Source organism: Methylobacterium sp. WL69, from assembly GCF_008039485.1.
Lineage (GTDB): Bacteria > Pseudomonadota > Alphaproteobacteria > Rhizobiales > Beijerinckiaceae > Methylobacterium.
In genome coordinates, this window is record NZ_VRUZ01000014.1 from 1 (window position 1) to 56897 (window position 56897).

Sequence of the window (56897 nt, forward strand, 5' to 3'; positions counted from 1 at the left end):
ATACGAGATTCGCCGGAGGTCACCTTCAAAATTCGCAAGCATAGACGTATCAAACATAATAAAGTCTCTTTAAAAAATGGATAGATTTGGTGGCTAGGCAATAGGCTTGCGGGAAATTGGTTCGGCAACCGGAACCCGGTCGAGAGCCCCTAACGGATCTCTTCCAGTAACCCGTTGAAATATAGCTTTTGAAGCAATTTTTCCACTAGGGGTAAGCCAGTACAATTTCCGCCGACGATCTGATTCGTCTGTTGTCGTCGCAATCCATCCCAAGTGAACTTCGAGATAGGTCAATACTTTAGATGTTTCTGACTTATCTTTAGCAATTTTGTCAGAGATTTCACCCCCTGATAAAAGACCAGAATGCATCGTGACCACTAACATGGCCTCCGTTTGCACGCCGCTCAATTCCGCGGTTATCTCTCGCGCGCGTTCGAATACCTGTTTCGCTTCTACAAATTCAGCTACGTAAGGGGGTCTGGCCACGGCGCATCATCAACTCCATGTCCGTCGGGATAGTCATACAGTTTCCATTCGTCAACCATTTTTTGGCGTGCTCGTTGTGTCTCGCACGACGGTCCTTTGCAAATCCGCAAAGCCCATGGTTCGACCAATCATACACTTAAGGTGAACAAGGACTTGGCCATCATAGTGTCATAGAACTGCTGCGATACCCAGCTCTCCGAGACGATTACCGAAACAGGCATGGCGCCCATCAAACCCGAACAACAAAGTTTTGTTATCCTGATTTTCGCTTTTTCGAGGATGTGATCAAAAACGGATTGGTGATCACTCGGCCGGTCGTGGGCGCTTCGGTAATCCGTAGAACGATCTCGTCGTGAGCAGGATCGAGAACTGTTTGGTGGTAATCGAGGCTATCTGTGAGAACATAGTCAACCGAATGTCTCTCTGGACCATCCCAAAAATACGCTTGACGTAAACGACATCGAGGGGCGAATAGAGGGTACCGGGATGGTCTGCGACACCCTTGAAGATCCGGATATCGCGCTCTTCGAGAACGTCATCGAGAACCGTATGAAGGTGACCGAGACGGCCCGCTCGAACATCCATGGCGAGCGTGTCACTCGGCGGTAAAGGTTGTCGAGGATCGTATCCTGACCGACGCAACCGAGTTCGAGAAGGTCGACGAGGTTGGTTGCCGAGGATAGTATCCTGACCGAGGACATCTCCGATCACCGCAGGACCGGCGTCCAACCGTACGACACTGAGCAAAAGGCCGTTTCCTTCAGCAGAGGGACGCCGAACAAGCCCCACCGCTCGCTCGCATGTGTTGGGTTAGCGTCAGCGTCACTGTTCGCCCAGCACCCACGTAGGAGCGTCGGGCGAACAGCGGTATACGAGGATAAGGCACGCCTCAAAAACGTGTTGACAACCTGAATCTCCCGTCTTAGAGCGATTTTGTCCGCGGCGGCAGCTCAATTTTCTGGGATGCCGCAACAAGCAGCGATCATACACTTTCGGTTCGACCTAACGGTGCGCCAGCATATTGGCGCGGCCGTGAAATTCTTTTGGAGATTTTATTAATGTCTATCAACCTTTCTCAAGCGGAAGCATTCCGCAGCAGGGCTCTTCATCCAAACACAGGCGAACACGAGGCGAGAACCGCTTCCATGATGTTCTGCAAGTGTCTGGCTTTATCGGATTTGAAGGAAAGTCCAATCCGCACGATTGCTATCGATCCTGCTGATCGCAGTGAGTTGGATTCGGTCAAGGAAATGCTCCGGCAAGCTCAGGACGATCTTAAGAAATCGAGGCAAGATTTTCTTGCTGAACAGGCGGCTCATTCCGCAGGTAGGCGCATGTGGGAGGCGCACTGCGTAGGGTTCAAAGAGATTGGAGAACGCGCGATTCGGCTTCTCGCCGAGAATGAGCAGTTGCGTGCAGAGGCGGCAAAACAAGACGAAGTAGGCGGCTCCTCCGATACCGGAACCAAGTTCGTCTCATTCGAAAGCGTCTCGGTTAGAGCCGAGCGCACGTTTAGTCGCAAACGGTGGATGTCGGCGTTCGCGTTCAACGTCGGACTATCGATCCACGAACTGCGCGCTTGGAAAACCGTGGGCATTTTCCCTGCGGCCCTGGCGATGAAGCTCGAACATCTGACGGAAGATCAGACTAAACCTGCATCGCGTCAGACTTGGACGACGGAGGAAAGTGCGCGTCTCAAAGCCGTTCTGGCTGAGGGAGCGACAAACCTCGTCGCCGCGGCGAAACTCTCGGCAGAATTCGGACGCCCTCTACACGAAACGAGCATTGTCGGGGCTAGGCGTCGAATTCGACAGATGGAACTCGACGATGCGAGTCAGAAAGATTCGATAGATCCCGAACCCAGCAACGGTAGGCGCAGCGCATCTCGAACTGGCACGCCTAATCTTGCCCGTAAAGATCTCAGGCAACGCGTCAACCCCAAATCCGCCCAGAAAACTTCGTCCGATGCCTGTTTGAGATCGGCTGAGGAAGAAAACTCGATTGTTCGTTCACGAGAGCAAATCTGCAACTTCATAAAGCTGCGAGGAGATGTATTGCATCGATGAGCGAAGCGAAGCGGTGAATTACATCTCCGTAGCCCGTGGATCTGGAGGCAGCGCCGAACAGGTCCGCGCACTGAGCATACATTCCGATGTATCTCAAAGTATGTGTGTGCTAAATCCCAGTCTTATTGATCTGGCTTGGTGGCGAGGGAGAAGTCATTTTGAATTCGACAACGACATCTTGATCGCTAAGACCGCAATCAGTGCGCGGACGCCTTCGGCTTTGCCTACGGGTCCACGAGACAACGCGTACTGACTGAGTGTTCCAGTTCGCTCTGCTCACTGACTCACTCAGTTCTGCATCGCGTTGTCGCTTCGTAAATTCGAATGAGTTCAGACCTCGCTCGACCTTGAAACAAATTTACAAAAAATATGTCCGATATCTTATTATAAGACAGGCAGCGGACATATTTTAGCTCCGAGTGAAACATCAATTCAAATGGAACCTATTCATATCAAGATTTTAACTGGTCCACCCGGTAGTGGGAAGTCTTACAGCCTTATGGAAGAAATCGCGGCGTCGCCTCGCAACGTGTTGTGGGCGTCAGCGCGCACCGATCTGTGTGACGAACAGGCAGAGGACTTGCATAAGCTTGTCATAGAGCACGGACGGCAGATGAATGTCATGGCGGTGCATTCTGCGCAACCAAAAGAAAAAGGGTCGGTTTCGAGAAGAATTTCGGCTGCGCTCGAAAATTACGTTGGATACGCTAATACCGCGCTGATGATAACCCACGAGTCTCTATTTCGCATCGAAACTCGTCTTCTTGAAAGATGGCATGTCGTGATTGACGAGGTTCCAACTGGATGCGTTTCGTCCGGAAGGTTCTCAGCTCCAGTAACCTGGAAATCACTTGAGTTTTACTACGATCTCCTCCCTACGAGCGTTGGCAACCGTTACCTAGTTCGGTGTCGAGATGGCATCGACCAGATCACCGCTAGTATGATTTCAGCAGAAGCCAGTGAAGTTTCCATGTTTCACAAGTTGGCGTCGAATCGAAACCGAAAAATCTTCGTCGATATTGCATCTTGGGAGGATGCAAAAAGCTTAACAGCGCCTGTAAAATGGTGGTCGGTCTGGACACCTGTAGAAATCCACAATGCCGCATCTATCGCAATTGCCGGATCAGGGTATTTCAAAAGTCTGATCTGCCGTGCCTCCGAGAAACTCGGCGTAGACATCGTCTATGAAACAATCAAAAAATGCGGTGGGTCCTTTCGGTCGAAACAAAAATGGTCGATTCATTACTACACTCGCCACACCGGCTCAACAATTTACTGGCAAGAGCCTGACGGACGGAAAGGTCTGGCGAAAATTTCGCAGCATTTGGAGAGCATTGGCTTCGAGGGATATTGGGCTAGCAATTCCGACATTGAAAACTTTTTCTTTGGTCGATTAGACGGTGTTCATTGCTTGCCAAAGCAAGCCTGCACCAATTCGCTTCGACATCATGAGTCGTGCGCATACATTTATTCCAACAAAGCGCAAGATTCTGATGCGCCAATAATGGAAATTCTAGATATTGATTCTGAAGATGTTTTGGCCTCGCGCGAACATGAGGATATTATCCAATTCGTTATGCGTGGGAAGGCTAGAGAATCAACGTATGATGGCCATTATAACGTCTACCTCTACAGCCTCGATCAGGCAGAAATGTTGAAGGATTATCTGGAGGATAATTGCTTAGCAGGCGAGGTCAATCTCATCGCTGAAGAAAATGCGGGGTTGATTGATGTTATAAGACCGAGGAAGAAAGCGGAAATCAGTCTTGTGTCTCGCAGAATAAGCCAGGAGGAACTGACAGTGGAGCGGAGAAAAAAAGACGCGGTACGCAAGCATGCCGCCCGGGAACGTTCGAGAGCAGCGGCGATTATGGAAGGTAATTACAAGCCTCCCGGAAGACCGCGGAAGTCGCTGTGAAGGTTCAAAGAGCTTGTTTCTTGATACAAACACAGCGGAATCGCCAGGGTAACGTATCGATAACCGCTGAAAGAGGCTCCATAAGCAGCCCCGCCGCCCGATCTGATCACGGGCCGGCGGGGAGGATCGTCCATCTCACGCTGAGCCGGTACGCAACTTGGCTTAACGCCAGGATGGAAGGTGCCGGTTAGCCTCGGCTCAACGCGCCGGCCGGGGCCGATCCCGAAACGGGATCACGCGGGCTGCGGCCGGGCGAGCAGGACAGCGGTGCGGGGCGGCCCGCTTTTCCATCCATACCCTCTAAACCGCCTTCGTCCGGTCCGCCTTCACCCAAAATCCCCACTGCCCAACGCCTGAAGCAACTCCCGCCCGGCCGGCGTGAGGAAGTGCCCCATCTCCCCAGGCCTTGCCGCGTGCCACCGGGCCTGTCGTTCTTCGACGTAGCCGAGTTCGATCAGGGCCGGCATGGAGGACGGGTGGGCTGAGAGCCGGAGCCCGCGCGGATGAAGGGCGACGGCGCGCAGGGCTAACAGCGCTCGGGCTTTAATGGGCTGGGCCGTCACACAGTCTCCGGTCGGGCGATGAGACGCCGCCATGTGTCCGAAGTCGCCCCGAACAGGCATTCGCCACCGGCAACGACCTTGCTGCGCTAGTCGATGACAGCTTCACCGCCGCTTTCCGTAGGGTCGCCGCCAGGGATTTGCTTCCTTCAGCATCCAGAACCCAATGCGGACATAGGCGAGCCACACCAGCAGGTGGCGGCGCACGCCAGTCGGGGCGTTGTCATCAGACATGTCGGCATTTCCGAACAGCGCCCCTCGCGCCGGTTTTCCTGGTACGTACGTACTGGTAAAAATCGGGGGCGATAGCCGTGCGGGCCTCACATCTCCGTGCGGGGTGACTCATGCCGCCCTCTCGTTCGTCATCCGTTGGGGCCACCGAACAGATCCCCATCCGCGCGCCTGCGGAACAACGTCCGCCACCGCCTGCGCTTGTGCTCGGGCCGGTCGTGGTTGATGTGACAGCGCTGGCAGAGGGCAACGAGGTTGGCGTCGGCGTTGTTAGCGGTGTCGTGGTCGCGATGCGCGGCGGCCAGAACTACCTTCGTGCGCCGTAGGCCCTCAAGCTCGTCCAGGCGGGGCAGGACGGCCACGGAGCGTCCCCGCCCGTCTCGCCATGCTCCACAGGCTGCGTCCCACCAGCGGCCATCCCTGAGGCAGTAGACGAAGCGCTTATGCGGGCGCCCGCATCCCTCACATGCCCCGCCGGCCCGGCGGAACCGGATCACGTCCGAGAGTTGGGGCCAGTCGATGGGATAATAGTAGCGGTGCTCGCGCCGGATCGGCATCGCGGGTCTCGGATACGGGCCTTGCACCGCTTACCACCCGAGAGCCATCTTGAACCAGAGTCATCGCACCGTCATGACTGCATCATGATCAAATCCGAATTGATCCTCCGCGTCGCCGAGGAGAACCCCCACCTCTCCGAAGCCAACATCGAGCGAATCGTGAACACGATCCTCGGTCGGATCTCGGATGCGCTGATAGCCGGCGACCGGGTGGAGCTACGCGGTCTCGGCGCGTTCACGGTGAAGGAGCGCAGTCCGCGCATTGCCAGGAACCCAAGGACCGGCGAGGCGGTGAAGATGGGCACGAGGCGCCTGCCGGTGTTCAAGACCGGAACGGTGATGCAACGCCGCCTGAACACCTCGGAGGTCGTCACGGGCGTGGAGTTGGACGCCGAGGTCGAACGGCTGTTGCGGACCTCGTGAGGCGATCCTAGTTCCCACGACGCTGCGCGAGCGCGCGACCAATCCCTGATAGTAGGGCCTCTGTGAGATATCGGAGGTCTGATCGGTCACTTCGCTTGATCGCAGCATGTGCCTCGATACAGTGATCAGCAGCAGTGATTAGAGGATCATCCTGGATCTGAGGAAGCGATGCAGCCGGGATGAAGGATTTGGCATGGGTATCGGTGGTATCGATATAGGCGCCTGATCCCTGCATCATTCCAGCATGGTCTGGAACAAGCGTTCCTCGGTTCAGAACCCAGCGAACATCACCCGTAGCAGTCAGAACCCGAAACTCAGCAGAGAACGGCCCACCAGTCTGCCGCACCCGCCTGATTCGCTCAAATACCCACGGCCGATCCTCAGGATGCGTACGTGCCAATGCCGCTTCGACAGGAAGCGGCTTGCCGGCGAGACTGACATTTCCAGCAAGCAAGGATGCTGCGCCTTCATCAAGGATCGATAGGCCAGCAGCGACGTTGGTATTCCACGTACCCACAAAACCAGCAGCCATCAGTGCTGGACCCGCCGTGTCACGCAGGATCATATGGCCCTCCCGGCGGCAATCCCATTATTTTTGATCACACAATTCGGGGGCAATCAGCTCGTCTCGTTTGATATGGAAAATTATCGTTCTGTGCGGTATAGCGCAAAAAGGTTCTTTATGGCGAGCGATGATGAATTCAGGGACTGCTCTGACCACTCGACTGATCGCGCACGCCAAATCGCTCAAATTCTCGGCTGCCCATTAGAGGCACTTTCAGGCCCGACTTTCTCGTGGTTCGACCAAACTGGTGAGCTACTGCGGATTTGGTCCACTATCGCGCATGAGCAGGACCGTAAGAAAGTGCTGAGTTTCGTTCGTATGATCGCAGATCAAGCCGCCGATCAGCAGGGGACCTGACACTTCAGTAAATCCCTGCAATGGGTGTTACCCCTGATGCTCGCCAGCGGCGGCTCGCGTCGTGCCCCATACGACGTGAGGCTCTTCGGAAGCCCGTATCACCACCGTCGCAACGCTCGCATCCATCTCATCCCGAATGACTGCGACCGCATGCGGATTGGCCTGAGCCTGATTGGATTGGGCCAGCATGACCTGAGCCTTCCCTTTGGCCAGCGCCACAGCAATGTCTGCCGTGTCCGTAACAGTACCTACGTCGTCCCATTCGGACAGGCTGTCGGCATGAACGTCGATGAAAAATCGTGGCAACGGGCTACCCTCGGCGAAAGGCGTGATCGCCCAGCGAAATAACCGGAGGGGCATAGTTTCAATGCGTACGGAGCCGTACGGTTTCATACGATCAGATTATTTGCTCAATTTCAGTCAATCGCTGGAAAATGCTCAATGAGCCGCAGCCCGTCCCAGAGTTCTACGGCGTGGTCATCGACCATCGCCTTTGCGGCTTCCATGGCGTGGGCATCGTCATCGACAACGATGCGAAGAACGCTCGCCACCGCACCATCCTTCTCCAAAAGGATCACCCGATAAACGGGGGCGGGGGGCTCACTTAGCGAGTCTGTGCGTGGGTGATTGGTGTCTAGCATGAGCAAGCCCTCAACGTCAGGCGGGAGCGCACGCTTCACTCAGTCACCGGGACCCGTTCTGGACCTGATGATGTCCGAACTTAGCACCTGCGTTCGGCGTCGTACATCGGTAGGCCGCCCCTCAAACCAAGGCGCTACCGGGCGGCAGATCGTTTTGGTTACGAGACTGAAACGCGTCCCAGTAGTAGAACCCCGCCGCGAGTTCCGGGGTGATCATGAATGGCGCCGATCCCTGAACCTTTGAGGCCGCGAAATCCGGCCCGAACTCCATCATGAGGCTATTCGGAGCGTCCTTCCCGGATACCGTGATGTAGGTGCGCGCCAGACCGTTCGAGCAGGTCAGCGTGAAAGGGTAGACGGCTCGCGCCTTGCCCTTGGACAGGATGATGGTGCCACCGGCCTCGGTCGTGAACCGTATCTCGTTCGTCGTCGTCGTGGTGCCGCGATAGATGCCGAGCCGGTCCGGGCATTCGACGGCTTGCACGGGGTTCACAACGAGGTCGCCCGTGTCGAAGACGAGATCACCCCTGCCACCGCGACCACCCTCGCGGGGCTTCGGTTGCAGGCAGAGATCGCTTTATCTTGCATTGATGAAACGGACGCGGTGGTCCTCGTCTGGAGTGTCGTTAGTGGTGTTCGGACCGTGGCGGCCAGAGCGATGAGCAACGTTCACACCTACACCCCTCGCCGGCCCGCCCCGGCGCCCAGACCCCGGTTGTCGTTCAACGACACGGAGACCCGCCAGCGGATCGAAGAGGCCGCGCAATCCGCCCTCGATACCGCTGAGCGCCTGATCGCGCTGCTCGATCATCTCGAAACCGACCCTGACCGAGAGGAGGGCGGCGACGCTGAGCCGTCCCTTGGTGCCCCGGAACACCACGCTTCGCAGATCGCGTGGCTTCGCGGCACGCCCTTCGACCATGAAGGGAATTCATCTGAACACTGGCAAACCCGATCCAATGAGCGCCAGCCCGGCAATGATTAATATTCCCCCTATCACCTCAAATACCTTTTGCCGTTTTGGATCATCTCCCGCGGGGTAGATCAGAATTAATCCCAAGAAGACACATAAAACACTTACGATAACCACTGTTAGCGCCCCCGCCGGCTTCTTCCTGAGAAGCAAAGCAAGGATTTCTCCAAATGAAGACTGCGATTACCATGCGCGCCACACTGGCGCTCGGCTTCCCCTCGTCCATCGCCCTCGGCCTCGGCCGGATGCGTCGTCTCCATCGAGTGCTACTGGCCCGCGCCGGCCACGAGGCGGGACGCGGCAACGTCATCACCGCCGCGATCCTTCTCGCTGTCTACATGGCCTCGTGATGCGCACCGCCCCCGCCATCCGCCAGCACCAGACGCTCCCCACGCTCAAGGATCTCGTGGCCCTCCTTGGCGTCAGCCTCGATGCGTGGCGGCTGCGCCAGATCAATGCCGGTCTGCAACGCGCCATTGCGCGCGACGATGCCCCTGCCGTGGCGCGTTGCATCACCACGGCAGCAGGACGAGGCGCAGATCTCGCGCGCATCATGGACCAGTCAGGGTACAGCGATCCGAGGACGGTGGTGTAATACATTCGCAGGGCGAACGGCTTCAAAGATTACAGCGGGAGCGGGTTTCTGCAGGCGAAAGTCTAAACGAGCCCGGCTGAGTTTCCTTGTCCGTTTCGTATCCGGAAATGGAATGACAAGGGAGAAACGCAGCAGCCAACTTCGTGACGCCTCCAAGAGGAAAGAACGTTAAACCTCATAGTGATACAGCCACATGCAGCGGCGAACGCGCGCGTCAATGGGGTTTTTCATATGATCGGCGCGCCGAGATTTCCAGATCTCTCAGCAATCGTCGTTGATGAAAGCCTCTACGTTCGCCGTATCGTTCGCGATATGCTGCAGCGTACCGGCATCAGACGGATACAGGAGGCAATCGATGGGGCTGAAGCACTTGGCTGTATGGCCGAGTCTCGACCCGATCTAGTAATATTGGATTGGGATCTAGATATTCTTTCAGGCGAAGAAGTCATCCGCCTCATCCGAAACGCAGATACCTCTCCAGCTCCAACTGTACCCCTAATCCTAATGATGGCTCAGCCACGTAAGGACAGAGTCGAGCGCGCTGTCCGCATGGGCGTCAACGAGGTCATCGCCAAACCGTTCTCCCCTAAGACGCTGTGGTCCCGCCTCGACGAGGTAATCAACCGGCCAAGGCCATACGAGAGTGCCAAAGGCTTGCTACGTCCCAAACCCAGGCAGTTCGCCGGTGCAATGGCTTTCTAGGGCGACCAGTGCAGGCCCGCTTCGGTCGCATCTACGGCAAAGCACGCCTAAGGTCGGTGGCCGATCTCCCCTTCGCAGCGTCGCGAACGATCTGAAGGCATCGGAGGCGTTCCTGCTGGTCCTTGATGCAGGTGAAGGCTTCGAGAAGATCGAGGCGCTCGCGAGCCAGTACGGGGTCGAAAGCGTCCTTCGGAGGGTGTTCCCTCACCGCAGACTCGGAGGGGCATGACGCCTTGGAAAATTCATCAGGCGAAATGCCAAGCTGTTGAGCGATCTGCTCTAGCAGGCTCCGGCTGCGGCTTAGGGTGATGCTATCGATCTCAGAGTTCGTTTCTGTGTCGGAGAGCAGGGATGCAGCCCCCTCCGTGGGGGTCAGTTTGCGGCCCATGGCCGATCCTTCACAATATGTGCCGCACGGCGGCATCTCGTAGCGCGCACCATTGGGTTGGATACGGAAGCGTGGCCATATAATGGCTATTTTGTTTCTGAGCTTAGCGCCAACTACCTAGCCGTAAAAAAACCTCACGCATCCGTGAGAAGGCGGTCTGGTAAAATCCGGAGGTGGTAGTGGGACGGGGCGAAACTGATGCTGCGAATGCATCGCAGATCATGTTGCAGGATACCATCGACAGACTCGACGTGATTGGCCGATGGGATTGGGACATCGGCAATGATCGCGTCTACGCGGATGCGACGGTCGCCCTTCTCTTCAGCGTCGATCCAGCTTTGGCTGAAGCCGGCACTCCCATCGTCCACTTTTTGAACGGCATGCATTCCGAGGATCGCGAGGAAACCGTTCGGTTGATCACTCGATGTGCCGAAGGGGGGCGTTCCTATCTAGCTGAGTACAGAGTCATTTCAGCCGATGGCAACACGCGATTGCTGCTCGCACGGGGCCACTTCACCCTGGATCAAGATGGTGTCCCCAAACGGGGTAATGGTATCCTAATTGACGTTACCCAGAAGCGAATCGAAGAAGTAGAGCACGCTTCGGGGGCAGTCCTGCATTCAGATCACCCACTCAACCGCGCGGCCGAGCACTGCTTGGCTGCCCACAAAGCCCTTAACGAGATGCCGAAATCGGTTTTACATCATATGAGCGCTACGCTCCTGATGGAAATCGGGCGTCAAATCGTGAGCTTCGACAGAGCCGAGTATCTCAGAAAACTGAACTAACCCGTAAAACACGAAATTACGGCTTTGGCGGCGGCCTCCGGAATGATCCGGAGGTGTCCGGACTTTGTTTGCTCGGAGAACGCCTACAGTTCACCGGCATGAGCGCGGTTTCCTCACCGAGAGGTCCACCGAGCACCATGAAGACCCCATTCATCCGCGCACGCTCGCCTTTCAGGGAGCGGACCTTTGGATTGATTTGATTGATGCGGTCTGGCGTCGCTTCCGCAGAGATCCCGGAATTCGCCGGCATGCCGAAGCGGCTGTACGTCTGCGCGATGACATACCTGCGCCCGCTGCCCTCAATGAGGATTTTGACGTAGCCGTCCGGCTTGAAATCGTTCACCTCAGGGCCGTGCAAACGCCAGAAGCGGCTCTCAACCTTCAGGACATGGAAACGACGCGCTCCAGGGCTCCCCGGCGCGTCGGTTGTCAGTTCTAGACCGTCCAGCCTGCATCCGAGGACCGGATCAGCGACTGCTGCACATACGGCCAAACCTGCTCCAACTAATCCGATCCAAACGGCGCGCACGTCGTTGCTCCGCTGTTGGGAGATTGAGGGAGGGTTAACGGCCTATAAACGAATTGGTAGGCATTTCGAAATTCAGAAGCTCTGGTGCGCCCGAGCCACACATCGAAAGGGCCTGAGACATGATCACAGTGACCTTCATCGGCATGTTAGCCGCTGCCCTGACTGCTGCGGCAGTCGGCGCGATCAGCGATCCAAGCGCCAGATAGGTCGCCCACACCGAGGCGGCGGAATTTCGGTGGGTAGATCAGGCACTCCACGCTATCGCTGTAGCCCTCGGCGTACTGCGGGGGCAGGGCCAAGTGATGACCCGCGACGTAAGCGAACACGTCGGCTTCCGACCATGAGACGAGGGGCATCACCACATCGACGGTGGTAGGAAGGTTCGACCTGAGGCCCGGAACGCCGCCGGAAAGACACACGCTCACGAGGAGGGTCGGGATGCCGGGCACGGGTCCGATCCTGAGGATCGGCTGCGCATAGCAGTCGGCAAAGAATCGTGAGGCAGCAGGAATGCCACGGCAGAGGACTCAGCGAGTGTTATCCCCTGACCTTCCAAATCGCTCTGCCTCTGGCTTGGCGGGACCCCTCGTGCACCGCCGCAACATGGTTAACGGTGTGTTGCCGTTCGCATCCTGTTCCGGTTGTGGAAAACTCCAGAAACAGTCAGTTTGCCCTTGAAGCGGGGCACATCATGCACATTCGAGCCGGGGAACGGCTGCGTCTCACACTGTGGGGCGCGGGGAGCCGTGCTATGGTCAGTCTCAACACCTACGGCGTGACCCAGCCCGCTTTTGAGGGCCTGGACCCGGCCGAGGATGGGTTCACATACGACGTGACCTCGTGGCTGCACGATGGGATCAACACCCTCACGGTGGTGCTCATCGGACAGCCGGAAGACGCGCCGTTCCGGATGGCCATCGCACACGCCGATCACCCGGAGCACGTTCTCGACGAGGCTGATTTCCTGCCCTTGGCGACGCCATGGCGCCTATGGACATTACGCGTCGAACGAGCGCCCGCGGTGGTGCGCGCAATCGCAGGCTTCGCCCTCACCCATCCGGAACGGGCGTTGGGCGTTCAGAGCGAGCCCGGTCCGTCAGGGCGCGGCATATCCTTGCGCACCGACCAGATCATGGCGCCCGTGTCGCTCGTTAGAATCGATACGCCGGACCACCCCTCCAGCGCGGCTTCAGCCAGAAATGTCCCCTGAGCGATAGCCTGCTCGGCAGAGGTGGCCTCGACCCAGGCATGCTGGGTTTCAATCGGACCTTGGCCTTTCAGCGGACGACGCAAGGTCCGTAGCTGGAAACGCCCCATGGCAGACAAGCCTACGGATTGTAGCATCTGCGATTGGTAAAACTCATTCAGGCTCAGTCACATACCCGAAACGAGCTCCGCTGAAGCCCTCCACAGCGGATATCCGAGTTATCCCCAGAATTAACAGGGCCGTCGCGATCTTATCGCTTGACGGCAGAACGGTGTGGACCTTTCCGCACGTTGCACGTTTGGTTTCTGTAACAGAAATCAAACGGATCAGTCGCCATGTCCACGACGACCCCAAGGGGCGGCGCGCGCCCAAATGCAGGCCGTCGAAAGAGCGAGCCGACCAAGGTCGTGCGCCTGCCGGTGGAGATCGCGGACTTGGCGCGCCGGATCGCGGCGCGTGGCGGCACCTCCGGTGGCATTGCCGCCTTCCTGAAGCTGGACGGCACCTCGACGGCCGAGGTGCCGTATGTGACGGCGTCCGTGGCTTGCGGCTTCCCATCCCCGGCCGAGGACAGCCTTGAGAGCCCGCTGGATTTCAACGAGCTGGTGGGCGCGCGGCTGCCATCGGTGTTCGCCGTGGGTGTGGCTGGCGAAAGCATGCTCGGGGCCGGCCTCTACCCCGGCGATGTGGCCGTGGTGGACAAGGCGAAAACGCCCACGCATGGCTGCATCGTCGTTGCCTGCCTCAACGGCGAGTTCACGATGAAGCGCTTCCTGAAGAAGCGCGGCCGGGTCGTCCTCCACCCCGAGAACCTTGCCTTCCCAGACATCGAGGTGCCCGACGAGGCCGAGTTCGAGGTGTGGGGCGTCGTCACGCATTCGTTCCGTCGCTTCTAGGCCATGGGCGCACCCATCGCCCTCGTGGACTGCAACAACTTCTACGCCTCGTGCGAACGGCTGTTTCAGCCGGCGCTGCGCGGTAAGCCGGTGGTGGTGCTGTCCAACAATGATGGATGCGTCATAGCGCGGTCGAACGAGGCCAAAGCCCTCGGGATCAAGATGGGCGACGCCTGGCACCTGCGCCGCGACGAGTTCGAGCGCTGGGGCGTTCAGGTCCGTAGCTCGAACTACACCCTCTACGGCGACCTCTCGGCGCGTGTGATGCGGGTGCTCAGCGATTTCACCCCCGATCTGGAGGTGTACAGCATTGACGAGGCGTTCCTCGGCCTCACCGGCTTTGCCGATCCGGAGACCCATGCCCGTCGGTTGCGGGAAACGGTCGGCCTCAACACCGGCATCCCGGTGTGCGTCGGCATCGGCCCGACTAAGACCCTCGCCAAGGTCGCCAACCGCACCGCGAAGAAAGAGCCCGGCTCCGGGGGCGTCTGCTACCTCGTCGACGAGGCCGCTCAGACGGCGGCCCTCGCCCGGCTGGATCTCGGCGATGTCTGGGGCATCGGGCACCGCCTCCAGCACCATCTTGCGGGCATGGGGATCACGACCCCGCTTCACCTCCGGGAGGCCTGCCCAACGATGATCCGCCGGCGGTTCAACGTGGTGGTGCAGCGGACCGTGATGGAGCTTCAGGGAATCCCCTGCATCGACCTCGAACACGGGAGCCCCGATGCCAAGACCATCTGCACGTCGCGCAGCTTCGGCCGGGCCGTGGAGGGCTTCGACGAGTTGGCCGAGGCGCTGACCGCCTACACCTCCTACGCGGCCCAGAAGCTGCGCCGGCAGGGCCTCGCCACGGCCTCGATCACCGTCATGCTGACCACCAACCGGCATAAGCCCGAGGATGCCCAGTACCACGCCACAAGGTCCGTTCGGCTCACCATTGGCACTAGCGACACCGCTCGGTTGATCCGAGCTGCTCTCTGGGGACTGAAGGGCATCTATCGACCGGGCTTTCGCTACAAGAAGTGCGGCATCCTCCTGCTCGACCTCCACCCGGCCGCCACCGTGCAGGGCTCACTGTTCCTCCAGCCGGATCAGCCCCGGCGCGTGCAACTCATGGCCACCGTGGACGCCCTGAATGCTCGATACGGCAAAGACCGGGTGCGCTACGCGGCATCCGGCATGGACCGCCCCTGGAAGCTCCGGGCCGAGCACCTTTCGCAGCGGTACACGACCCGGTGGGGCGAGCTGTTGAGCGTGTGAGAAGCGCACCCTGATCATCATAGGTAGGCGGTAGGACCCCGCCTACCGCCACCATCGGCGTCAAGCAGCGACAGCCTTACGCGGACGCCCTGCACGTTTCGGCTTCTCATCAGCCGGCGCCTCAGCAGCCGTTTCTTCGGGTTGGGGAGCCTCAACGGCTTTACCAGTCCCTTTTCGCTGCTGTCCGAGGCCAAGAGCGCGAGCGAGTTCGGAGCGCTGCGCCGAATAGCCGGCAGCGACCATCGGATAATCGGCAGGCAGGCCATGCTTTGCGCGGTAGGCCTCTGGGGTCAGACCACGGATCGTAAGGTGCCGGCGTAGGGTCTTGTAGGGCTTGCCATCCTCGAAGCTGATTAGCGCGTCCGGTGAGATCGACTTCTTGATCTGCGCAGGTGTAGCCTTCTCAGCCTCATCACCTTTTGAAGGGGCGGACCCGCCTGCCGCGAGGTCAATGATGGCCGCGTGCACACTGGCCAACAGCTTGCCAAGCTCGCTCCCGGGAATGGAGTTGTTGGACACAAAAGCTGAGACGATATCGGCGCTCAACTCAACATAATTAACTGCTTGGGTCTTTTCGTTATCGGACATTTCACTTCTTCCGTGCTGGGCAATGATACGAGTTTAACACCCGCACTTACGAAAATATCAATAGGAATTTCCATCAAAAATAACTTCCTAGCTGATTTAAGCCATTTACTGTCCGGAACTGACCGTCATCGGGGGTCGGCTTCGGCATCATCGTCCAAGGGCTCGGTACATCGCCTTAATCCGCGACTGCGCGTGTGCGTTAGCACGTCTAAAATGGAAGAGGCTCCCCATATTAGGTTCAGACAGAGAGAAAAGACCTGAACCCAGGTCAGTCCTGTTAAGGAGCTCATAGAACAGCCATTATGACCCGTATCTCCACCGCAATTGCAGCTCCTATCCTTGGCGTTGCTTCGATCTCGTCCACAATGGCCTCTGAGCGTCCGTCCCGCTACACCTCGTTTGGGTCTCAGGTTGAGACCACGGGTTCAATCTACGCTGCGCCGGAGGCTCGCTCACCGTTCAATTGCCCGATGAGTTCGGCCGCCGAGGGCAACGCCAACCAGCAGAACTTTCCCGTGATGCAGTACGGCCAGACTTCCGGCGGAAACCGCTGCTAAAGGGCGTGAGGAAGGGTTTCTCGATGGCGTTGACCGGGTTCTCGTATCTTATGGCCGGCGTCTTCGTAGCCGGCCTGATCTACACCATCGTTGGCGCGGGCCAGGCAATGATGGGCCTGTAGAGCCGCAGCCGTAGCGACATTAAGGATGACACGACGGCGGGGCGAAAGCCTCGCCGTTTTTCGTGTCGGCCGCAGCGCGCAGTGATCCTACAGCGTTCAGTTTAGCTCCAAAACCTCATTGATAGAATCGATACTGGCTATCGATCTGATCTGTTTGAATGATGGTGCAGTGCGAAGCATATTCCTCTCATGAAACGGGGTAGGCCCCGGCCCATCAGAGGAATCGACATCATGACCGTTCGTACCTTCGTCCTCGCCGCCCTGGCGTCCGTCACCCTGGTGGGCAGCGCGATGGCGGATGAGCGCATCAACATTACGCCGACACTCTATCGCGAGCAGGCGCGTTTCACCGCCGCGGTGCGCCCGGCCTCCGAGCTGACCACTACGCCCTCGCTCACCCCGCGGGCACCCGCGGCCCGTCGCGTCGTCGCTGACGCATCGGCCCGCTAGGCCGGCTTAACGCCCCTCGGTGTCGGGGTGATCGAGTCATAGCGCAGCGGCGGGGTGAAAGCTCCGCCGTTTGACGTTGGGCTATCAGACCTCATCCACGATCAAGAGGCCCAACCGGCGGCCGATGTCAGCCGCTACGATCCCACCCGCTGCAAGCGCCTGAGGGCAGTCGGCATACGCTGGGATGGATCGCAGAACCAGCGTTCGACTGGGGAGGCGGTGGATCGCCCATGCCTATTCGATCTCCAGCCCATCTGTCGCCTCGGCCCTGAGGAAGAGGGCATGGGTCCCTCTACGAACGTCCGCGATGGGTGGATTTCCGACGTTCCGCTATCGAGTAGCGCGGCATTAAAGCAGACATCGCTTTGTTGCCTGCTCTAGACCCTGCTTGAACGTTTGAGCTTGCATCGTCCATCGACCGAAACAGATGGGAAAGCAACCACTTGGCCGCGACGCTCGGTCGAGGCACCAACCCAACCCAAGCGCCGGACCAAACTGGAATCCTTTGCACCTTCGGTATCTCTAACATCCGGAATTTAGTTTAATAAAATCTTTATTAACTATAAATATTCTTGCAATAGTATCGCCGGCTCTTATATGGACGGCTCCTGTCGGTCGAATTGCTATAGAAAATCCCGTTTTGCTCATTCTACTCAATATTTTTGAACTAATTATTCCCTGAACTACGTCTAAACCTTCAAATTCGGCGCCTTGGATCCAAACGTATAAGCCGGTGTCGAGTATAATATCAAATCCAAGACGCCATTCGATTGTGCCTTCGCCATTTGGCAGGAACATGGGCTCCCAGTGATCGTCTACTTTGAAATCAAACAAACGAAGGCCGGATTTTGATTTAAGCCCTATAAACGATTCGCCTCGTCGCCAGACTTCTGCTAAACCTAAAGTCGACATAGTGTTTTCTAGTTCGGAGTCAATGCACTTGAACTGCACGTCATCGATTGGACTAAGTGACACATCAATTGGAGATATAACTGACCAACCTATGGAAGATACGAGCGCAACCGGGGCGCAGTTCGAAGATTTCCGGCCGTTTGCTAGCCACTTGAATTCTTCCTCTGGTATTTCGACCTCTGTTTTGGGCACCATACGCCTCGGGCAGATTGCCCAAGGAAACTTGATATGGAATTGTGTCATAACAAATCTCTATGGCACAACGAATATAGATACGCTGCATGGACCAGCGCCTACACTAATGTCAGAAATTTGAGGTTGCGGATTTGTAAATGCTGCAACAGGCATCGCGGCAAATTGGATCGCTGCAACCGAGTTTGGCTGCCGCCCTGTGGCCATGGTTCTTGCAAATGAGGATGAAAATATAGTTTGCAGTCCTGCATCGTAAATGAGCCCTCTGGGGCCGGGTCCTGCAGGAATTCTGTTTTCTAACGAATTTGATTGAAGATTGATGACGGCAATTTCACTTGTATCTTCTATAGAGACGAAAGCGACGTTACTGTCGGGTGTAAAAGCTGTTCCTCTTGCTCCCTTGTTCGCAACGTCAATATTCGATATTATCTTATCAGTGGATGTATCAATTATTGATATATAATTTGCTTGGTTGTTGGCAGAAATTACCCGCTCACCGTTTGGTGAAACAGCAGCACTATAAGGAGACGCGCCCTTTCCGAGATATATCCGTTCTAACTCTCTGACCTGAGTTGGTTGGCCTGACTTCAATGGCCGCAAATCAATCTTTGAGATGTAGTCAGCCCCTGAGACAGGAACGTAGGCGTAATCCCCAGATGGAGTTATATCGGGATGACGAGGCTCTCTCCCCACTGGAATTTGATAAACCTCCTGTCTCTTATCAAGATCTACAATAGATACCGTATTATCCCCCGCATTTGATACTATTGCGTACCTATCTCCCGGCGTAATTGCGACGCCAATAGGTGCAATTCCGACCTTAATTCGATTAATTTCCCTTAATGAAAGTGCATCTATCTCTGATATAGTATTGCCGGCATGGTTTGCAACAAATCCTCGACCGCTTTTCGTAAATCGTACGGCTCCACGAGGACCATTACCAATAGGTATAACTGCTATTGGTTTGTTATGATCGCCATCAATGTCAATGACTGTTACAGAGCCGCCATCCGTATCAGTCGAAAAAAGAAGCTTCATTCAGGCCTCCTACTAATCGAAGAATTTCAAATTCTGCGATAATGCTAAAGAAACATGATATATTGATCCTGACAAGTCTGAAGCCGCTAATGAAGAATATTTTGGCCGTCCATACGTCCCCTTCGGGCGGCTTTATGACGTCCATGGAGGGGGCGGCTCGTTCAACGACCCGAATGTTACTCTCTACCAAAATGTCGGGGCGTAAGCGGCGTGTGTCGACGTTTTGAATTGATAGTGGCTAGTCGAGCAGCCAGATCGTCCAGTTCATTTTTAGCGCGGACGCATGCACCAAAATCATCGAACTACCGCTGGCCACCCTGAGCCGAAGTTGCTAGACGGCCGACGAATGGCCGCTTCCGTAGAAGCGCAGATGGCTGTTGGCACGGCTAGCATGGGTCGGAAGCGGACCCGGGCCATGGGTTCCATCCGTCAGATTTCCTCCACTAGGAACATCCCATTTCAAACTGGAGGCTCTGGACGCAAGCGTTGTTATACAAAATCGGTGACACCGGGAGACTTCAAACGACCTCGATCAACGGAGCGCCGGCGGGGCCGGCCGCGGACGGGAGAGAACGTCTTTTATGACCTCGTGTTACTGACGACGCGTAGACCTTCTCGGATCACCACGGTACTGGTGCTGCCGGCCGCGGGTGGGGGAGCGCGACATCCGAGACCTCGTACAACCGGAGACGCGTCGACCTTCTCGGATCACCGCGGCACCGGCGCTGCCGGCCGCGGGCGGGGGAGCGCGACATCCGAGACCTCGTACAACCGGAGACGCGTCGACCTTCTCGGATCACCGGGGCACCGGCGCTGCTGGCCGCGGGCGGGGGAGCGCGACATCCGAGAAGTCTTACCACTGACGACGCGTCGACCTTCTCGGATCACCGGGGCACCGGCGCTGCTGGCCGCGGGCGGAGAACGACATCCGAGAAGTCTTACCACTGACGACGCGTCGACCTTCTTGGATCACCGGGGCGCCGGCGCTGCAGGCCGCGGGCGGAGAACGACTTCCGAGACCTCGTACCATTGACGACGCGTCGACCTTCTCGGATCACCGGGGCGCCGGCGGAGGCGGCCGCGGTCGGGAGAGCACGACTTCCGAGACCTCGTACCATTGACGACGCGTCGACCTTCTCGGATCACCGGGGCGCCGGCGGAGGCGGCCGCAGGCGGACGAGAACAACATCGGTGACCTCGTACGACTGATGACGCGTCGACGTTCCTCGATCAGCCGAGCGCCGGCAACGCTGGCGACGCCGGCCGCAGGTGGGAATGAACTATACCCGAAACCTCTTACCATCACCGACGACGCGTCGACCGTGCTCGATCACCGGGTCGCCGGCCGGGCCGGCCGCGCAGCCCCGACTCACCGGTCTTTAAACTGCAATCGGAAGGCAAAGGACGTAGTGAGGTCGGAGAACCAGTAGATCGGTACGTCATATCGCCGGCCGTTATCGTCCTGGTGCAGATCCGTGCGTACCGACCACTGATGTCCATCCTTGTGGCGGACGTTCTCGACCGCCCATTTACGAGCGTCGATCACCCGTAATCGGCGCTCAGCCGGCGTCCGGATCGGCAGTAGCCGGACCTCGTTTTCGCGTGGCCATGCTGGGAGCGGGCCGGTGCGGAGGCGTTCATTGATCAAACGCCACTGCGTCCGCTCCATGGTGTCTGCGATCACGTCGGGATCGTACGGTTTTCGGGTCATCCTGCCATCCCCCGCCGGGCGATCAGCCCTTGGTGGCCGCCCACGCCGTCCAGGGCGCCGTACCACGCCGCCAACGCGGTATCGTCGGCCGTCGCCAGTCCGCCGGTCCCGGCAAACGCCTTGGCCATCGGCTCGACAACGTCGGTCGCCACCAGGGCCATCGGCAGGGCATCGAGCGTGATACCGTGCCGGTGGCCGATCAACTCGGCGTATCGGCCCGGCCGTATCGATCCCAGTGATACGATAGCCATCAGCGTGGCCCGCCAAGCCCCGCCAGGGTCGATCTGAGGCTTCCATACGCCGTAGGACTGGACATCGCGCCAGCGGCTGTCCTGACGCTCCCGATGATGTAGGGCGCGGCCGAGCGCCCGGCGTCTGCGGGCGATCTCTCCGAGCAGCTCATCCGGTGATCTGCACGCCCGCGTGGTCGCCGACGCCAGCATGATCCGGTGAAGACCGGCGATGGCCATTGCAGTCCCGGCGGCCCGATCCTGATCAACGAGCGAACACGCCCATCGGCCAACCGCCTCGCCCAGCACCCGAGCGCGATAGGATCTGCATCGATCACAGGCAGGCGATCTGCACCAGTGCTGGTGGTTTCGCTGTGTGCGAGACCCGCACATTCGAAGCTTATCAAGAAGATGGGCTGATGTGTGTGTTGATCTGAGCAATCTATTTGTGGTTTTCATGGCTCGCTAAATACGTATGTAATTTACGTACTATTTATAAATTTTCGTATGATATTGTTGAAATTGAGGTAATGAAAATGACAATGCGAGAGCTGATCGACATGGTCGATTTTGAAAAGATGCAGCCAAATAGATTGCGAGAGCTGATAGACACTATCGATATTGACCGCGCAAAACCAGAGATGATGCGTGAGATAATTTTATCTCTGAGCGCGCCAATCCCAACAATGCGCAGTGCGATGGAATTAGCTGCGCAATACGGCGACGAGCACGCCGACGAAATCGAACGGCTCGAAGCTGGAAAGCTTGCCGCACAGGCTGACAAGCTCAGGGCTGATGCGCAGGCCGCGCGTCAGCGTGCTGGGATCAAACGCATTAGCTGATTGCCAGACCCAATGATCTTGAAGGCCGCCGTCATCGTTACATCGCGTGTCTTGCTGTACCAGCCTACAGTACGATGCTGGCTATCGTACAAGCGGACGCTGTCTCCTTCGTCGCGAAGATATGCGATCTTGCGTCCATCGCGATCCTTGATAATATCGTTCACGGCAATCTCCTGAACAAGCATTATGCTTTCGTAATTCAAAGCGTCCATATCAATCGACAACCTCAATAGGCTTTGCTCGCTTAGCAATTTTGGCGATGGTAGCCCGGCTACAGCCTGTCGCGTGCTGTACCTGAGACCAAGACATGCCTCTCACAAGCATGTCGGCAATCCCGGCGTTGCGCTTGGCATCCTCGGGTCGCCCTTTGTAGCGCCCGGCAGCCTGTGCCTTAGCCTGCCCCTGCGCCTGCCGGCGACGGCGATCCTCGTAGTCTTTGCGGGCGACGGCGGCGAGCACGTCGAGGAGCATTCCGTTTACCGCATCGAACATGCGGGGGGTGAACTCATCGGTGGTAGCCACGGCCATCATGTATGATGTCGGCAGATCGAGCGATACTACCCGGATATGGCGCGCGGAGATCTCAGCCTTCAACTCTGCCCAATCAGCCGTCGTAAGGCGCGTGAGGCGGTCAACAGCCTCTACAAGAATCACGTCGCGGGGGCGGGCATCCTTCAGGAGGCGGAAAAGCTCCGGCCGTTCTAGCTTCGAACCGGAATCGTTCTCCACGTAGAACGTCGAGATCGTGAGACCGCGCTCGGATGCGAAGGCTTCAAGCTGCGCCTTAGCTCGGGTCGCGTCCTGCTCGTTGGTGGATGCCCTGAGATAAGCCCGAACGAACATTCGATCCCCTTCGGTTCACTATGGATGGTTCATATCTCAGCGGTTCACTTAGAATGGTCAAGCGGCTTTAATTGAACCATCCATAAGGCAGTGTGCGAGAGGCATACCCAAACCAGACTATGCAGATTGGCTGCTCAGGCTTGTCAGGGTGCCAGTCGGATTACGATGAACACGAACCCCCATCGCTACTGCCGCCGTCGCACGAGGCACTGCTACTATCTGAACTCGTGAACTGACCCATCCACTGTCCGCCGCTTCCAGACCTATGGCATAGGCGACCGTCCGTTAGAGCGCAGATGATGAGCGAGGCACCAAGTAACGGCGCAACACACCCGGCCATAAAAAAATGACCGGCGATGCCGTCGAACGGCTTCTGAGGCGGTCCGTAAACTTCATAGTATCCGACAGCAGCCATTAGCCCGCCTGCTATCAAAATCACGATGCCAAGAACCAACCTCCCTGGCACTCGACCCTTGGTCGCCTGATTATCGACCATGCGATCACCCCTTTGGTTTGGACGCCGGACATACGTCGGCAGCATAGCTGCGGCGGCCCGTGCTACGAAACTGATCTAACTGATGGCGAATGGGCCGTGATCGCGCCGCTGCTGCCGGAGCAGCCCTCGTGCGGTCGTCAGCCTGTCTAGACGATGCAAGAGATTCTGAACGCGATATTTAGGTGCCGCGCGGCGGCATCGATGGCCATTCGGCTGGCTAACCTGATCATCGCCGTGAGGCCGGACCCGCGGCCGCTCAATCAGATCATGCAGGATTGGAGCCGCGACATGTTCCGCACCGCAGGCGTAAAGGCTACCGTGCTTGGGGCGCCGTCGACCTAGCCCTGGCATGCCACATGCAATTATGGATGAGCCCCATGGGTGGGGCATCCTTCTTCCAGAACCACTGCACCCGCCCGGCTCCGGCCGCGGCGGGCTTCATGTTTCTCCGGGGCCGATTCGGTGTTGATCCGTGGGCGAAATTCCGTTCACGAGTTGAAACTTTTGGCGGCAGTTTCAACTCGCGGCGAAAGAAGTGGTGCCGGTTGCGGGACTTGAACTCGTGACCTACCGCTTACAAGGCGGTTGGTCTGGTATTGCACGTTATCACAGACTGTCTTGACTTTTAGACCCATCAATCGATTAAATGTACTCAAGCGAGGATTTGCAGCGCAAGTGATATAAGGGGGACATTTATGTCGGGAACGGGTGCGGAGGCAATAATTCCAATTGGTAGCGAAATTCATAAGTATTTATTAAATACTGGATCTTACGAGAAAGTTTTTAAATTCTGGAAATTAAAGAACGCCTATCCAATTGTTGTTGTTGGCGCAAGTGGAACAGGCAAAACCGCATTACTTAGATCTCTGGCGGGTCTGCCAGCCTACGTAAGACGTGAGGATCGGACAGATGAAGTTATTAGCGCTAAAGCAAAACTTGGTGAGTTGTACCTCAATATTATAGATACGCCCGGGGAGAAAGAACACTCCTCGAAAAGGGAAATTGCATTCCGCGACCTTATGCGGAAAAAGTCCGTAGGCATTATTAATGTAGTATCTCACGGGTACCACGAAGGCAAAGCCCTTCTGTCCGATGTTGTATCTCCAGAAAATCAGATAAAAGAAAGCTTTCTGCAAAGTAGACGTGAGGTCGAGCTAGGACTCATTAACGAATGGCTCGGACCATTGTGCGGTCGAGGTGGGGCAGTTCAATGGGTGGTTACTGTTGTTACAAAGGCAGATCTTTGGTGGGAAAATTCAGCCGATCAATCAGTTGTTCGGTATTATGAATCAGAGCCCTACACACTAGGGTTTTCACAGAATTCAGAAGTTGCGCATAGCGTACGATCATTTTCTGCTATAAACCATCTATTCTATAACAGAATCCCCATGTCAGGGTTTTACTCAGATGCGAAAAAGCTCGAAGATCGAACGGCTTTAATTGCGCACATCCTCTCCAAAGCCGCTGAACACGCAGGTTAAGGGCATGTCTGAAGTGACAAACTACGAGATAGACTATGAAGATCAGCAAGAGGTCCAAAAAGTAATACTTCTATTGGAAAGAATAACCAATGGAATGAAGCAGAGCGCAAATGCAATATTCCTTGCTACTTTTGCTCATTTCGTCTTCCTGCTAGGTATTTTTGTAACAGTTTTTACGGTTATAGATGGGAAGGCAACGGGGCTGTTTTATCTGTTAGCCATCAGCGTTGAAGCATCCCTTCTATTCTTTTCGATAGGACATTTGTACGCCTTTGAGCAAACGATAAAACAAGGGAATGTGTATTACCAAGAAATAAGCGATTCATTCGAATGGAATTCGTCACCTCCTAGTGGAAAATTGGCTGCGCGAGTAATATTGAAGAACTTCGTTATCAGCGGAGACCTACCATTCATCTCTGGTAGTAAGGCCTCAGTTATTGCCTATGTATTTTCTAATTTTGGTTTTACATTTATGGTTGGATGGTTATTGTTTCGCACAAAGGCAATGTTTCCTTGAAGGGAAGCCCGCGCGGGTGAAGGGCGACGGCGCGGAAGGCTTCTAAGTCCCGGCCTCAAGCAAGCACCTCGGTGCTGGGCTTTGTTGCCACGGGCTTCGGTTCGGTGGGGCCGAACGGAATAATGGATCAGGAGGGTAGACGGCAAGCGTCTGATGGTGCTGCGTTGGATAGGGGCGCGTCCAACGCATCTCCATGAAATCAATGACTTGCCTGTGCCTCTTATTCAGCGGGTCCGATGGGGTAGCCCCCTTCTGCGTCCACCAGTTAGCTCAGCCTTCTTGCAACCAATGTCTCGAAGGCGTTGGGTTGTCGTTGGAGCAAGGCGGTGATGCCCCATTTTCGGATCGCCTGATCACATGTAGCTGCCACGCCGACAAGCAGCAGGGCGCGGGCGCGGCGGTCACCCAGGCTCTCGCCCAGAGGAGCGAGAACCTGCCGGAGCCGGCAGATCGTCAGGCCTCGGTGTAGCGCTGAGCGCTGCCGTGCCAATTGGGCAGGCCCTCATCACAACTCACGGCCAGGAACGGCTTTAGCGGAGCGCGATTCCCCCCTGGTGATCGAGTTGCGAGAGGAATTCGCCACTCCGATCTAGGCGGCGCCGAGTGCCTGATCTTCGACAAGGCCGCGCGCACGCGCCTGACCCGGCATCTTGGCGGACCGCGCAGCCTGCGCATGGTCGAGCCCTCGCCTGATGTCTACGCGGTGGTGGCGGACGATGGAAGCCTCGTCACCGCAGCGTAGCAGCGCCGTCATCATCGCCGATAGGCGCGCGGCGTGTTAACGTTGACGATTGGCCAATCGCGCTGACGGATCGCTGATCATCACGATACTCCCCTATGTACCCCCGCCGCTTCGCCGTCTCGATTTCCGATGGATCACGGGGCGCAGCAGGCATGAGGATGACGAGAGCCCCATCGTTTCACATACGACCATGCGGATATCGAACCAGTCCCGTGACCTGGGTCCATGTGAGCCATCCGTCCGGACTCAACGGCTATTACGGGGCATGGATGGCTGGTGATCCCGCGACGAAGCAGGGCCGCAAGCGTCGTCTGGCGATGGAGGCGGTGTCCAACGTGTCCGGTGCTCGCGATGCGAGCCTCGCGACGGAAGAACTGTGATCGCGATGGCGAATCGTCAGACCCTGAAGGACGCGCGGTTCCGCGTGCTCAGCTACCTCGACATGGATTTGGAGAAGGGCAGACCCTCTCCGAGGCGCAGGGTCGCCGATCCGGGCGAGCGGCGCTGAGTGCTTGATCTTCGATAAGGCCGCGCGCAGTCTCTGACCCGGCGGCCCGCGCAGCCTGCGCATAAGCCTATCTTTGACCGAAAGGCGTTCGAGTCCGCTCGTCCGCTTTTGGCTCAGCCGCGCTTCGTGACAGTCAGATAGACCACCGCATCGAGCGGGTCCGTCCATACCATCACGTCCGCCTGATCTTGCGGAAGGTTCGTTGTCAGGACCAGCATGTCGCTGGACGTGCGATAGATCAGCCGCCAATCCATCACGAGGTCCATGTAGCCCTGCTCGACGATGGTAGGCAGGTAATTGGCAATGGACAGGGTACCGCCGGGGCGAAGGGCGGTGAAGGCGGTCTCGACCACCTTCCGACCAATCCGAACATCGAGGTAGTCGAACAGGCCAGACGCATAGATGCCGTCGTAGGTCTCGCCCCATGCGCGTCTTCGAATAAAGTCGATCACCGAGTCGTTCCGCACGGTCACATTGGGCAAAGCAAGAGAGCGCTGTGCCTCAGCAACGGCGAGCGGGTCACTGTCGATACCCGTGAGGTTCACGGCACCATCCGTAACCGCTCTGGAGAACTTGGCTTCCCTCATGTGACCGCACGCAATGGCGAGCACGTCAGCCTTGCCACCTTGTTCTGAGGTCACTCGGTCGATGAATGCCCCGTAGTAGCCCCGACGGAATCTTACGGACTCACACGATGGGAAGCGCATCAGTGTTTCGAACAGAAACCGGCCCGTACTTGTCTCGGCTTCTGCTCCACTACGATGACCGTAAAACAGGTCGATCAGTGAGGCGTCGCCCGCGAATCCACGAGGTTTCGTAAAGGCGTGATGGGTGTAAGGGTCTTCGAGCAACAGAGAGAAGGTTCGATGTCTACGAACGAATGACTGTGCTCGCAAAAAAGAGTCTTCGTCTCCCAGACTAGACCGAACACTTTGGAGTTCGTAAAGCGCGAATGTGAGACTGTCAGTATCGAAACTTGATGCGAATTCACCAATATCATTAAGCGCTATATTAAGATCACTAAACGTTCTGATTAGTTGATTATCGGCTCTGACGTGATCCATTAACCACACCTGACTACTACCACAGCTCTTGAACTTGCCTTGCATATTAGGCTGCGAATGGCAAGTCACGAAACTACTCACTCCCTTGCATTTGCTGCGCCAGATTGTCTTGGAACGGTGCATGGCGAAACGGAATGGTGATTGTTCTCCGAAGTGATCACCCAGCAGACTCGATCAGGCTGTTTTCTGTCCGACCGCCCAGAGAGACGCTCGGCACTCGCACAAGGCGCGAGACCCGCAGAGCCTTCTCCACAGATAGCGACGTTTCACCGGTGAAATTTACGGCGGACCGAGGGCGGATCGGGGCTCGATAGCGCGAGGATCGATCTTTTCGACGGATGAAAATTTCACGCGTGAAATTTCGAGACCCTCATTGAGGCGGTTTTCGATTTTGAGGAGCTTGGCATCGATCCGACGACGCTGACGTTCGAACCTATGTCGGAGCCCGCACCGATCACCCCTGACCAAATCGGGGCTGTCGAGTAGATCGAGTAGACCGAGGACGCTTCGTTTACCCTCACTATCGCGGGGTCGAAGGAAGGGCTCGCCAACGCCTTCGAGGTCGCGACCGAGGCGGTCGAGGTCACCGTCCGGAGCTGAAAAGAGAGCGGATCTCGGATTGGTGCATACGGGATGCGCCACCCCGAGATAGCCATCGGCCCCAAGTTCATTTCACCGGTGAAATTCACGATGGCCCGGCGGATCGGGGCTCGATAGCGCGAGGATCGATCTTTTCGACGGATGAAAATTTCACGCGTGAAATTTCGAGACCCTCATTGAGGCGGTTTTCGATTTTGAGGAGCTTGGCATCGATCCGACGACGCTGACGTTCGAACCTATGTCGGAGCCCGCACCGATCACCCCTGACCAAACTGGGGCAGCCGAAGAGATCGAGCAGAGCGAGGACGCTCCGTCCACGTTCACCATTGCGCTGGCGAAGGAAGGGCTCGCCAACGCCTTCGGGATTAGACCGATACAGTTGAAATCACCATCCGAGGCTTAAAAGAGAGCCTACTCGGGGTGATGCATCTGGGATGCACCACTTCGAGATAGCCATCCGCCCCGAGTTGATTTCACCGGTAAAATTCATGACGGATGAGAATTTCATTCGTGAATTTGCCAACGCGGAATGCCGGCCTCAAAACAGTAGCTGGCGCTGAAGAAATTCCCGGCGAACATAGCGCAGCCCATGGGGATCGAACCGCCTATCTGGCCAAACGGCGACACCAAGGGCGCAGGCGCTCGACGTAGGCATCAGGCCACAGCGACGGTGAGACGGTCCAGTACGGCTCGCTGGCACTTACTTGCGCGCTCGGCTACTTCAGCCGTCGCTCGTGCGAGATCCGCGATTTAGGACACGAGGGCGTCCGCACGATCACGTTCCTGGCACCGTTCGGTACGCGCAGCGTCGAGATCGAGTATCGCCCCCGTGATGTTGTCTTCATGGCCGAAGCGCTGCTAGCGGAGATCTCCGTGGACTGACAGGCCTGCGAGACACCGGTCTGGCACAAAGAATCGCCCCGCGACCTGCGACAGCAGCGGTACTCAGCCTGGACGAAATACTGGACGTTTTCCGCCCCGAACCAGGGTTCTCAAACCGTTTCCAGCCTGAAAAGAGCCCCCGACTCTCTCGCGGTGCCAAGGTTGGCAAACGCTAAGAGACTGCGGAAGCTCAAGAAATTTGGCGCACCCGACACGATTCGAACGTGTGACCTTTGCCTTCGGAGGGCAACGCTCTATCCAGCTGAGCTACGGGTGCTGACCGTGCCGATTTCCTAGCCCAAGCCGCGCCGGGGCGCAACGGGTTTGCGCGCGGATGCGTGCGGAGGGGACGCTTGAGAAAGCCCTCGCCATCGGCCCGGCCCATCGCCGGCGGGCGCGCACGAAGGCACCCGGCGCTGGAGGGACCGGAGGGATATCACGCCGTTCGAGGGGGTTTGGGCGCCAGGGCCTAGAGGAAGGGGGCCGGGTCCTTCTCGCGGCGCGGGGGCCGGACGTCGTTGCGGTTCCACCAGCCGCCGCCGAGCGCCTGGAACAGGGCCGCCGTGTCGGCGTACTGGTTGGCGCGCGCGCCCGCCGAGGTCACGATGGCCGACAGGTAGGATTGCTGGGCGATGAGCACCTGCGTGCTGTTGATGGCGCCGGCCGAATACTGCTTGCGGATGAGGTCGAGGCTCTGGCTCGTCGCCTTTTCGGCGGCAGCCGCCGCGGCCACGGCCTGGGCGTCGGATTGCAGCGCCCGCAGGGCGTCGGCGACGTTCTGGAAGGCGCCGATGACCACGGCGCGGTACTGGGCCTGGGCCTGGTCGAGGGTCTCCTCCGCGGCGCGCTGGCGGCGGAACAGGGTGCCGGCGTCGAAGATCGGCTGGGCCACGGTGCCGACGATGCCGTAGAAGCTCGCCGCCGAACTCGCGAGCTGGGCGATCCGCACGGCGCTCGACCCGCCATTGGCCGTGATGTTGAACTGCGGCAGGCGGTTGGCGACGGCGACGCCGACCAGCGCGCTCGCCTGCTGCACGTTGGCTTCCGCCGCCTTCACGTCGGGGCGCTGCTGCACGAGGTGCGACGGCAGGCTCACGGGGAGCCGGGTCGGCAGGCGGAGCGACGCGAGGGTGAAGGTCTGGGTGACCTCCTCGCTCGGGAACCGCCCGACGAGGGCGGTGAGCAGGTTGCGCTGGATCGCGAGCTGCTTTTCGAGCGGCGGCAGCAACTGCATCGACACCGAGAGCGCGGCCTGCTGCACCACCACGTCGGCCCCGGCGATCTGCCCGAGGGACAGCTGCTTGTTGTAGAGGGTCAGCACCTCGGTCTGGGCCTGGATCACCCGCTTCGTCGCGTCGATCTGGGCGCGGAGCGACGCTTCCTGGATCGCCGCCAGCACCACGTTGGCGGTGAGCGACAGGTAGGCGGCCTCGAGCTGGAAGCGCTGGTTCTCGGCCTGGGCTTCGAGCGACTCGATCTGGCGCCGGTTGCCGCCGAACACGTCGGGGGTGAACGAGACCGTCACCTGCGGGGTGTAGAGGCTGTAGAACAGCTGGCGCTGGTCGTTGAGCGGGCTCTGGAGCTCGCCGCCGGGCACCTTCTGGCGCGAGCCGAGGCCGTTGAAACCCACCTGCGGGAACAGGGTGCCGCGCTGGGCCTCGACGTTCTGCTGGGCGATGCGCAGGGCCGCCTGGGCGGCGTCGAGGTTGGGGTTGTTGGCGAGCGCCTCCTCCACCAGCCGGTTGAGGGCGGGGGAGTGGAACAGCGTCCACCACTGGCCCGGCACGTCGGCGCCGGCGATGAAGTTCTGGTCGGCCGAGCCGCCCTGGCGCGTCGTCACCTTGTCGGTGGCCGTCGGGTTGGTCAGGGGCTCGCGGGTGTAGCGGCTCACCGGCGGATCGGCGGGCGGCACGAAATCCGGGCCGACCATGCAGCCGGCGAGGCCCGCCGCCAAGCCGGAGACGAGGGCAGCGGCGCAGGCCGTGCGCAGGAGCGCCATCCCGGATCCGTTCGTGGTGCGTCGCATGGTGTGGCCGATCCCGCCGGACATCCGACGCCCGTAGAGGCGACGGAGACCTGCGCGAGTCAACGCGACGGTTCGTGCGGGAACGACGCTTTCACCCCCCTGTGTCGCGCGCATCACGCGTACGCCGCCCGGGCCGCAGCATGCGCGGCCTCCGGCGGCCGCACGCCCGGCGCCGGACGCCGCCGCGAGAACAGCCCGATGAGGATCGGCACGATCACCAGGATGAGGTTGGGGGCGAGCATGATGCCGCCCACCACCACGAGGGCGAGGGGCTTCTGCACCTGCGAGCCGATGCCCGTGGAGATCGCCGCCGGCAGCAGGCCGACGCAGGCGGCGACACAGGTCATCATCACCGGGCGCATGCGGACGTTGGCGGCGTGCCACACGGCGGCGCCGCGCTCCCAACCCTCGTCGAGGAGCTGGTTGTAGTAGGAGAGCAGGATCACGCCCTCCATGGTCGAGATGCCGAACAGGGCGATGAAGCCGATGGCGGCCGAGATGGAGAACGGCGTCAGGGTCAGCGCCAGGGCGAAGATGCCGCCGATCATCGCCATGGGGATCACGCTGAGGGTCAGCAGCATGTCGGTGAGGGAGGCGAAGTTGACGTAGAGCAGCAGGGCGATGAGCGCGATGGTGATGGGCACCACGACGCTCAGGCGCGCCACGGCGTCCTGCAGGTTGGTGAACTGGCCGACCCATTCGAGGTGGAAGCCCGCCGGCAGGGCGACCTCCTGGGCGATCCGGCTCTGGGCCTCCAGAACGGCTCCCCCCAGATCACGTCCGCGCACCGAAAACTTCACCGGGATGTAGCGCTCCTGGTTCTCGCGGTAGATGAAGGCCGCGCCCGAGGTCAGCGCCACGGTGGCGATCTCGGAGAGCGGCACCTGGATCACCCCGCCGGCGGGGTTGGGCGCCCCGATGGTGATGTTGCGGATGGTCTCCAGGCTGCGGCGGTACTCGGGTGCGAGGCGGACCCGCATGGGGAAGTGCCGGTCGGAGCCATACTCGTAGAGATCGCCCGCGGTCTGGCCGCCGATGGCCGCCTGGACGGTGGTGTTCACGTCGCCCGGCGTCAGGCCGTAGCGGGCGGCCTTGCGCCGGTCGATGTCGATGCGCACCGTCGGCTGGCCGAGCGAGGCGAAGACCGAGAGGTCGGCGATGCCGGGAATCCGGGCAAGCGACGCCTTCACCGCCTCGGCCGTGCGGGTGAGCTCGTTGAGGTCGCTGCCGTAGATCTTGACGGAGTTCTCGCCCTTCACCCCCGAGGCGGCCTCCTGGACGTTGTCCTCGATGTACTGGGAGAAGTTGAACTCGATGCCGGGAAACGCCTCGTCGAGCTGCTTCGACAGGGTGCGCACGAGGGTGTCCTTGTCGAGGTCCTTGCGCCACTGGTCGATGGGTTTCAGGGGCGCCAGGATCTCGACGTTGAAGAAGCCGGTGGCGTCGGTGCCGTCGTCGGGGCGGCCCTGGTGGGACAGGACGGTGACGACCTCGGGCACGTCGGAGACCATCTTGCGCAGGCGCTCGACATAGGCATTGCCGGCCTCGAGCGAGATCGAGGCCGGCATGGTGCCGCGGATGTAGAGGTTGCCCTCCTCGAGCTTGGGCAGGAATTCGAGGCCGAGGGTTTTGGCGGCGATGGCCGAGGCGCCGAGCATCGCCGCCACCACGAGGAGCGACAGCAGCTTGTTGCGCAGGCCGAAGCGCAGGATGAGCACGTGGCCGAAGCGCAGGAGGCGCACCACCAGGGTGTCGCGCTCCTCCACGTGCTTGGGCAGGATCAGGGCCGAGAGGGCGGGCGAGACCGTGAAGGTGGCGAGCAGGCCGCCGATGAGCGCGTAGGCGTAGGTCTTGGCCATGGGGCCGAAGATGTGGCCCTCGACGCCCGTCAGGGTGAACAGCGGCAGGAAGCCGACGATGATAATGGTGGCCGAGAAGAAGATCGCCCGGTTCACCTCGGCGCCCGCGATGGCGATGGTGCCGAGCCGCCCCGTGAGGCCGCCCGGCGCCGCCTGGCCCTCGCTGTGCTCCGGTTCGGCCACGTGGCGGAAAACGTTCTCGACCATGATCACGGTGGCGTCGACGATGAGGCCGAAGTCGATGGCGCCCAGCGACAGGAGGTTGGCCGAATCCCCCCGGAGGACGAGGATGAGGATGGCGAACCCGAGGGCGAAGGGAATCGTCGCCGCTACGATGATGGCGCTGCGCAAGCTGCCCAGGAACACCCACTGCACCACGAAGACCAGGACCACGCCGAAGACGAGGTTGTGCATCACCGTGTGGGTGGTGGTGTGGATCAGCCCGCTGCGATCGTAGATCCGCTCGACCTTGACGTCGGGAGGCAGGATGCCGCTGGCGTTGATCCGGTCGATCTCGGCCTCGACGAGCTTCAGGGTCGGCAGACTCTTGCCGCCCCGGCTCATGAGCACGATGCCCTCGACGATGTCGTTCTGGCCGTCATGGCCGACGATGCCGAGACGGGGCGCGTTGGAGACGCGGATGTCGGCGACGTCGCGCACGAGGACCGGCACGCCGCCGACCTGCGTCAGCATCGTGTCGCGGATGTCGTCCATGTCGCGGATGAGGCCGATGCCGCGCACCACCGCCGATTGCTCGCCGACGTTGAGGGTCTGGCCGCCGACGTTGATGCTTGAATTGTTCAGGGCGGTGATGAGCTGAACCAGGGTCAGCCCCTGGGCCTGGAGGCGGTTGAGATCGACGGCGATCTCGTATTCCTTGGTCTTGCCGCCGAAGGCGGTGACGTCGACCACGCCGGGGATCGCCTTGAACCGGCGCTGCAGCACCCAGTCCTGCAGGGTCTTGAGCTCGGTGGAGGAATAGCCGGCCGGCCCCGTCACCTTGTAGCGCATGATCTCGCCCACGGGACTCGTCGGCGAGATCTGCGGCTGGGCGCCGTTCGGCAGGGGCGGCAGCTGCGACAGGCGGTTGAGCACCCGCTGCAGCGCTTCCTGGTAGGTGAAGTTGTAGTTGAACTGCACCTTCACGTCGGACAGGCCGAACAGCGAGATGGTCCGCACCACCGTGGCGTTGGGGATGCCGGCGAGCTGCACTTCCAGGGGAATCGTGATGTAGCGCTCGATCTCGTCGGCCGACTGCCCGGGATTCTGCGTGATCACGTCGACGAGGGGCGGGACCGGATCGGGATAGGCCTCGATGTTCAGCTGCGTGTAGCTGGCGTAGCCGAGCCCCATCATCGCGAGGAACATCAGGAACACCAGCACGCGCTGGCGCAGGGCGAAGACGATCAGACTGTTCATCGCGCGCGGGTCATGGGTCGGCCGTTCGGGGCTGGGAATTCTTGGTGCGGAAGAGCCGTGCGGTCCGGCTCAGGACGCCTTGTCGCCGCTGACCGCGCGATCCATGAACAGGGCGCCGCGGGTGACGATCTCCTCGCCGACGCCGAGTCCCTCCACCACCTGCACCATGCCCTGTCCGGCGAGCCCGAGGGTCACGGCGCGGGCCTCGATGGCGCCGTCCGGGCGGGCGACCCAGACCTGCGCCCGGCGGCCCTCGTAGACGATGGAAGAGGGCGGGATCGCCGGCGCGGTCTGGCCGGGGCCGGTGAAGATCGTGAAGGCGGCGAACATCTCGGGCTTGAGCACGCGGTCGGGGTTCTCGACCTCGCTGCGCACGGACAGGCGCCGGGTCGCCGGATCGAGGCTGGCGGCCATGTAGTCGACCTTGGCCTTGAAGGCGCGCTGGCCGAAGCCCGCCACCCGGGCCTCGACGTCCTGGCCGATGCGGATCTTCGGGATCTCGCTCTCGCGCACGTTGGCGACGAGCCAGACCGTCGAAAGATCGCCGATGACGAAGACCGGTTCGGCCGAGGAGCTGAGATACTGCCCGATGCCGACCTTGCGCTGGACGATGGTGCCGGCGATGGGCGCGCGCAGCTGCGTCTCGGGGCTCATGGTGCCCTTCTTCTCGTAGGCGGCGATGTCGGCGTCCGACTTGCCGAGGATGCGCAGGCGGTTCTTGACCGCCTCCAGGCTCGCCTCGGCGGTCTTCAGGTCGCTCTGGGCGCCGATCACATCGTTCTGGGCGGACTGGTAGTCTTTCAGGGCCACGGCTTTCGCCTGGAACAGCTCCTGCTGCCGGGCCGCGATGATGGTGTCGAGCTTCAGCAGGGCGGTGGTCTTGGCAATGGTGTTCACGGCGGCCTGGTAGTCGCTCTGGGCCTGGACCATGTCGGTGGCCTCCATGGTGAGGAGGACGTCGCCGGCCTTCACCTCGTCGCCCGCCCGCACCAGCACCTTGGTGACGCGGCCCGAATAGGGCGAGGTGACGGGCACGTTGTCGTCGTCGTTGAGGGCGATGCGCCCCTCCGCCGTGCCCTCGGGCCGGAACGTCAGGGCCCGGACGGGGGCGATCTCGAGGGCGGCGCGCTGGGCCGGGTTCGGGCGGAACACCCGCGCGACGGGAGCGGCGCGGCCGCCGCCGGTGTCGGAGGCTTCCTCGGACGGGCCCGAGACCTGGGCGAGGCGCTCGCGCACCGTCGTGAGCACCCATCCGGCGAAGGCCGAGTCGCGCTCCGACCAGGCAACGGCCCCGAGGCCGGCGCAGATCACCAGCCCGAGCAGGACGATGAGCTTGGAGATGCCCTTCCGGGGACCTGTGGACATGGCGGTACTTTCCGGCGGTCGGCGCAAGAGGCTCTTCGGTGACGTGAGGCTGACTTTTCAATCCACCGCACCGGGGTGCCGTGGAAGGACTATCGAGGGGAGGTGGTGGCCTCGTGGCGGACGCCGATCGTTCGTCGTTCTGTACATTTCCAAGGTCGCGGCGCCCGCCGGCTAGGTGAACTGCCTTGCCCGGTCGAAGCGATGACGACGGTGCGTACCGCATCGGCAAGTCACGCTAGCCAACTCCGTCCCTTCGACGATCCCTGTGCTGCGGCCTCTCCAGAGGGCCGAATTCATGTCGCGAGAATGACTGTGTAACGGGAACGCGAACACAAGGCCGTGATCGGCGGATGGAAGCATGGATGAGATCGTATCGCCGCCGGCTGCTTATCACCGGGGCTCGGCCTCTGCGACAACAAACTGCGCCCTCCAGGGGGCGGGCGCCTCCGGGCCGTCGCGGATCGCGGTGCGGAATCCGCCTCCACATCGCCTTCGGCCGGAGCGGTCCGCACGCTCAGAAATCCGCGTGGAGGCGGGTGCCGAAGAAGTGCGCCGGGCCGCGGTCCCGGTTGTAGGCGGGGTTGGCGACGAACTGGTAATCGGCCGTCAGCACCAGGGCCTTGCCGAGGCTCAGCGCATAGTAGGTCTCCACCGCCCGCTCGGGCGCGTAGGTCAGCCGCCCGTCGCCGATGAGCAGGCCGAGACCGCCATTGGCGAAGTAGGCGCGATGCGACGGCGAGAGCTGGTTCATCGACGTGCCGAGGCCGATCGTATCGTCCGGCCGGCCCCATCGCGCGCCTTTCAGCGAAACGCCGCCCGAAAAACTCCGGTCGATGTCGGTGAACGACAGGTTCTCGTTACGCCCGTCGGCGGCGCTGGCGCGGGCGAACACGCCGAGATCGGCGGTGACCGCCTGTTCGAGGTTGATGTAGACGCCGCTCTTTCGCCGGGGCCGCCGGGTCGCCGCCACGGCGTCGTTGATGTCGTCGAAGGCGCCCGCCTGGGTCAGGCCCACCACCTCGCGGTAGCGCGCGCTGTTGCCGACGTTGGAGAAGGCCCCCAGCCGCAGCTTGCCCGGCTGATCGAGGAACGGCAGGACGTGGCGCTCCTCGAACTCCACGGTGAAGCCGCCGCGCTCGAACACCCGCGGGTCGAGGACGTCGCTGGAGGGTTCCTTCGGCACCTGGGTGTAGGCCGCCCGCACGGCGAACGCCGCGCGGTTGTACTCGACGAGGACGCCCTGCGTGTAGCCCGGCAGGTTCGCCGGAAAATCCCACGCCGCCGAACTCCACAGGCCCCAGTTCGCGAAATCCACGCGCGGATCGTGGGCGTAGCGGTTGCCGTCGAAATAGTCGCCCATGGCGAACTTGCCGGCGATGACGGTGATGCGCTCGACGTCGTAGGTGTTGGCGATCTGGTTGGGACCATCGGGCAGGGTCTCGGTCTCGCCGCCCAGACCGAAGGTCTGCTTCACGAAGTAGCGGGCGGAGCGCAGCTTCGGGAACGGGGCGCCCGCCTTCTGCGCCTCGCCGTTGGTGAAGCCCGCGACCCCGAGGGTGCGGCTGAGGCCGAAGCCCTGGGAGAATTCCGGGTTGTAGTAGAGCTCCGTGCTGTCCGTGAGCTTCAACCCGAGGAACAGCGTCGCCGTCGTCGTCGCCTGCGCCTGGTTCGGCACGAGGCTGTTGGGGCCGCTATAGGGCGCGCGGAACCCCGACACCGCCTGGTTGAAGAACGTGGTCTGGCCGTGGAGCGAGAAGCGCTCGCCGAGAACCGGGCCGGAATCCTCCGCCTCGTCGGGCAGGCGCAGGCCGGCGGGATGCCAGATCAGCCGCGCCATCACCTCGTTGGCGATGAAGCTCGCCCGCGTCGAGACCGGGCCGCCCGCCGCGCCCGGCACCGTGCCGAGCTCGAACCGGCCGCTGCCGCCGAGGTCGTTGTAGCGGTAGTCGATGCCGAGGCTGAGATGCTCGTCGACCGCGAACTGCACGCCGGCCCCGAGGGTGAAGCCGAGGAAGCCGCGGTCGCGCCGCGCCGTGGCGACGAGGCCCGTGGCGAGGTCGGGATAGGTGGCGAGGAACCGCGCCTCGGCCCCGGCGAGCCCGAAAGTGGCGTAGATCAGGGACCGCTCGAACGCGTAGCCGACGCGCGCCCGCACCGCCCCGAACGCATCGGACTTGACCCGGATGAGGCTGAAGGCCGGATCGACGGATTCGGTGCCGAAGCCCGGTGCCGTGGAGGCGACGGGCCGCTTCAGGTTGCTGCCGAAGACATCGGCCTCCACGCCCGTGAGCCACGGCCCGGTCTGCCAGTTGTAGCCGGCCAGGACCCCGCCGACGGCGGTTGTGGCCTCGCGGCTGCGGTCCGCGCGGCCGGTGGCGTCGCCGGTCTTGAAGGCCGGGACGGAACGGCCACCGACGGAGGTCGGGCCGAAGTTGAACGCGCCGAACGAAGCCCCGGCGCTGCCCTCGAGGCCGAGGTAGGCCCCGCTCCAATCGATGAAGGCGGGCGATGGCGCGGTCCGTGACGCGGCGGGGTCGGCGGCCTGCGCGGTCTGGGCGAGCCCCAAACCGACGAGAAGCGCCGCTGCCCGCGAAACACCAGGGATCGACGGGACGAAAAATCTCGGCATCAGACGGGTCTCGGACGGCGTGGGTGTCATGTGCTCCCGCCTCGCTCGCCGCGCCGAACGACGTCGCCATGTCGGGTCGAGGGCCTTGGCCGGGCCGAGGGACCTGGCTCGCCGGCGGTGCCGGTGGGCATGCCGAAGTTGGGTCTCGGCGACGCGGCGTATCGGCAGAATGGCGTCGTGCATCGTGAACCGGCGCGACGTGCGGGTTCGGGAACTTCGATACGCGAGGATGCGGGCTCTGTCCCCTGGGGCCGGGCCACGGCGCGGGCTCTCTCACCGTCCTTAATCCCGGAGACGGACACGCCGTGCCGGGACGTGGCATTCGAGCCACACGCCGACCCGTGCCGGCGCGGCGGCCGTCGGGGCGCGGAAATGTCCGACGGGGCGGATCACCGATTCCCTTCTGCGCCGCCCGTCCCGCACGGAGCCGGAAATCCCGGCGCACGCCTTCGGATTCTTCGCGTCGGTTCCGGACGGATGGGGGCTCGACCCGGCCCTCCATATGAGGTTAACCAACCCTTAAGAACGCACGGCCTAGGTTGAAGGCGCGGGAATCCGGCGGGGCGTTGGACCCGCCGGGAGGGGAGACGGCGTGCGTTGGGGGGCTGATCGCTGGCGGTTCTATCGGCTGATCGGCCGCGAGGTCGCGCAGACCGCGCGCAATGCCTATGCGGGCGCCACCGGCCGACCCGACCTCCTGGCGGGCGCCCGCGTCACCGGCCTCGTCATCGCGCCCCACGATCTGCGCACCAGCGACGCCACCTTCGCCGACGACATCTATGCCGGGCTGTTCGTGTTCGCCGGGCGCTCGCTCTCGGTCAGCGGGCGCTCGCCCTTCGACTACGCGCCGCCGTCGCCGGAATGGGCCGACGCCCTCTACGGCTTCGGCTGGCTGCGCCACCTGCGCGCCGCCGACACGGCCTTGGCCCGCGCCAACGCCCGGGCGTTCGTGGCCGATTTCATGGCCGGACGCGGCGAGGCGGCGCTGGCGAAGCCGACCCCCGTGGCCGCGCGCCGGCTCATCGCCTTCCTGTGCCAGTCGCCCCTGGTGCTGGAGGGGGCCGACCACGCCTTCTATCAGACCTTCCTCAAGACCATCGGCCGGACGGCGCGCGACCTCGAACGCGACCTGCGGCGCGGGATCTCGCCCCAGACTCGGCTGCTCGCGGCGGTCGCCCTCTGCTACGCCGGACTCTGCTGCGAGGGCATCCAGCCGATCCTGCGCCGGGCCACCCGCATCCTCGTGCGCGAGCTCGAACGCCAGATCATGCCGGATGGCGGCCATCGCAGCCGCGATCCGCGCTTCGCCATGGAACTGCTCCTCGACCTACTGCCCCTGCGTCAGAGCTTCCTCGGGCGCGGCATCGATCCGCCGGAAGCCCTGCTCCACGCCGTGGACCGGATGCTGCCCCTGCTGCGGCTCCTGCGCCATGCCGACGCCTCGCTCAGCCATTTCAACGGCATGGGCGCCACCGCCGCCGACCATCTGGCCACCCTGCTGGTCTATGACGGGGCCATGGCCCAGCCGCTCATGCACGCGCCGAATTCTGGCTACGAGCGCCTGGAGGCCGGCCGCGTGCTGCTGGTGGCCGATGTCGGCGCGCCGCCGCCGCTGGTCGATTCCATCAATGCCGGCGCCGGCTGCCTCTCCTTCGAACTATCGAGCGGCCCCCAGCGCATCGTCCTCAATTGCGGCCTGCCGGCGAGCGGACCGGAGCTCCGGCGGCTCGCCCGCAGCACGGCGGCGCATTCCACGGCGACGATCGCCGATTCCTCGTCCTGCCGGTTCCTCACCGGGGGCGGCGCCTGGTACGAGCGCTGGGCCGTGCGGTGGCTCGCCGGGCGCATCGGTCCCGTGGTCCTGCGCGGCCCGCGGGCGGTCAAGGCCGAGCGTACCCTCGACCCGGACGGCACGCGGGTGCTCGCCGCCCGCCACGACGGCTACGTCCCCGATTTCGGCCTCGTCCACGAGCGGCGCTGGCGCCTGGCCGCCGACGGTTCGGTGGTAGAGGGCGAGGACGCGTTCGTGCGGTCCGGATCGGCACGCGCGAAGCCGCACGAGGTCGCCATCCGCTTCCACCTGCACCCGGCCATCGCCGCCCGCGGCCGGGAGGAGGGCGGCCTCGAACTCGTCTCGCCCATCGGCGAGGTCTGGCACTTCGACGCCGAGAATGCGCAGATCGCCCTGGAGGAGAGCGTCTACTTCGCCGGCCTCACCGGCGCGCGGCGCACGGACCAGATCGTGCTCTATCTCACGGTGCCGGAGGATACGCGGGTGCGCTGGCGCTTCGCCCGGGCCGTGCCGCCCGACGCCTGACGCGCGGGCCGGCCCGGGGTCCGACCCCGGCCCGACCCTGGTCCGCACACCGGATTTCGTGTTAGGCGCCCGGCAGTTCCATCGCTTTCGACCGGACGAACCTCCATGTCGCATGATCAGGTGCGGGTGACCCGTGCTCTCCTCTCCGTCTCGGACAAGGCGGGGCTCGTCGATTTCGCGAAGGCCCTGAGCGCGCGTGGGGTCGCCCTCGTCTCCACCGGCGGCACCCACCGCGAACTCGTGGCCGCCGGTCTGCCGGTGACGGAAGTCGCGGATCTCACCGGCTACCCCGAGATGATGGACGGGCGGGTCAAGACCCTGCATCCGGCGGTCCATGGCGGCCTGCTCGCCGTGCGCGACAACCCCGAGCATCAGGCGGCGCTGGCCGCCCACGGCATCGGCGCCATCGACCTCCTGGTGGTCAACCTCTACCCGTTCGAGGCCACCATCGCGCGCGACGCGTCGTTCGACGATTGCGTCGAGAACATCGATGTCGGCGGCCCGGCGATGATCCGCGCGGCCGCCAAGAACCATGCCGATGTGGCCGTGGTGGTGGAGGTGGCCGATTACGCGGCGATCCTCGCCGAACTCGACGCCCAGGACGGCGCGCTCTGCATCGGCACCCGCCGCCGGCTCGCCCAGAAGGCGTTCGCCCGCACGGCCGCCTACGACGCCGCCATCGCCAACTGGATGGTGGGCTCCGTCGGGCAGGGCGCCACCCCGGCCTTCCGCGCCATGGGCGGCCAGCTCGCGCAGAGTCTGCGCTACGGCGAGAACCCGCACCAGAGAGCCGCCTTCTACCGGGCGCCGGGCCGCGTGCGCCCCGGAGTCGCCAGCGCCCGCCAGCTCCAGGGCAAGGAACTCTCCTACAACAACCTCAACGACACCGACGCGGCCTACGAGTGCGTCGCCGAGTTCGATCCCGCCCGCGTCGCGGCGGTGGCGATCATCAAGCACGCCAACCCGTGCGGAGTCGCCGAGGGCGCGACCCTCGTCGAGGCCTACGAGCGGGCGCTGGCCTGCGACCCGACCTCGGCCTTCGGCGGCATCGTCGCCCTCAACCGCACCCTGGACGCCGAGGCCGCCGCGAAGATCGTCGAGATCTTCACCGAGGTGATCATCGTGCCCGATGCGAGCCCCGAGGCCATCGCCATCGTGGCGGGGAAGAAGAACCTCCGGCTCCTCCTCGCCGGCGGCCTGCCCGACCCGCGCGCGGCCGGCGAGACGGTAAAGACCCTGTCCGGCGGCTTCCTCGTGCAGGGCCGAGATGCCGCCGTCATCGACGACATGCCGCTCACCGTGGTGACGCAGCGCGAGCCGACGGAGCGGGAATACGCCGACCTGCGCTTTGCCTACCGCATCGCCAAGCACGTCAAGTCGAACGCCATCGTGTACGCGCGGGACGGCGCCACCGTCGGCATCGGCGCCGGGCAGATGTCGCGGGTGGATTCATCGCGGATCGCCGCCTGGAAGGCGGGGGAGGGTGCGGCGCGCATCGGGGCGGCCGAGAGCCTGGCCAAGGGCGCCGTCGTCGCCTCGGACGCGTTCTTCCCCTTCGCCGACGGCCTGCTCGCGGCGGCGGAGGCCGGCGCCACGGCGGTGATCCAGCCCGGCGGCTCCATGCGGGACGCCGAGATCATCGCCGCCGCCGACGCGGCCGGCCTCGCCATGGTGTTCACCGGGCACCGCCACTTCCGGCACTGAACTTGCGCAGCGCGCGGCGGATGCCGTGCGCTCCGTCCGACCCGAGGCTTCCTTCCATGACCGACACTCAGACCTCATCCCGCCGCACGGAGCGCCGGGCGGCGGGCAAGCGCCTGCGGGAGGCCGTGCCGCGTGAATCCCACGCCGCGTGGCAGCCGGCGGAAGGGCGCGATCCCCTGGCGATCCTGCGGGCGGGGGACGCCGGCCGGCTCCTCGAACTCGTCCCCCTGCGCCGCGAGCGGATGCGCGCAAGCCCCTTCGCGTTCCTGCGCGGCAGCGCCGCCGTGATGGCCGCCGACCTCGTCGGCGCGCCTGCGCCGGGCATCCCGGTCCAGGCCTGCGGCGATTGCCACATCGGCAATTTCGGCGTGTACCGCAGCCCCGAGGGGCAGACCCTGTTCGACATCAACGACTTCGACGAGACCCTGTGGAACGTCGATTTCACCGTCGACGTGAAGCGCCTCGCCGCCAGCATCGCGGTCGCCGCCCTGCCGCAGGGCGAGGACAAGGCGCGCCGCGCGGCCCGGGCGGGCGTCCGTGCCTACCGCGAGCACATGCGCGACCTCGCCCTCCTGGGGCCCCTGGCGATCTGGCACAGCCGGATCGACCTCGAGCACGAGATCGGCCGCCTCGGCGACGGAGACCTTTGTCGGAATCTCCTGTCCAAGGCCGCAGCCGAGACCTCCGACGGCCTCAGCCACGGCGATGCCCCGGACCTCGACCCGAGCACCCAGCACGCCGATCCGGCCCAGTGGCGCATCGCCGACAAGGCGCCGACGCTCTTCCATGGGGGGCCGAACGGGCTGACCGAGGCCGTCGCGGAGGCGAAGGCGGCGTTGCTCGCTTATCCGCAGAGCCTCACCGCCGACCGCAATCTCCTCGTCCTGCGCTACGAACAGCGCGATGTGGCGTTCAAGGTCGTGGGGATCGGCTCCGTCGGCACGGTCTGCGCCGTCGGCGTCTACGCCGATGCCGACGGAGCGCCGCTCTTCCTGCAGATCAAGGAGGCCCGGCCCTCGGTCCTGGCGCCCCTGGCCCTCAGGCCGTTCTTCCTCGCCTCGGAGGGCCAGCGCGTCATCGACGGCCAGCGCATCATGCAGGCGGCGAGCGATCCGTTCCTCGGCACGGCCTATTCCGAGGCGAGCGGGCGCTCCTACTACGTGCGCCAGCTCAAGAACAAGAAGCTCTCGGCCGTGGCCGAGATCCTCGCTACGAGCGGGGCGAAGGCCTACGCGCAGCTCTGCGGAACCACGCTCGCCCGCGCCCATGCCCGCTCGGGCGACGCGGCGATGATCACCGGCTATCTCGGCAAGGGTCCGGTTTTCGACGAGGCCGTGGCCGAATTCGCCATGCGGTATGCGGCGCAGACGGAGGCCGACCACGCCGCGCTGCTCGACGCGACGGCCTGATCCCCGGCCTCCGGCCCTTCTTGATGAGCGGTTTCTCAGGTCAAGGAAAAGGCCCCGTCTCGCGACGGGGCCTTTCTCGTCTTTTCGCCATCCCGCGCGACACGGGAGCGACGGTTACACCGGATCGGGCTCAGCGCGCGGGCGCCTCGTCGTAGGTGAAGATGTCGCGATCCTTCGTCTCGGGGATGAACAGGGCCCCGATGATTGCGGTCGCGAGGGCGATGACGATCGGGTACCAGAGCCCGAAATAGATATCGCCGGTCTGGGCCACCATGGCGAAGGCGGTGGCGGGGAGAAGGCCGCCGAACCAGCCGTTGCCGATGTGGTAGGGCAGGGACATCGAGGTGTAGCGGATGCGCGTCGGGAACAACTCGACGAGGGCCGCCGCGATCGGGCCGTAGACCATGGTCACGTACAGGACGAGGATCGTCAGGATGGCGATGATGGTCAGCTTCTGGGCCGAGAAGATGTCGATCATCTTGGCGAAGTTCGAGAGGCCGTCCTTCGGGTCGATGACGATCTTCACGATGCTCGGGTTCGTGGCCGTGGGGTAGCCGGCGGCGGTGAGTGCCGCACCGACGTCCTTGGCGAAGGCCGGATCGGCGGCGGCGAACTCCTTGCCGGCGACGGTGACGGTGGCCTTGGTGCCGGGGGCCACCGGCTCGGTGGTGTAGTTCACCGCGGACCGGGCGAGCAGCGCCTTGGCGATGTCGCAGGAATTGGTGAACTTGGCGGTTCCCACCGGATTGAACTGGAACGAGCAATCCGCCGGGTCGGCCTTGACCACCACCTGCGTGTTCTGCTGGGCCGCGTGCAGGGCCGGATTGGCCGCCGCGGTCAGGGCCTTGAACAGCGGGAAGAAGGTCAGCGCCGCGATCACGCAACCGCCGAGGATGATCGGCTTGCGGCCGATCTTGTCGGAGAGCGCGCCGAAGAACAGGAACCCGCCGGTGCCGAGGATCAGCGACCAGGCGATGAGCACGTTGGCGGTGAACTGGTCGACCTTCAGGATCGTCTGCAGGAAGAACAGCGCGTAGAACTGGCCGGTGTACCAGACGACGGCCTGGCCGGCGGTGAGGCCGAGCAGGGCGAGGAGCGCCCACTTGGCGTTGCGCCACTGGCCGAACGCCTCCGAGAGCGGCGCCTTCGAGCCGGTGCCCTCGTCCTTCATCTTCTTGAAGGCCGGGCTCTCCTGCATCTGCAGGCGGATCCAGACGGAGACGCCGAGCAGCACGATGGAGACCAGGAACGGAATGCGCCAGCCCCAGGCGGCGAACGGCGTGATCGTCCCGGCGGAGCCATCGGCCAGGGTGGTGGCGACGGGGGCGTAGTTCGCGTTCACGTAGATCTGGGTGAACAGGATCACCATCAGGGACAGCAGCAGCCCAAGGGTCGCCGTGGTCTGGATGAAGGCGGTGTAGAAGCCGCGCCGGCCGCGGGGCGCGTGCTCGGCCACGTAGACCGCCGCACCGCCATACTCGCCGCCGAGGGCCAGACCCTGCAGCATGCGCAGGGCCAGCAGGGCGACGGGGGCGACCCAGCCGACGCCGTACTCGTTCATGGTGGCGTAGGAAGGCAGCAGGCCGACGACGAAGGTCGAGATGCCCATGATCAGGATGGTGATGAGGAAGGTGTACTTGCGGCCGACGAGGTCGCCGAGGCGGCCGAACACGAGGGCGCCGAAGGGACGCACGAGGAAGCCGGCGGCGAAGGCCAGGAGCGCGAAGACGTTGCGCGTGGCTTCCGGGTAGGCGGAGAAGAACTGCGCCCCGATGATCGCGGCGAGCGAGCCGTAGAGGTAGAAATCATACCATTCGAAGACGGTGCCGAGCGAGGAAGCCAGGATGACCTTCTTCTCGCCGGCGCTCATCGGCCGCGTGGCCGACTCGCTGACGGGCACTGCACTTGACGCAACCATAACGACGTTTCTCCAGCATTTCGATTGCCCGGGCGTTGTCCGCCCGTAGCTGTTGGACCCTTGTGCGTATCCAAGTTGCCGTGGGCCGGTGGCAGGATCCATCGACCCCGCGCCCCCGAACGACACCCCCTGACCACGTCGGGGGCGATGCTAAGCGACGCCATGATTTCGCCCAATAGGGATGACGGGCGGAAAAGTACCGAATTCAGAAAAAATTCAGCCAAAGACCAATTATTTTTCTGGTCTCCCCGAGGATTAAAGGCCGTCGACATGCAAGAGGGGGCGCGGCTCACGCCGCGCCCCCTCGCTGTCAGGTCCGCCCGATGTCCCGGGGCTCAGTGCGCGTGCGCCCCCTCGGCACCGATTCCGGTCTCCGAGCGGACGAACTGCGCGTCGAACAGGGCACGCTCTCGCTTCGCCCGAGCTGTGTTGTCGAGCTTCGACACGACGTAGATCGTCAGGAAGGCCAGCGGCATCGAGAACAGCGCCGGGTTGTCGTAGGGGAAGATCGCCACGGGGTTGCCAAAGGTGGTGACCCAGACGGCCTTCGACAGGACGACCATGCCGACGGCCGCGAACAGGCCGACAAAGCCGCCGATGAGGGCGCCCCAGGTGGTGGTGCCCCGCCACAGGATCGACATGGTGAGGACGGGGAAGTTGCAGCTCGCCGCCACCGAGAAGGCGAGGCCGACCATGAAGGCGACGTTCTGGTTCTCGAAGACGTAGCCGAGGTAGATCGCCACGATGCCGATCACCACCGCCGAGATCTTGGACAGCCGCACCTCGGAGGCTTCGTTGGTGCGCCCGCGGGCGATGACGCTGGCGTAGAGATCGTGGCTGACGGCCGAGGCGCCCGCCAGCGTCAGGCCGGCCACCACGGCCAGGATGGTAGCGAACGCCACCGCCGAGATGAACCCGAGGAAGTACGGTCCGCCCACGGCGTTGGCGAGGTTCACCGCGACCATGTTGGTTCCGCCGACCATGTCCTTCAGCTTGTCGAAGGCGCCGGCCGGGCCGAGCTTGAAGTAGACCGGGTCGGACATCAGCAGGGCGATGCCGCCGAAACCGATGATGAACGTGAGGATGTAGAAGTAGCCGATGAGGCCGGTGGCGTAGAACACCGACTTTCGAGCCGCCTGGGCGTCGGACACCGTGAAGAACCGCATGAGGATGTGCGGCAGGCCGGCGGTGCCGAACATGAGGCCCATTCCGAGGGAGATCGCCTCGATGGGATTGTTGACGAGGCCGCCCGGTCCCATGATCGCGTCGCCCTTGGGGTGCGTCGCGACGGCCGCCGAGAACAGGGCCTCGGGATTGAAGCCGTATTTGTAGAGCACCGCGCCGGCCATGAAGGTGGCGCCGCCGAGCAGCAGGCAGGCCTTGATCACCTGGACCCAGGTGGTGGCCTTCATGCCGCCGAAGGCGACGTACACGATCATCAGCACGCCGACGATGACCACGGCGTAGAGGTAGGGCAGGCCGAACAGGAGTTGAATGAGTTTCCCCGCTCCGACCATTTGCGCGATGAGGTAGAACGCCACCACCACCAGGGTTCCGATCGCCGAGATGATGCGAATGGAGGTCTGGTCGAGGCGGAAGCTCGCCACGTCGGCGAAGGTGAACTTGCCGAGATTGCGCAGGCGCTCGGCGATGAGGAACAGCACGATGGGCCAGCCGACGAGGAAGCCGGTGGAGTAGATCAGACCGTCGAAGCCCGAGGTGTAGACGAGGCCCGAGATGCCGAGGAAGGACGCCGCCGACATGTAGTCGCCCGCGATGGCGAGGGAGTTGGTCCCGGCCGAGATACCGCCGCCGGCGGCATAGAAGTCGGCGGCCGACTTGGTGCCCTTGGCGGCCTTGTAGGTGATGCCGAGGGTGAAGAGGACGAAGAAGCCGAACATGCCGATGGCCGGCCAGTTCGTGGCCTGCTGGGAGACGGCACCGAGATCGGGGCCGGCGGCGAAGGCCGCCCCGACGGCCAGCGCCGCCATGGCGCTCCCGAGAAGAACAGGATGGTTGAAGCGGCTCATCGGGCGAGATCCCGGTTGAGTTCGGCCGTCAGCGCATCGAAGCGGCCGTTGGCACGCTGGACGTAGATGCCCGTGAGGATGAAGGCGAAGACGATCACGGCCACGCCGAGGATGAGGCCGAGCGACGTGGTCGCGCTGCCGACCTTGGTGGCGAGCAGCGCCTTGTCGAAGGCGATGAGGCCGATGAAGCCGAAATAGACCACCAGCATCGCGCCGGTGAGGATCCAACCAAACCGCGTGCGTTCGTGCACGAGTTCCTTGAACCGCGGATTCTGCGCGATCCGCGCAGTGACAGGATCAGACATGGCGCAGCTTTCCCCGTGAGCCGGCTCCTTCTCCAGGATGCCGAACTCAGATGTTGATGATGCCGTGGAAGTCGGTGGTTCGGCGAGCGTCGAGGGGACGCCCGCCTTGTCCGCCGTTCGATCGCGTTCAGTGCGTCCGGTTCTGGCGGTTCTCGATGAGATCCTCGACGACCGCCGGCTCGGCGAGGGTCGAGGTGTCGCCGAGCGAGGAGAACTCGTCCTCGGCGATCTTGCGCAGGATGCGGCGCATGATCTTGCCCGAGCGGGTCTTGGGCAGGCCCGGCGCGAACTGGATCAGGTCCGGCGACGCGATGGGGCCGATATCCTTGCGGACCCAGGCCACGAGCTCCTTGCGCAGGGCGTCGGACCCCTCTTCGCCCTCCATGAGCGTGACGTAGGCGTAGATGCCCTGGCCCTTCATGGAATGGGGGTAGCCGACCACGGCCGCCTCGGAGACCTTGGCGTGGGCGACCAGGGAGGATTCCACCTCCGCCGTGCCCATGCGGTGGCCCGAGACGTTGATGACGTCGTCGACGCGGCCGGTGATCCAGTAATAGCCGTCGGCATCGCGCCGGCAGCCGTCACCGGTGAAGTAGGTGCCCGGATAGGTCGAGAAGTAGGTCTGCTCGAAGCGCTCGTGGTCGCCGTAGACCGTGCGCATCTGGCCGGGCCACGAATCCTTGATGCACAGGTTGCCCTCGCAGGGTCCGTCCAGGGCCTTGCCCTCGGCATCGACGATCATCGGCTGCACGCCGAAGAACGGCCGCGTGGCCGAGCCGGGCTTGAGCCGCGTGGCGCCCGGCAGGGGCGTGATGAGGATGCCCCCGGTCTCCGTCTGCCACCAGGTATCGACGATGGGGCAGCGGGAATCGCCCACCACCTTGAAGTACCAGTCCCAGGCCTCCGGGTTGATGGGCTCGCCGACCGAGCCGAGGACCCGCAGGGACGACCGCGAGGTCCGCTTCACCGGCGCCTCGCCGCCACCCATGAGCGAGCGGATCGCGGTGGGCGCGGTGTAGAAGATATTGACCTTGTGCTTGTCGACCACGTCCCAGAACCGGGAGTTCGACGGATAGGTCGGGATGCCCTCGAACATCAGGGTCGTGGCGCCGTTGGCGAGGGGCCCGTAGACGATGTAGCTGTGGCCCGTGACCCAGCCGACATCGGCCGTGCACCAGTAGACCTCGCCCTCGCGGTAATCGAAGACGTATTGGTGCGTCATCGAGGCGTAGACGAGGTATCCGCCGGTGGTGTGGACCACGCCCTTGGGCTGGCCCGTGGAGCCGGAGGTGTAGAGGATGAAGAGCGGGTGCTCGGCCTCGACGGCCTCGGCCGGGCAGTCGTCGGTGACCTGGGCGGCGGCCTCGTCGTAATAGACGTCGCGGCCCGGCTCCATGGCGACGGCGGAGCCGGTGCGGCGCACGACGACGACGTGGTCGACGGCGTCCTTGCCGAGGCGCGCGATGGCGGCGTCCACGTTGGCCTTGAGCGGAACCTTGCGCCCGCCGCGCAGGCCCTCGTCGGCGGTGATGACGAGCTTCGAGGCGCAGCCTTCGATCCGGCCGGCGAGGGAATCCGGCGAGAACCCGCCGAACACGATGGAATGGATCGCCCCGAGCCGCGCGCAGGCGAGCATGGCGTAGGCGGCCTCGGGGATCATCGGCAGGTAGAGGGTGACGCGGTCGCCCTTGGAGACGCCGCGATTGCGCAGCACGTTCGCCATCCGGCAGACTTCGGCGTGAAGCTGGCGGTAGGTGATGTGCTTGGATTCCGTCGGGTCGTCGCCTTCCCAGATGATGGCGACCTGATCGCCGCGGGTCTCGAGATGGCGGTCGACGCAGTTATAGGCGACGTTGGTACGGCCGTCCTCGAACCACTTGATCGAGATGTTGCCCGGCTCGAAGCTGGTCTCCTTCACCTTCGTGAACGGCGTCGACCAGTCGATCCGCTTGCCGTGCTCGCCCCAGAAAGCCGAGGGGTCGTCGACGGAGGCCTTGTACATCGCCTGATACTTGGCGTCGTCGGCATGGGCACCCTCGGCCCACTCGGCGCGGACTTCCACCACCTTCTCGTCCATGGCGTTTTCCCTTGCGGTGCCCGATCGTATCGCGATGATCCGCGCAGCCGGGACTTCCTAAAAACCTTCTTAGGCGCAGGGAGATATCCACGGCAAGCGCCCAGCCCACTATACTTCGGGACGGGGTGCCCGAAGATGATGCGTCACAGCATTCCGATGCAGCCGGGGCGGATTCCCGCCCGATCTTGCGGTCGAGGGTGCGCGCCTGCCGGGTCGCCTGTGACGATTCCCGTCGGGGCTCGCCGTCCGGGGCACGGCCCGGGAAGAAGCGGGTGGAGACGGTCTGCAGCATGGGGCCCGCCCGGTTCGACGGGTCGCGCACCGCCCCGGTCGTTCGCCCGGTCAGGCGCGCCGGCTGGCCTGGGCCGCCGGAAACAGCATCTCCACCAGGGTGCCCTCGTCCTTGCGGCTGGTGATCCGGAACTCGCCGTGGTTGGCCTCCACCAGGGCCTTGGTGATGGGCAGGCCGAGGCCGGTGCCGCCGCCGGGGCGCGGTCCCTGCACCGCGGCGGCGCGGTACGGCTCCAGCAGGGCGTCGACCTCGTCGGGGGACAGTCCGATGCCGGTGTCGCGCACCCTGAGGGCGATCTCGCCCCGGTCCGCCATGGTGGTGGAGACGATGACCTGACCGCCGGCTTCGGTGAAGCGGATCGCATTGGCGATGACGGTGAGGGCGGCCTGCCGCAGGGAGCGCTCGTCGGCGACGAGGGGCGCGAGGTCGGCGGAGAAGCTGGTGCGGACCACGATGCGCTCGCGGGCGGCCTCCGGCTGCATCTGGGCGACGCAGCGCGAGACGAGCTCGTTCAGGGGAATCTCGGTGAAGTCGAGATCGAGGCGCCCGGCCTCGATCCGCGCGAGATCGATGAGGTCGTCGATGAGGCCGACGACCTCCGCCCCGGACGTTCGAATATCGTCGAGGTAGTCACGGTAGCGCTCGCTGCCCAGCGGACCGAACGGCTCCGTCAGCATCAGGTCGGTGAACCCGAGGATGCCGCTCATCGGCGTGCGGATGGCGTGGCTGATCCGGGTGAGGAACTCGGATTTCCGGGCGCTCGCCGTCTCGGCGCGGCGCAGGGCGTCGGGATCGGACGCCCGCGGATCGTCCGTCGTTGCGGCGTCCTTCGCCGGAACGGGCCGGAGGATCGCGCAGAGACGGGGCTCGGCCGTGCCCGGCACGGCCCGGACGTCGAGCCGGAGGGGGAGGGGGCCATCGGGCCCGCGGGCGATCACGTCGCGTGCCGCGCCCTGCGGCACGCCGTGGGCCACGGCCAGGACATCGACGGTGCTCTCGGGGGCGAACAGGCTCAGGAGACTCTCACCCACCACTTCGCGCGGATCGGCGCCGAACAGCGCGGCGGCGGCGCGGTTGAGGCCGAGGATGCGGGCGCTGCCGTCGAGGGTGACGACCCCCTCGTCGAGGGCATCGAGGATGCCGATGGCGTCGTGGGCGCGATGCGCGGCGAAATCCCGTGCGATCCGCTCCGCCGTCAGCGCGCGGGCCGGCTCGTCCGCCACCGCGTCGCGTGCGAGGAGGATCTCGGCCGGACGGCCGCACCAGTCGATGTCGGATCGCTGGAGGTCGACGCCGCGACGGTCACCCTCCCGCGTGGTGAGGATCGCCGGCGCATCGCTCGCGGTCCGCTCGTGGGGCGGCAGGCCCTGGAACAGGTGGGCGATGCCCCCGGCCGCCGCGAGGGCGTCGAGGTCCGCGAACCCCGCAAGGTCGAGGAGGGTCCGGTTGGCGAACAGGACGTCCGCGCCGCGGTAGACCAGAACGCCGGTGGGCAGGCGCTCCAGGGTGGCGACCAGGGCCGCCTCCGGCGCAGGAGGTTCGGGCGCGAAAGCTTCGGGTGCAGGCGGTTCCGGCGGCCTTGGCGGCGGCCCGGGAAACGGCATCACGGCGCCGCCCGACGTCCCGCGCTCATCCTCGGGCGACTCGGCGGACTCGTCGCCGGCGAAGCGCGCGCCGAGGGCACGGGCGATCTCGCGGAATGCCGCGTGCTCGTGCGTCGTCAGGGACGCGTCGACCTCCGGCTCCGGTAGCGTCGGCACCCCCTCGGGGTCGGAACGATCCCGGGGGAGCAAATCCGCGACCGCCGCCGGGGGAAGCGCTTCGTGGGACCCGAGCTCTAGCAACGTTTCGGGAGAGGAAGCTTCAGGAGATGAGGCTTCGGAGACGCTCACGGGATCGGCGCGGCGCACGACGCCGAAGCCGGCAAACCCGCGCATCGCCTGCCCGGCGGGCGCGAGGGGAACGCCGGACAGGTCGAGATCGACGATCCGGTCCGGGTCGTCGAGGCGGATGCCGAGGGGGATCGCGCGGAAGGTCCGGTGGGCGTCGAGGACCGCGATCAGCCCCTCGGCGTCGCGGGCGATGCCGGCCCGCGACAGGGCGGCCCAGGACCGCCCGAGGAGCGCACCGCGCAGGAGCGCCCCCGCCGGGCCGCCGAGCCGCACCAGGATTCCGGCCGCATCGGTCTGCCAGGTGAACCGCGGAACGGCGCCGGGTCCGGCGGCCGCGTCGTGGACGTCCGACCGGTCCACGGCCCCTTCCGCCGGCGCAGGCACCGGCACGGTCCCGACGGATTCAACAGGGCGAAGGCGCGGGGCAGGCTCCGTCAGGACCAGGACCAGGACCACGCGACCGTCGGAGACCGGTGCCCGCACGACGAAGCAGGTCGTCGGCGTGGCGAGGCCGCGGCGATCGAAGCGGATTCGCGCGAGGGTGGGCTGCGCCGTCGCCCGGATCTGCGCGTCGAGGCGAAGGCCGGCGGCGACGGCGCCATCCGCCCCCGCGATGGCGCGGGCCACGGGGGCGGCCGCCCGCGAGGCGTGGACGAGGCGCGTACCGGTCCCGTCGAGGATGATCAGGGCGCGATCGGGCCCGCGCAGGAACGGGCCGAGGCGCGGATCGCCGTCCAGGCCCCGCACCATCGCGTCCAGCGCCGCATCGTCCCTCAGGCCCGGCCCTTCGACCCCGTTTTCGAACATTCGCACCCAGTTCACGTGGCTGGCCTATGGAGAGGATGTTTTCTCTTTACCCCCGGCTGGGTGGGGAGTGGACATCAATCGGCGGCGCCACACGTTTACCTGTTGTCAATCTTAACGCACCCGCACAGGGTGGCATAGGGCGGACAGTGTGTTATTGTGCAGCGCACAACGAACGATCAACAAGCAGTCCAAGAGGAGAGGATGATGACCAGCACCCCGAATTATGAAGTCCCCGCCGAGATGCGCGACTTCGCCGAAAAGAGCGTCGACCAGGCGCGCAAGGCCTTCGACTCGTTCATCGGCGCGGCACGCCGCACCGCCGACACCGTTCAGGGTTCGGCCGAGACCGCCCGGACCAGCGCGCACGACGTGTCCGCCCGCGGCTTCGAGTTCGCCGAGCAGAACGTGACGGCGGCCTTCGATCTCGCCCAGAAGCTCGTCCGCTCGCGCGACCTCCAGGAGGCCATGCAGCACCAGGCCGAGTTCGTCCGCAGCCAGTTCGCGGCGATCCAGGCCCAGGCCAAGGAGTTCGGCGGCCTCGCCCAGACGGCGATGCAGCAGAGCGCCGAGAAGGCCAAGGGCGTCATGCAGGAATCGGCCGAGCATGCCCGCAAGGCCATGGAGCAGGGCGCCGAGGCCGCACGCAAGGCCGGTGCCGACACCGAGCAGGCCATGCGCAACGCCGGCAACAACTGAACGCCCGGCTTTCGAACCGTCCCGACGGCCCGTTCCGCCTCCGGCGGGGCGGGCCGTTCCATGTCGGAATGCGACGCGAAGCGCGGAGCGCGGGTCCCGCCCCGGACCGTTCCGGCCACGGGTTTTCGCGCCGGCCCCGCGGCAACCGGATTCCACTTCCCGGGGCGATGCTTTAACGGTTGCGCCCAGTCGGGCGTCCCGCCCGAGACGGACCGGATGGATCGAGGAGCGCGTATCCCATGCGACCTGCCTATCGAATCAGCGTGATGGTCGCGGCCCTGGCGGCAGCGCTCGGCTCCCAGGGCGCCAGCGCGCAGTACTACGACGACGGCTACGACCGGCCGCCGCCGCGCCGCTACTACGACGATCGCGGGCCGCCGCCACGGCGCGCCTACGACGACCCCTACGCCCGCCCGGCCCCGCGCCGCGCCGCCACGGGTCTCAACTGCGATGCCGTCCAGTCGGGCCTCACCGGCTTCAAGCCGTATTCGTGCCCGCTGCCGGGACCGCGCCCCCTCGGGGTCCGCTGCTTCTGCGACATGCCCATCGCCTCGTTCAGCGCCCCGCAGACCGCCGTCGGCCGGGTGGTCCCGTAGGGCCACCGCCACCGCGAACGCGAAAGAGCCGCCCCGTCTTCCGACGGGGCGGCTCTTTCGTTTCCGGACGGGTCGTTCCCAGATCCGAAAAGATCAGTTCAGCACGACGACCTTGGCACCGACACGGACGCGCTCGTACAGGTCGGTCACGTCCTCGTTGGTCATCCGGATGCAGCCCGACGACACGGCCTGCCCGATGGTGTCCGGCTCGTTCGAACCGTGGATGCGGTACTCGGTGCTGCCGATGTACATGGCGCGGGCCCCGAGGGGGTTCTCGACGCCGCCGGCCATGTAGCGCGGCAGGTCGGGACGGCGGGCGATCATCGCGGCCGGCGGGGTCCACGACGGCCACTCCTTCTTGGCCGTCACGGTCTTGGTGCCCGACCAAGTGAAGCCGGGACGGCCGACGCCGACGCCGTAGCGGATGGCCTCGCCGTTCGGCATCACGAAGTAGAGGCGCCGCTCGGCCGTGGAGACCACGATGGTGCCGGGCTTGTAGTCGCCGCGGAAATCCACGATCTCGCGCGGGATCGGGGCGACCTGCGCCTGGGGGGCGGCCTGCACGCCCTGGCCGACGGTGCCCTGGTAGCCGTAGGGACTGGCGCCGGTCTGACCGTAGGCGGGGTCGGCGTAATAGTCGTCGCCGGCCTCGGTGCCGAAGGGATCGTAGGGGTTTGCCAGCACCGGACCGCTGGACAGAACACAGACGCTTAGAATGCCCGCGAGGGCGGAGGCGAAGGTCTTCATCGTGGATGCCTTACCTGAAGCGTAACCTTTGCTATACAAGCGTAGGCGTAGGCCGCCGGTTCCACGAGGCCCTGAAGATTTCGTTTCCCCGCGGCCCGGGCCCGGTCAGAACACCTCGTCGGTGTGCACGTCGAAGCGGGCGAGGTGGGCGTACCCGAAGTTCGTGGTGATCGCGACGTCCGTGGCGTCCCGGCCCCGGGCCATGACGATGCGGCCGATGCGCGGCGTGTTGTGGCGCGCGTCGAACGTGTACCAGCCGCCGTCGAGATAGACCTCGAACCACGCCGAGAAATCCATCGGGTCGGGGACGGGCGGGATGCCGATATCGCCGAGGTAGCCGGTGCAGTAGCGCGCCGGGATGTTCATGCACCGGCAGAAGGCGACGGCGAGATGCGCGAAGTCGCGGCACACGCCCTGGCGCTGCATGAACCCGTCCCAGGCCGTCCGGGTGGCATCGGCGCACATGTAGTCGAAGCGGATGCGCTCGTGGACGTAGTCGACGATGGCCTGCACCCGGCCCCAGCCCATGGGCGTCCCGCCGAACAGGGACCAGGCGGTCTCGGACAGCTTGTCGGTGTCGCAGTACCGGCTGCCGAGGAGGTAGACGAGGACGTCCGCGGGCAGGTTCTGGACCTCGATCTGCTGGGCGTAGGGCGCGTAGACGTCGGGCTGCCCGGAATCCTGCACGATGAAATCGGCCGAGATGGTCAGCCGGCCCACCGGCGTCACGATGCGCGTGAGGATGTTGTCGAACACGTCGCGGTACTCCTGCGACGGGATCGGCGGGTCGAAGGTGATCATGTGCGGCGTGAGCAGATCGGGCATCCGCGAGGGATGCACGCTCAGCGCCAGGATCATGGGTGTCGGCTGAACCGATTCGAAGGCGATGTCGAACCCAGTCCTGATCTTCATGATGCTCACCTGATCTCTCGAACCTGGAATGCCGTACCCCGGAAACGATCGGGGGAATGCAGTAATCGGACCGTCAACGCGCGAGCATGGGATCGGGAACCCGGGCGTCGCTGGCGCTCGGCTCCACCTCGTCAACGGCGACGCTGACCGTCATGCCGAGGTCGTCGGCGGGAAATCCGAAGAAGGAGCCGTGCAGGGGGACCGCCTGGCGCGGGTCGCGGGCGACGGCGACGCGGATGAGGTCGCGGTTGCCGACGATGCCGTTGGTCGGGTCGAACTCGATCCAGCCGGCCCCCGGCAGGTAGACCTGGACCCAGGCATGGGTGGACCCGCCTCCGACATGGCGCTCACGGTCGCCGCGCGGGTTGTAGAGGTAGCCCGAGACGAACCGGGCCGCCATGCCGAGGGCCCGCACCGCCTCGATCATCAGCACGGCGAAGTCGCGGCAGCTGCCGCGCTTGAGCCGCAGGGTGGTGACGGGGTCCTGCACGCCCTTCTCCTGTCGGGCGAGGTAGGCGAAGTTGCGCCGCACGCTGCGGGTCATCTCCGCGAGGAGCTCCTGGGTCGCGATCCGTCCCGTGGAGGGGACGAAGCCGCGGGCCCAGGCATCGACCTCGTTGCGCGGGTCGGGGTGCTGGCGCTCCATGGAGCGGCTGAGATCGGCGATGTCGTCGGCACCGTAGCCGAACGGATAGAAAGCCGCGTGCGGCGCCAGGGGGAAGTCCGGCGCCAGTTCGGGCGTGTGGTCGAGGGTGATGCTGCAGTCGAAGACGAGGGTGGAGGCCCGGCCCTGGAAGGCGGCCACGGCGACGCAATTGCCGAACACGTCGTGCATCCAGCGCAGGGAGACCGGCTCGGGCGTGATCTTGAGGGCCGCCGCGATGAGGCGCTGGTCGTAGCTGTCCCGCGGCCGGAACATGATCCGGTGCTCGCCGAAGCCCACGGGCTGACGGTAGCGGTAGGTGGTGATGTGGCGG

Annotated in this window: 53 protein-coding genes, 1 tRNA gene and 1 pseudogene (1 of these 55 running past the window's edge); 25 read left to right on the forward strand and 30 right to left on the reverse strand. The window is 63.2% G+C overall.

All coding sequences use genetic code 11. From position 1 onward, the window contains the following. Positions 1–93: 93 nt before the first annotated feature. Positions 94–486 (reverse strand): winged helix DNA-binding protein, encoded by a 393-nt coding sequence (locus FV218_RS06465; RefSeq protein WP_147709124.1) that lies wholly within the window; start codon positions 484–486, stop codon positions 94–96. 1058 nt (positions 487–1544) lie between these two features. Here FV218_RS06465 and FV218_RS06470 point away from each other — a divergent pair. Both FV218_RS06470 and FV218_RS06475 read left to right on the forward strand, forming a co-directional pair. Further along, on the forward strand, positions 1545–2552 hold the full coding sequence (locus tag FV218_RS06470) for a hypothetical protein (RefSeq protein ID WP_147709125.1): 1008 nt from the start codon (positions 1545–1547) through the stop codon (positions 2550–2552). Between the two features lie 499 nt (positions 2553–3051). Then, positions 3052–4470: a hypothetical protein gene (locus FV218_RS06475; protein WP_187272978.1), complete on the forward strand. Its 1419-nt coding sequence runs from the start codon at positions 3052–3054 to the stop codon at positions 4468–4470. 665 nt (positions 4471–5135) lie between these two features. Here the strand turns inward: FV218_RS06475 and FV218_RS23400 are convergent. Further along, entirely contained in the window at positions 5136–5264 is a 129-nt protein-coding gene (locus FV218_RS23400; protein WP_281407801.1) for a hypothetical protein, read from the reverse strand. A gap of 128 nt (positions 5265–5392) precedes the next feature. Continuing rightward, on the reverse strand, positions 5393–5818 hold the full coding sequence (locus tag FV218_RS06485; protein ID WP_147709128.1) for a hypothetical protein: 426 nt from the start codon (positions 5816–5818) through the stop codon (positions 5393–5395). An 84-nt stretch (positions 5819–5902) separates the two neighbouring features. Between FV218_RS06485 and FV218_RS06490 the strand changes: the two genes are divergently transcribed. Next, the gene (locus FV218_RS06490; protein WP_147709129.1) at positions 5903–6241 is read left to right on the forward strand and encodes an HU family DNA-binding protein; all 339 of its coding nucleotides are present in this window, start codon (positions 5903–5905) and stop codon (positions 6239–6241) included. 7 nt (positions 6242–6248) lie between these two features. On the opposite strand, the gene FV218_RS06495 is transcribed toward FV218_RS06490, so the two are convergent. Further along, positions 6249–6806: a PAS domain-containing protein gene (locus tag FV218_RS06495; RefSeq protein ID WP_147709130.1), complete on the reverse strand. Its 558-nt coding sequence runs from the start codon at positions 6804–6806 to the stop codon at positions 6249–6251. Between FV218_RS06495 and FV218_RS06500 the strand changes: the two genes are divergently transcribed. Beyond that, positions 6807–7163 carry a hypothetical protein gene (locus FV218_RS06500; protein ID WP_147709131.1) on the forward strand — a complete coding sequence of 119 codons (357 nt, stop codon included), beginning with the start codon at positions 6807–6809 and terminating at the stop codon, positions 7161–7163. 27 nt (positions 7164–7190) lie between these two features. Here FV218_RS06500 and FV218_RS06505 read toward each other — a convergent pair whose 3' ends face one another. The 3 genes from FV218_RS06505 to FV218_RS06515 all read right to left on the reverse strand — a co-directional run bounded on the left by FV218_RS06505 (position 7191) and on the right by FV218_RS06515 (position 8288). Further along, complete coding sequence (locus FV218_RS06505; RefSeq protein WP_147709132.1) at positions 7191–7556, reverse strand: hypothetical protein; 366 nt, start codon at positions 7554–7556, stop codon at positions 7191–7193. A gap of 23 nt (positions 7557–7579) precedes the next feature. Next, a complete protein-coding gene (locus tag FV218_RS23405; protein ID WP_281407802.1) occupies positions 7580–7714 on the reverse strand; it encodes a hypothetical protein in 135 nt (44 codons plus the stop codon). Positions 7715–7925: 211 nt separating this feature from the next. After that, positions 7926–8288 (reverse strand): hypothetical protein, encoded by a 363-nt coding sequence (locus FV218_RS06515; protein ID WP_147709134.1) that lies wholly within the window; start codon positions 8286–8288, stop codon positions 7926–7928. Between FV218_RS06515 and FV218_RS22655 the strand changes: the two genes are divergently transcribed. From FV218_RS22655 to FV218_RS06535, 4 genes are all read left to right on the forward strand, one after another. Continuing rightward, the gene (locus FV218_RS22655) at positions 8283–8789 is read left to right on the forward strand and encodes a hypothetical protein (protein ID WP_187272979.1); all 507 of its coding nucleotides are present in this window, start codon (positions 8283–8285) and stop codon (positions 8787–8789) included. The two genes, FV218_RS06515 and FV218_RS22655, sit on opposite strands and share 6 nt — an antisense overlap. Before the next feature lie 158 nt (positions 8790–8947). Then, on the forward strand, positions 8948–9127 hold the full coding sequence (locus tag FV218_RS06525) for a hypothetical protein (protein ID WP_147709135.1): 180 nt from the start codon (positions 8948–8950) through the stop codon (positions 9125–9127). Beyond that, positions 9127–9372 carry a hypothetical protein gene (locus FV218_RS23145; protein WP_246685017.1) on the forward strand — a complete coding sequence of 82 codons (246 nt, stop codon included), beginning with the start codon at positions 9127–9129 and terminating at the stop codon, positions 9370–9372. Before FV218_RS06525 ends, FV218_RS23145 begins: the two co-directional genes overlap by 1 nt. A 231-nt stretch (positions 9373–9603) precedes the next feature. Then, positions 9604–10074 carry a response regulator gene (locus FV218_RS06535; RefSeq protein ID WP_147709136.1) on the forward strand — a complete coding sequence of 157 codons (471 nt, stop codon included), beginning with the start codon at positions 9604–9606 and terminating at the stop codon, positions 10072–10074. Positions 10075–10105: 31 nt separating this feature from the next. Here the strand turns inward: FV218_RS06535 and FV218_RS06540 are convergent, their stop codons facing one another. Next, positions 10106–10462: a hypothetical protein gene (locus FV218_RS06540; protein ID WP_147709137.1), complete on the reverse strand. Its 357-nt coding sequence runs from the start codon at positions 10460–10462 to the stop codon at positions 10106–10108. A 221-nt stretch (positions 10463–10683) separates the two neighbouring features. Here FV218_RS06540 and FV218_RS06545 point away from each other — a divergent pair, with 221 nt between their 5' ends. Beyond that, a complete protein-coding gene (locus FV218_RS06545) occupies positions 10684–11250 on the forward strand; it encodes a PAS domain-containing protein (RefSeq protein ID WP_147709138.1) in 567 nt (188 codons plus the stop codon). Between the two features lie 16 nt (positions 11251–11266). On the opposite strand, the gene FV218_RS06550 is transcribed toward FV218_RS06545, so the two are convergent. Beyond that, positions 11267–11593: a hypothetical protein gene (locus FV218_RS06550; RefSeq protein ID WP_147709139.1), complete on the reverse strand. Its 327-nt coding sequence runs from the start codon at positions 11591–11593 to the stop codon at positions 11267–11269. Positions 11594–11925: 332 nt separating this feature from the next. Next, on the reverse strand, positions 11926–12228 hold the full coding sequence (locus FV218_RS06555) for a phosphoadenosine phosphosulfate reductase family protein (RefSeq protein WP_147709140.1): 303 nt from the start codon (positions 12226–12228) through the stop codon (positions 11926–11928). Positions 12229–12530: 302 nt separating this feature from the next. Between FV218_RS06555 and FV218_RS06560 the strand changes: the two genes are divergently transcribed. The 3 genes from FV218_RS06560 (at position 12531) to FV218_RS06570 (ending at position 15145) form a co-directional block, all read left to right on the forward strand. Continuing rightward, entirely contained in the window at positions 12531–12989 is a 459-nt protein-coding gene (locus tag FV218_RS06560) for a hypothetical protein (RefSeq protein WP_147709141.1), read from the forward strand. A 332-nt stretch (positions 12990–13321) separates the two neighbouring features. After that, the gene (umuD, locus tag FV218_RS06565; RefSeq protein ID WP_246685018.1) at positions 13322–13882 is read left to right on the forward strand and encodes a translesion error-prone DNA polymerase V autoproteolytic subunit; all 561 of its coding nucleotides are present in this window, start codon (positions 13322–13324) and stop codon (positions 13880–13882) included. Positions 13883–13885: 3 nt separating this feature from the next. Next, positions 13886–15145 carry a Y-family DNA polymerase gene (locus FV218_RS06570; RefSeq protein ID WP_147709142.1) on the forward strand — a complete coding sequence of 420 codons (1260 nt, stop codon included), beginning with the start codon at positions 13886–13888 and terminating at the stop codon, positions 15143–15145. Positions 15146–15205: 60 nt separating this feature from the next. Here the strand turns inward: FV218_RS06570 and FV218_RS06575 are convergent, their stop codons facing one another. Continuing rightward, on the reverse strand, positions 15206–15733 hold the full coding sequence (locus FV218_RS06575) for a MucR family transcriptional regulator (RefSeq protein WP_147709143.1): 528 nt from the start codon (positions 15731–15733) through the stop codon (positions 15206–15208). 299 nt (positions 15734–16032) lie between these two features. On the opposite strand from FV218_RS06575, the gene FV218_RS23150 reads away from it, so the two are divergent. Together FV218_RS23150 and FV218_RS06585 are read left to right on the forward strand one after the other, a co-directional pair. Then, positions 16033–16290, forward strand: coding sequence for a hypothetical protein (locus FV218_RS23150; RefSeq protein WP_147709168.1), 258 nt, complete (start codon positions 16033–16035; stop codon positions 16288–16290). Positions 16291–16643: 353 nt separating this feature from the next. After that, positions 16644–16862: a hypothetical protein gene (locus FV218_RS06585; protein WP_187272980.1), complete on the forward strand. Its 219-nt coding sequence runs from the start codon at positions 16644–16646 to the stop codon at positions 16860–16862. A 522-nt stretch (positions 16863–17384) separates the two neighbouring features. Here FV218_RS06585 and FV218_RS06590 read toward each other — a convergent pair. From FV218_RS06590 to FV218_RS06605, 4 genes are all read right to left on the reverse strand, one after another. Further along, positions 17385–18017, reverse strand: a complete 633-nt coding sequence (locus tag FV218_RS06590) for a hypothetical protein (protein ID WP_187272981.1) — start codon at positions 18015–18017, stop codon at positions 17385–17387. A gap of 9 nt (positions 18018–18026) precedes the next feature. Further along, the gene (locus FV218_RS06595; RefSeq protein ID WP_147709145.1) at positions 18027–19004 is read right to left on the reverse strand and encodes a YncE family protein; all 978 of its coding nucleotides are present in this window, start codon (positions 19002–19004) and stop codon (positions 18027–18029) included. A gap of 1369 nt (positions 19005–20373) precedes the next feature. Further along, positions 20374–20688 (reverse strand): hypothetical protein, encoded by a 315-nt coding sequence (locus FV218_RS06600; RefSeq protein ID WP_147709146.1) that lies wholly within the window; start codon positions 20686–20688, stop codon positions 20374–20376. Between the two features lie 23 nt (positions 20689–20711). Continuing rightward, positions 20712–21185 carry a hypothetical protein gene (locus tag FV218_RS06605; protein WP_147709147.1) on the reverse strand — a complete coding sequence of 158 codons (474 nt, stop codon included), beginning with the start codon at positions 21183–21185 and terminating at the stop codon, positions 20712–20714. A 302-nt stretch (positions 21186–21487) separates the two neighbouring features. On the opposite strand from FV218_RS06605, the gene FV218_RS06610 reads away from it, so the two are divergent. Next, positions 21488–21787 (forward strand): hypothetical protein, encoded by a 300-nt coding sequence (locus FV218_RS06610; RefSeq protein ID WP_147709148.1) that lies wholly within the window; start codon positions 21488–21490, stop codon positions 21785–21787. Between the two features lie 213 nt (positions 21788–22000). Here the strand turns inward: FV218_RS06610 and FV218_RS06615 are convergent, their stop codons facing one another. After that, complete coding sequence (locus FV218_RS06615; protein WP_147709149.1) at positions 22001–22630, reverse strand: recombinase family protein; 630 nt, start codon at positions 22628–22630, stop codon at positions 22001–22003. A gap of 508 nt (positions 22631–23138) precedes the next feature. Here FV218_RS06615 and FV218_RS23155 point away from each other — a divergent pair. The 5 genes and pseudogenes from FV218_RS23155 to FV218_RS23410 form a co-directional block, all read left to right on the forward strand. Next, positions 23139–23273 (forward strand): annotated as a pseudogene (locus FV218_RS23155) (IS5/IS1182 family transposase); the annotation flags it as partial. A 548-nt stretch (positions 23274–23821) separates the two neighbouring features. Continuing rightward, positions 23822–24607 (forward strand): GTPase, encoded by a 786-nt coding sequence (locus tag FV218_RS06620; RefSeq protein WP_147709150.1) that lies wholly within the window; start codon positions 23822–23824, stop codon positions 24605–24607. 4 nt (positions 24608–24611) lie between these two features. Then, the gene (locus tag FV218_RS06625; protein WP_147709151.1) at positions 24612–25124 is read left to right on the forward strand and encodes a hypothetical protein; all 513 of its coding nucleotides are present in this window, start codon (positions 24612–24614) and stop codon (positions 25122–25124) included. Positions 25125–26078: 954 nt separating this feature from the next. Further along, a complete protein-coding gene (locus FV218_RS22660; RefSeq protein WP_187272982.1) occupies positions 26079–26246 on the forward strand; it encodes a hypothetical protein in 168 nt (55 codons plus the stop codon). Positions 26247–26251: 5 nt separating this feature from the next. Further along, positions 26252–26374: a hypothetical protein gene (locus tag FV218_RS23410; RefSeq protein ID WP_281407803.1), complete on the forward strand. Its 123-nt coding sequence runs from the start codon at positions 26252–26254 to the stop codon at positions 26372–26374. A 113-nt stretch (positions 26375–26487) separates the two neighbouring features. Here the strand turns inward: FV218_RS23410 and FV218_RS06635 are convergent, their stop codons facing one another. The 6 genes from FV218_RS06635 to FV218_RS06660 all read right to left on the reverse strand — a co-directional run bounded on the left by FV218_RS06635 (position 26488) and on the right by FV218_RS06660 (position 38218). Next, entirely contained in the window at positions 26488–27225 is a 738-nt protein-coding gene (locus FV218_RS06635; protein WP_187272983.1) for a class I SAM-dependent methyltransferase, read from the reverse strand. Between the two features lie 1895 nt (positions 27226–29120). Continuing rightward, positions 29121–29197: transfer RNA gene (locus FV218_RS06640), tRNA-Arg, on the reverse strand. A 192-nt stretch (positions 29198–29389) separates the two neighbouring features. After that, positions 29390–30946 carry an efflux transporter outer membrane subunit gene (locus FV218_RS06645; RefSeq protein WP_348642016.1) on the reverse strand — a complete coding sequence of 519 codons (1557 nt, stop codon included), beginning with the start codon at positions 30944–30946 and terminating at the stop codon, positions 29390–29392. Positions 30947–31059: 113 nt separating this feature from the next. Continuing rightward, a complete protein-coding gene (locus FV218_RS06650) occupies positions 31060–34224 on the reverse strand; it encodes a CusA/CzcA family heavy metal efflux RND transporter (protein ID WP_147709153.1) in 3165 nt (1054 codons plus the stop codon). Between the two features lie 69 nt (positions 34225–34293). Further along, the gene (locus tag FV218_RS06655; RefSeq protein WP_056092722.1) at positions 34294–35589 is read right to left on the reverse strand and encodes an efflux RND transporter periplasmic adaptor subunit; all 1296 of its coding nucleotides are present in this window, start codon (positions 35587–35589) and stop codon (positions 34294–34296) included. Positions 35590–36103: 514 nt separating this feature from the next. Beyond that, positions 36104–38218, reverse strand: coding sequence for a carbohydrate porin (locus FV218_RS06660; protein ID WP_147709154.1), 2115 nt, complete (start codon positions 38216–38218; stop codon positions 36104–36106). Positions 38219–38810: 592 nt separating this feature from the next. On the opposite strand from FV218_RS06660, the gene FV218_RS06665 reads away from it, so the two are divergent. The 3 genes from FV218_RS06665 to FV218_RS06675 all read left to right on the forward strand — a co-directional run bounded on the left by FV218_RS06665 (position 38811) and on the right by FV218_RS06675 (position 43648). Next, positions 38811–40535, forward strand: coding sequence for a heparinase II/III family protein (locus FV218_RS06665; protein ID WP_147709155.1), 1725 nt, complete (start codon positions 38811–38813; stop codon positions 40533–40535). Between the two features lie 105 nt (positions 40536–40640). Further along, a complete protein-coding gene (purH, locus tag FV218_RS06670) occupies positions 40641–42239 on the forward strand; it encodes a bifunctional phosphoribosylaminoimidazolecarboxamide formyltransferase/IMP cyclohydrolase (protein ID WP_147709156.1) in 1599 nt (532 codons plus the stop codon). Positions 42240–42295: 56 nt separating this feature from the next. Beyond that, positions 42296–43648 (forward strand): DUF2252 domain-containing protein, encoded by a 1353-nt coding sequence (locus FV218_RS06675; RefSeq protein WP_147709157.1) that lies wholly within the window; start codon positions 42296–42298, stop codon positions 43646–43648. A gap of 130 nt (positions 43649–43778) precedes the next feature. On the opposite strand, the gene FV218_RS06680 is transcribed toward FV218_RS06675, so the two are convergent. The 5 genes from FV218_RS06680 to FV218_RS06700 all read right to left on the reverse strand — a co-directional run bounded on the left by FV218_RS06680 (position 43779) and on the right by FV218_RS06700 (position 52969). Next, positions 43779–45518, reverse strand: coding sequence for an MFS transporter (locus FV218_RS06680; protein WP_147709158.1), 1740 nt, complete (start codon positions 45516–45518; stop codon positions 43779–43781). 383 nt (positions 45519–45901) lie between these two features. Further along, positions 45902–47596 carry a cation acetate symporter gene (locus FV218_RS06685; protein ID WP_056092706.1) on the reverse strand — a complete coding sequence of 565 codons (1695 nt, stop codon included), beginning with the start codon at positions 47594–47596 and terminating at the stop codon, positions 45902–45904. Continuing rightward, entirely contained in the window at positions 47593–47901 is a 309-nt protein-coding gene (locus tag FV218_RS06690) for a DUF485 domain-containing protein (protein ID WP_056092703.1), read from the reverse strand. Before FV218_RS06690 ends, FV218_RS06685 begins: the two co-directional genes overlap by 4 nt. Positions 47902–48028: 127 nt before the next feature. Then, positions 48029–49978, reverse strand: coding sequence for an acetate--CoA ligase (acs, locus tag FV218_RS06695; protein WP_056092700.1), 1950 nt, complete (start codon positions 49976–49978; stop codon positions 48029–48031). Between the two features lie 342 nt (positions 49979–50320). Further along, complete coding sequence (locus FV218_RS06700) at positions 50321–52969, reverse strand: ATP-binding protein (protein ID WP_147709159.1); 2649 nt, start codon at positions 52967–52969, stop codon at positions 50321–50323. Positions 52970–53173: 204 nt separating this feature from the next. Here FV218_RS06700 and FV218_RS06705 point away from each other — a divergent pair, with 204 nt between their 5' ends. Further along, the gene (locus FV218_RS06705; RefSeq protein ID WP_056094122.1) at positions 53174–53665 is read left to right on the forward strand and encodes a phasin; all 492 of its coding nucleotides are present in this window, start codon (positions 53174–53176) and stop codon (positions 53663–53665) included. Positions 53666–53904: 239 nt separating this feature from the next. Beyond that, the gene (locus tag FV218_RS06710; protein ID WP_147709160.1) at positions 53905–54261 is read left to right on the forward strand and encodes a hypothetical protein; all 357 of its coding nucleotides are present in this window, start codon (positions 53905–53907) and stop codon (positions 54259–54261) included. A 93-nt stretch (positions 54262–54354) separates the two neighbouring features. On the opposite strand, the gene FV218_RS06715 is transcribed toward FV218_RS06710, so the two are convergent. The 3 genes from FV218_RS06715 to FV218_RS06725 form a co-directional block, all read right to left on the reverse strand. Next, a complete protein-coding gene (locus FV218_RS06715; RefSeq protein WP_056092693.1) occupies positions 54355–55008 on the reverse strand; it encodes a L,D-transpeptidase in 654 nt (217 codons plus the stop codon). A gap of 105 nt (positions 55009–55113) precedes the next feature. After that, positions 55114–55920, reverse strand: coding sequence for a transglutaminase family protein (locus FV218_RS06720; protein ID WP_056094119.1), 807 nt, complete (start codon positions 55918–55920; stop codon positions 55114–55116). Between the two features lie 73 nt (positions 55921–55993). Beyond that, positions 55994–56897: the 3' portion of a transglutaminase family protein gene (locus FV218_RS06725; protein WP_147709161.1), read on the reverse strand. It continues 17 nt past the right edge of the window; the window shows 904 of its 921 coding nt (coding positions 18–921); its start codon lies beyond the right edge, outside the window; it ends in the stop codon at positions 55994–55996.

Excerpts from the sequence above, each read along its gene's own strand:
- FV218_RS06505 (WP_147709132.1), bottom strand. The coding sequence starts at position 7,556 with ATGAAACCGTACGGCTCCGTACGCATTGAAACTATGCCCCTCCGGTTA.
- FV218_RS06490 (WP_147709129.1), top strand. The coding sequence starts at position 5,903 with ATGATCAAATCCGAATTGATCCTCCGCGTCGCCGAGGAGAACCCCCAC.
- FV218_RS23145 (WP_246685017.1), top strand. The coding sequence starts at position 9,127 with ATGCGCACCGCCCCCGCCATCCGCCAGCACCAGACGCTCCCCACGCTC.
- FV218_RS06570 (WP_147709142.1), top strand. The coding sequence starts at position 13,886 with ATGGGCGCACCCATCGCCCTCGTGGACTGCAACAACTTCTACGCCTCG.
- FV218_RS23400 (WP_281407801.1), bottom strand. The coding sequence starts at position 5,264 with ATGTCTGATGACAACGCCCCGACTGGCGTGCGCCGCCACCTGCTGGTG.
- FV218_RS06615 (WP_147709149.1), bottom strand. The coding sequence starts at position 22,630 with ATGTTCGTTCGGGCTTATCTCAGGGCATCCACCAACGAGCAGGACGCG.
- FV218_RS06595 (WP_147709145.1), bottom strand. The coding sequence starts at position 19,004 with ATGAAGCTTCTTTTTTCGACTGATACGGATGGCGGCTCTGTAACAGTC.
- FV218_RS06545 (WP_147709138.1), top strand. The coding sequence starts at position 10,684 with ATGTTGCAGGATACCATCGACAGACTCGACGTGATTGGCCGATGGGAT.
- FV218_RS23410 (WP_281407803.1), top strand. The coding sequence starts at position 26,252 with ATGGCGAATCGTCAGACCCTGAAGGACGCGCGGTTCCGCGTGCTCAGC.
- FV218_RS06655 (WP_056092722.1), bottom strand. The coding sequence starts at position 35,589 with ATGTCCACAGGTCCCCGGAAGGGCATCTCCAAGCTCATCGTCCTGCTC.
- FV218_RS06590 (WP_187272981.1), bottom strand. The coding sequence starts at position 18,017 with ATGACACAATTCCATATCAAGTTTCCTTGGGCAATCTGCCCGAGGCGT.
- FV218_RS06540 (WP_147709137.1), bottom strand. The coding sequence starts at position 10,462 with ATGGGCCGCAAACTGACCCCCACGGAGGGGGCTGCATCCCTGCTCTCC.
- FV218_RS06575 (WP_147709143.1), bottom strand. The coding sequence starts at position 15,733 with ATGTCCGATAACGAAAAGACCCAAGCAGTTAATTATGTTGAGTTGAGC.
- FV218_RS06650 (WP_147709153.1), bottom strand. The coding sequence starts at position 34,224 with ATGAACAGTCTGATCGTCTTCGCCCTGCGCCAGCGCGTGCTGGTGTTC.
- FV218_RS06625 (WP_147709151.1), top strand. The coding sequence starts at position 24,612 with ATGTCTGAAGTGACAAACTACGAGATAGACTATGAAGATCAGCAAGAG.
- FV218_RS06475 (WP_187272978.1), top strand. The coding sequence starts at position 3,052 with ATGGAAGAAATCGCGGCGTCGCCTCGCAACGTGTTGTGGGCGTCAGCG.
- FV218_RS06525 (WP_147709135.1), top strand. The coding sequence starts at position 8,948 with ATGAAGACTGCGATTACCATGCGCGCCACACTGGCGCTCGGCTTCCCC.
- acs (WP_056092700.1), bottom strand. The coding sequence starts at position 49,978 with ATGGACGAGAAGGTGGTGGAAGTCCGCGCCGAGTGGGCCGAGGGTGCC.
- FV218_RS06690 (WP_056092703.1), bottom strand. The coding sequence starts at position 47,901 with ATGTCTGATCCTGTCACTGCGCGGATCGCGCAGAATCCGCGGTTCAAG.
- FV218_RS06675 (WP_147709157.1), top strand. The coding sequence starts at position 42,296 with ATGACCGACACTCAGACCTCATCCCGCCGCACGGAGCGCCGGGCGGCG.
- FV218_RS06680 (WP_147709158.1), bottom strand. The coding sequence starts at position 45,518 with ATGAGCGCCGGCGAGAAGAAGGTCATCCTGGCTTCCTCGCTCGGCACC.
- FV218_RS06495 (WP_147709130.1), bottom strand. The coding sequence starts at position 6,806 with ATGATCCTGCGTGACACGGCGGGTCCAGCACTGATGGCTGCTGGTTTT.
- FV218_RS06500 (WP_147709131.1), top strand. The coding sequence starts at position 6,807 with ATGGCCCTCCCGGCGGCAATCCCATTATTTTTGATCACACAATTCGGG.
- FV218_RS06605 (WP_147709147.1), bottom strand. The coding sequence starts at position 21,185 with ATGGCCATCGCCGGTCTTCACCGGATCATGCTGGCGTCGGCGACCACG.
- FV218_RS06485 (WP_147709128.1), bottom strand. The coding sequence starts at position 5,818 with ATGCCGATCCGGCGCGAGCACCGCTACTATTATCCCATCGACTGGCCC.
- FV218_RS06685 (WP_056092706.1), bottom strand. The coding sequence starts at position 47,596 with ATGAGCCGCTTCAACCATCCTGTTCTTCTCGGGAGCGCCATGGCGGCG.
- umuD (WP_246685018.1), top strand. The coding sequence starts at position 13,322 with ATGTCCACGACGACCCCAAGGGGCGGCGCGCGCCCAAATGCAGGCCGT.
- FV218_RS06610 (WP_147709148.1), top strand. The coding sequence starts at position 21,488 with ATGCGAGAGCTGATCGACATGGTCGATTTTGAAAAGATGCAGCCAAAT.
- FV218_RS06720 (WP_056094119.1), bottom strand. The coding sequence starts at position 55,920 with ATGAAGATCAGGACTGGGTTCGACATCGCCTTCGAATCGGTTCAGCCG.
- FV218_RS06585 (WP_187272980.1), top strand. The coding sequence starts at position 16,644 with ATGACCGTTCGTACCTTCGTCCTCGCCGCCCTGGCGTCCGTCACCCTG.
- purH (WP_147709156.1), top strand. The coding sequence starts at position 40,641 with ATGTCGCATGATCAGGTGCGGGTGACCCGTGCTCTCCTCTCCGTCTCG.
- FV218_RS06660 (WP_147709154.1), bottom strand. The coding sequence starts at position 38,218 with ATGCCGAGATTTTTCGTCCCGTCGATCCCTGGTGTTTCGCGGGCAGCG.
- FV218_RS06705 (WP_056094122.1), top strand. The coding sequence starts at position 53,174 with ATGACCAGCACCCCGAATTATGAAGTCCCCGCCGAGATGCGCGACTTC.
- FV218_RS06535 (WP_147709136.1), top strand. The coding sequence starts at position 9,604 with ATGATCGGCGCGCCGAGATTTCCAGATCTCTCAGCAATCGTCGTTGAT.
- FV218_RS06645 (WP_348642016.1), bottom strand. The coding sequence starts at position 30,946 with ATGCGACGCACCACGAACGGATCCGGGATGGCGCTCCTGCGCACGGCC.
- FV218_RS06470 (WP_147709125.1), top strand. The coding sequence starts at position 1,545 with ATGTCTATCAACCTTTCTCAAGCGGAAGCATTCCGCAGCAGGGCTCTT.
- FV218_RS06700 (WP_147709159.1), bottom strand. The coding sequence starts at position 52,969 with ATGTTCGAAAACGGGGTCGAAGGGCCGGGCCTGAGGGACGATGCGGCG.
- FV218_RS06620 (WP_147709150.1), top strand. The coding sequence starts at position 23,822 with ATGTCGGGAACGGGTGCGGAGGCAATAATTCCAATTGGTAGCGAAATT.
- FV218_RS06560 (WP_147709141.1), top strand. The coding sequence starts at position 12,531 with ATGGTCAGTCTCAACACCTACGGCGTGACCCAGCCCGCTTTTGAGGGC.
- FV218_RS06715 (WP_056092693.1), bottom strand. The coding sequence starts at position 55,008 with ATGAAGACCTTCGCCTCCGCCCTCGCGGGCATTCTAAGCGTCTGTGTT.
- FV218_RS06710 (WP_147709160.1), top strand. The coding sequence starts at position 53,905 with ATGCGACCTGCCTATCGAATCAGCGTGATGGTCGCGGCCCTGGCGGCA.